Annotated in this window: 52 protein-coding genes (2 of these 52 running past the window's edge); 21 read left to right on the forward strand and 31 right to left on the reverse strand. The window is 69.1% G+C overall.

Annotated features, from left to right (window positions below):
• The 5 genes from OG413_RS36545 to OG413_RS36565 form a co-directional block, all read left to right on the forward strand.
• On the forward strand, positions 1-842 hold the 3' portion of the coding sequence (locus OG413_RS36545; RefSeq protein ID WP_266813027.1) for an ABC transporter permease. 106 nt of this gene lie to the left of the window's left edge; the window shows 842 of its 948 coding nt (coding positions 107-948); the start codon falls outside the window, past its left edge; it ends in the stop codon at positions 840-842.
• Positions 839-1714, forward strand: a complete 876-nt coding sequence (locus OG413_RS36550) for an ABC transporter permease (RefSeq protein ID WP_266813028.1) — start codon at positions 839-841, stop codon at positions 1712-1714. The genes OG413_RS36545 and OG413_RS36550 overlap by 4 nt, the downstream gene beginning before the upstream one ends.
• On the forward strand, positions 1711-3501 hold the full coding sequence (locus OG413_RS36555) for an ABC transporter ATP-binding protein (protein WP_266813029.1): 1791 nt from the start codon (positions 1711-1713) through the stop codon (positions 3499-3501). Before OG413_RS36550 ends, OG413_RS36555 begins: the two co-directional genes overlap by 4 nt.
• Positions 3502-3538: 37 nt before the next feature.
• Entirely contained in the window at positions 3539-4186 is a 648-nt protein-coding gene (locus OG413_RS36560) for a nitroreductase family protein (RefSeq protein ID WP_266813030.1), read from the forward strand.
• A gap of 202 nt (positions 4187-4388) precedes the next feature.
• Positions 4389-4703, forward strand: coding sequence for a helix-turn-helix transcriptional regulator (locus OG413_RS36565; RefSeq protein ID WP_266813032.1), 315 nt, complete (start codon positions 4389-4391; stop codon positions 4701-4703).
• Positions 4704-4736: 33 nt separating this feature from the next.
• Here OG413_RS36565 and OG413_RS36570 read toward each other — a convergent pair whose 3' ends face one another.
• From OG413_RS36570 to hutH, 4 genes are read right to left on the reverse strand one after another with little or no spacing between them, the layout of a single operon-like run.
• Positions 4737-6080, reverse strand: a complete 1344-nt coding sequence (locus OG413_RS36570) for a class II 3-deoxy-7-phosphoheptulonate synthase (RefSeq protein WP_266813034.1) — start codon at positions 6078-6080, stop codon at positions 4737-4739.
• 30 nt (positions 6081-6110) lie between these two features.
• Positions 6111-7946 carry an asparagine synthase (glutamine-hydrolyzing) gene (gene asnB / locus OG413_RS36575; protein ID WP_266813036.1) on the reverse strand — a complete coding sequence of 612 codons (1836 nt, stop codon included), beginning with the start codon at positions 7944-7946 and terminating at the stop codon, positions 6111-6113.
• Positions 7947-7957: 11 nt separating this feature from the next.
• On the reverse strand, positions 7958-9499 hold the full coding sequence (locus OG413_RS36580; RefSeq protein WP_266813038.1) for a phenylacetate--CoA ligase family protein: 1542 nt from the start codon (positions 9497-9499) through the stop codon (positions 7958-7960).
• Positions 9483-11126 (reverse strand): histidine ammonia-lyase, encoded by a 1644-nt coding sequence (gene hutH / locus OG413_RS36585; protein WP_266813040.1) that lies wholly within the window; start codon positions 11124-11126, stop codon positions 9483-9485. Before hutH ends, OG413_RS36580 begins: the two co-directional genes overlap by 17 nt.
• 267 nt (positions 11127-11393) lie before the next feature.
• On the opposite strand from hutH, the gene OG413_RS47005 reads away from it, so the two are divergent.
• Together OG413_RS47005 and OG413_RS36595 are read left to right on the forward strand one after the other, a co-directional pair.
• Positions 11394-12074 carry a response regulator transcription factor gene (locus OG413_RS47005; protein ID WP_323137974.1) on the forward strand — a complete coding sequence of 227 codons (681 nt, stop codon included), beginning with the start codon at positions 11394-11396 and terminating at the stop codon, positions 12072-12074.
• Between the two features lie 16 nt (positions 12075-12090).
• Positions 12091-12558, forward strand: a complete 468-nt coding sequence (locus OG413_RS36595) for a hypothetical protein (RefSeq protein ID WP_266813041.1) — start codon at positions 12091-12093, stop codon at positions 12556-12558.
• A 10-nt stretch (positions 12559-12568) separates the two neighbouring features.
• On the opposite strand, the gene OG413_RS36600 is transcribed toward OG413_RS36595, so the two are convergent.
• Together OG413_RS36600 and OG413_RS36605 are read right to left on the reverse strand one after the other, a co-directional pair.
• Positions 12569-13612, reverse strand: coding sequence for a GDSL-type esterase/lipase family protein (locus tag OG413_RS36600; RefSeq protein WP_266813043.1), 1044 nt, complete (start codon positions 13610-13612; stop codon positions 12569-12571).
• Positions 13609-15186: an MFS transporter gene (locus OG413_RS36605; protein WP_266813045.1), complete on the reverse strand. Its 1578-nt coding sequence runs from the start codon at positions 15184-15186 to the stop codon at positions 13609-13611. Before OG413_RS36605 ends, OG413_RS36600 begins: the two co-directional genes overlap by 4 nt.
• Positions 15187-15383: 197 nt before the next feature.
• Between OG413_RS36605 and OG413_RS36610 the strand changes: the two genes are divergently transcribed.
• Together OG413_RS36610 and OG413_RS36615 are read left to right on the forward strand one after the other, a co-directional pair.
• Positions 15384-16574, forward strand: a complete 1191-nt coding sequence (locus OG413_RS36610; RefSeq protein WP_266813047.1) for an acyltransferase — start codon at positions 15384-15386, stop codon at positions 16572-16574.
• A 121-nt stretch (positions 16575-16695) separates the two neighbouring features.
• On the forward strand, positions 16696-17904 hold the full coding sequence (locus tag OG413_RS36615) for a cytochrome P450 (protein ID WP_266813048.1): 1209 nt from the start codon (positions 16696-16698) through the stop codon (positions 17902-17904).
• Between the two features lie 114 nt (positions 17905-18018).
• Here the strand turns inward: OG413_RS36615 and OG413_RS36620 are convergent, their stop codons facing one another.
• Genes OG413_RS36620 through OG413_RS36630 form a run of 3 tightly spaced genes read right to left on the reverse strand, consistent with a single transcriptional unit; the run spans position 18019 to position 19825 of the window.
• On the reverse strand, positions 18019-18858 hold the full coding sequence (locus OG413_RS36620) for a class I SAM-dependent methyltransferase (protein ID WP_266813050.1): 840 nt from the start codon (positions 18856-18858) through the stop codon (positions 18019-18021).
• Entirely contained in the window at positions 18855-19016 is a 162-nt protein-coding gene (locus tag OG413_RS36625) for a hypothetical protein (protein ID WP_266813052.1), read from the reverse strand. Before OG413_RS36625 ends, OG413_RS36620 begins: the two co-directional genes overlap by 4 nt.
• Positions 19013-19825 (reverse strand): cyclase family protein, encoded by an 813-nt coding sequence (locus OG413_RS36630; protein ID WP_266813054.1) that lies wholly within the window; start codon positions 19823-19825, stop codon positions 19013-19015. Before OG413_RS36630 ends, OG413_RS36625 begins: the two co-directional genes overlap by 4 nt.
• Positions 19826-19951: 126 nt before the next feature.
• On the opposite strand from OG413_RS36630, the gene OG413_RS36635 reads away from it, so the two are divergent.
• Entirely contained in the window at positions 19952-20446 is a 495-nt protein-coding gene (locus tag OG413_RS36635; protein WP_073720913.1) for a MarR family winged helix-turn-helix transcriptional regulator, read from the forward strand.
• A 56-nt stretch (positions 20447-20502) separates the two neighbouring features.
• On the opposite strand, the gene OG413_RS36640 is transcribed toward OG413_RS36635, so the two are convergent.
• The 4 genes from OG413_RS36640 to OG413_RS36655 form a co-directional block, all read right to left on the reverse strand.
• On the reverse strand, positions 20503-21738 hold the full coding sequence (locus OG413_RS36640; RefSeq protein ID WP_266813057.1) for a serine hydrolase: 1236 nt from the start codon (positions 21736-21738) through the stop codon (positions 20503-20505).
• 252 nt (positions 21739-21990) lie between these two features.
• Positions 21991-22971: an LLM class F420-dependent oxidoreductase gene (locus tag OG413_RS36645; protein ID WP_266813059.1), complete on the reverse strand. Its 981-nt coding sequence runs from the start codon at positions 22969-22971 to the stop codon at positions 21991-21993.
• 222 nt (positions 22972-23193) lie between these two features.
• Positions 23194-24150, reverse strand: coding sequence for a M56 family metallopeptidase (locus OG413_RS36650; protein ID WP_266813061.1), 957 nt, complete (start codon positions 24148-24150; stop codon positions 23194-23196).
• Positions 24147-24515, reverse strand: coding sequence for a BlaI/MecI/CopY family transcriptional regulator (locus tag OG413_RS36655; RefSeq protein ID WP_266813063.1), 369 nt, complete (start codon positions 24513-24515; stop codon positions 24147-24149). Before OG413_RS36655 ends, OG413_RS36650 begins: the two co-directional genes overlap by 4 nt.
• Before the next feature lie 442 nt (positions 24516-24957).
• Between OG413_RS36655 and OG413_RS36660 the strand changes: the two genes are divergently transcribed.
• Positions 24958-25995: an NlpC/P60 family protein gene (locus OG413_RS36660; protein ID WP_266813065.1), complete on the forward strand. Its 1038-nt coding sequence runs from the start codon at positions 24958-24960 to the stop codon at positions 25993-25995.
• A 75-nt stretch (positions 25996-26070) separates the two neighbouring features.
• Here the strand turns inward: OG413_RS36660 and OG413_RS36665 are convergent, their stop codons facing one another.
• The 4 genes from OG413_RS36665 to OG413_RS36680 all read right to left on the reverse strand — a co-directional run bounded on the left by OG413_RS36665 (position 26071) and on the right by OG413_RS36680 (position 32943).
• Entirely contained in the window at positions 26071-26859 is a 789-nt protein-coding gene (locus OG413_RS36665) for a GNAT family N-acetyltransferase (protein ID WP_266813067.1), read from the reverse strand.
• A 118-nt stretch (positions 26860-26977) separates the two neighbouring features.
• Complete coding sequence (kdpB, locus tag OG413_RS36670; protein ID WP_266813069.1) at positions 26978-29137, reverse strand: potassium-transporting ATPase subunit KdpB; 2160 nt, start codon at positions 29135-29137, stop codon at positions 26978-26980.
• Between the two features lie 249 nt (positions 29138-29386).
• Complete coding sequence (locus tag OG413_RS36675) at positions 29387-31261, reverse strand: APC family permease (protein ID WP_266813071.1); 1875 nt, start codon at positions 31259-31261, stop codon at positions 29387-29389.
• A gap of 929 nt (positions 31262-32190) precedes the next feature.
• A complete protein-coding gene (locus tag OG413_RS36680) occupies positions 32191-32943 on the reverse strand; it encodes a transposase family protein (protein WP_266813073.1) in 753 nt (250 codons plus the stop codon).
• Between the two features lie 693 nt (positions 32944-33636).
• Between OG413_RS36680 and OG413_RS36690 the strand changes: the two genes are divergently transcribed.
• The 3 genes from OG413_RS36690 to OG413_RS36700 all read left to right on the forward strand — a co-directional run bounded on the left by OG413_RS36690 (position 33637) and on the right by OG413_RS36700 (position 37613).
• Positions 33637-34881, forward strand: coding sequence for a 26S protease regulatory subunit (locus OG413_RS36690; protein ID WP_266813075.1), 1245 nt, complete (start codon positions 33637-33639; stop codon positions 34879-34881).
• Positions 34882-34969: 88 nt separating this feature from the next.
• On the forward strand, positions 34970-36244 hold the full coding sequence (locus OG413_RS36695) for a hypothetical protein (protein WP_266813077.1): 1275 nt from the start codon (positions 34970-34972) through the stop codon (positions 36242-36244).
• A gap of 325 nt (positions 36245-36569) precedes the next feature.
• Positions 36570-37613: a phosphotransferase gene (locus tag OG413_RS36700; RefSeq protein ID WP_266813078.1), complete on the forward strand. Its 1044-nt coding sequence runs from the start codon at positions 36570-36572 to the stop codon at positions 37611-37613.
• Here OG413_RS36700 and OG413_RS36705 read toward each other — a convergent pair.
• From OG413_RS36705 to OG413_RS36750, 10 genes are all read right to left on the reverse strand, one after another.
• On the reverse strand, positions 37583-38641 hold the full coding sequence (locus OG413_RS36705) for a glycosyltransferase (protein ID WP_266813080.1): 1059 nt from the start codon (positions 38639-38641) through the stop codon (positions 37583-37585). The two genes, OG413_RS36700 and OG413_RS36705, sit on opposite strands and share 31 nt — an antisense overlap.
• Before the next feature lie 7 nt (positions 38642-38648).
• Positions 38649-39263 carry an AAA family ATPase gene (locus OG413_RS36710; RefSeq protein ID WP_266813082.1) on the reverse strand — a complete coding sequence of 205 codons (615 nt, stop codon included), beginning with the start codon at positions 39261-39263 and terminating at the stop codon, positions 38649-38651.
• A complete protein-coding gene (locus OG413_RS36715; RefSeq protein WP_266813314.1) occupies positions 39260-40117 on the reverse strand; it encodes a PIG-L deacetylase family protein in 858 nt (285 codons plus the stop codon). Before OG413_RS36715 ends, OG413_RS36710 begins: the two co-directional genes overlap by 4 nt.
• Positions 40118-40179: 62 nt before the next feature.
• On the reverse strand, positions 40180-40917 hold the full coding sequence (locus OG413_RS36720; protein ID WP_266813084.1) for a glycosyltransferase: 738 nt from the start codon (positions 40915-40917) through the stop codon (positions 40180-40182).
• Positions 40914-41834 carry a phosphotransferase family protein gene (locus OG413_RS36725; protein WP_266813086.1) on the reverse strand — a complete coding sequence of 307 codons (921 nt, stop codon included), beginning with the start codon at positions 41832-41834 and terminating at the stop codon, positions 40914-40916. Before OG413_RS36725 ends, OG413_RS36720 begins: the two co-directional genes overlap by 4 nt.
• Positions 41831-42715 carry a glycosyltransferase gene (locus tag OG413_RS36730; protein ID WP_266813088.1) on the reverse strand — a complete coding sequence of 295 codons (885 nt, stop codon included), beginning with the start codon at positions 42713-42715 and terminating at the stop codon, positions 41831-41833. The genes OG413_RS36725 and OG413_RS36730 overlap by 4 nt, the downstream gene beginning before the upstream one ends.
• 50 nt (positions 42716-42765) lie before the next feature.
• Entirely contained in the window at positions 42766-42972 is a 207-nt protein-coding gene (locus OG413_RS36735; RefSeq protein WP_266813090.1) for a hypothetical protein, read from the reverse strand.
• Positions 42969-43412, reverse strand: a complete 444-nt coding sequence (locus OG413_RS36740) for a hypothetical protein (protein ID WP_266813092.1) — start codon at positions 43410-43412, stop codon at positions 42969-42971. Before OG413_RS36740 ends, OG413_RS36735 begins: the two co-directional genes overlap by 4 nt.
• 188 nt (positions 43413-43600) lie before the next feature.
• Positions 43601-44791: a helix-turn-helix domain-containing protein gene (locus OG413_RS36745; RefSeq protein ID WP_266813094.1), complete on the reverse strand. Its 1191-nt coding sequence runs from the start codon at positions 44789-44791 to the stop codon at positions 43601-43603.
• Between the two features lie 108 nt (positions 44792-44899).
• Complete coding sequence (locus tag OG413_RS36750) at positions 44900-45562, reverse strand: HAD-IA family hydrolase (RefSeq protein ID WP_266813095.1); 663 nt, start codon at positions 45560-45562, stop codon at positions 44900-44902.
• Between the two features lie 509 nt (positions 45563-46071).
• Here OG413_RS36750 and OG413_RS36755 point away from each other — a divergent pair.
• A complete protein-coding gene (locus OG413_RS36755; protein WP_266813096.1) occupies positions 46072-46842 on the forward strand; it encodes a hypothetical protein in 771 nt (256 codons plus the stop codon).
• 10 nt (positions 46843-46852) lie between these two features.
• On the opposite strand, the gene OG413_RS36760 is transcribed toward OG413_RS36755, so the two are convergent.
• Positions 46853-48091 carry an IS701 family transposase gene (locus OG413_RS36760; protein WP_266813316.1) on the reverse strand — a complete coding sequence of 413 codons (1239 nt, stop codon included), beginning with the start codon at positions 48089-48091 and terminating at the stop codon, positions 46853-46855.
• 84 nt (positions 48092-48175) lie between these two features.
• On the opposite strand from OG413_RS36760, the gene OG413_RS36765 reads away from it, so the two are divergent.
• From OG413_RS36765 to OG413_RS36790, 6 genes are all read left to right on the forward strand, one after another.
• Positions 48176-48730 (forward strand): pentapeptide repeat-containing protein, encoded by a 555-nt coding sequence (locus OG413_RS36765; RefSeq protein WP_266813098.1) that lies wholly within the window; start codon positions 48176-48178, stop codon positions 48728-48730.
• A 132-nt stretch (positions 48731-48862) separates the two neighbouring features.
• Positions 48863-49168: a WXG100 family type VII secretion target gene (locus tag OG413_RS36770; RefSeq protein ID WP_266813100.1), complete on the forward strand. Its 306-nt coding sequence runs from the start codon at positions 48863-48865 to the stop codon at positions 49166-49168.
• A complete protein-coding gene (locus OG413_RS36775) occupies positions 49168-50937 on the forward strand; it encodes an RNase A-like domain-containing protein (RefSeq protein ID WP_266813102.1) in 1770 nt (589 codons plus the stop codon). The genes OG413_RS36770 and OG413_RS36775 overlap by 1 nt, the downstream gene beginning before the upstream one ends.
• 26 nt (positions 50938-50963) lie before the next feature.
• Positions 50964-51524: a hypothetical protein gene (locus OG413_RS36780; protein ID WP_266813104.1), complete on the forward strand. Its 561-nt coding sequence runs from the start codon at positions 50964-50966 to the stop codon at positions 51522-51524.
• A gap of 58 nt (positions 51525-51582) precedes the next feature.
• Positions 51583-51882: an RNase A-like domain-containing protein gene (locus tag OG413_RS36785; RefSeq protein WP_266813106.1), complete on the forward strand. Its 300-nt coding sequence runs from the start codon at positions 51583-51585 to the stop codon at positions 51880-51882.
• Between the two features lie 13 nt (positions 51883-51895).
• Positions 51896-52552 (forward strand): contact-dependent growth inhibition system immunity protein, encoded by a 657-nt coding sequence (locus tag OG413_RS36790; RefSeq protein WP_266813107.1) that lies wholly within the window; start codon positions 51896-51898, stop codon positions 52550-52552.
• 499 nt (positions 52553-53051) lie between these two features.
• Here OG413_RS36790 and OG413_RS36795 read toward each other — a convergent pair whose 3' ends face one another.
• The 3 genes from OG413_RS36795 to OG413_RS36805 all read right to left on the reverse strand — a co-directional run.
• Positions 53052-53672 carry a hypothetical protein gene (locus OG413_RS36795; RefSeq protein WP_266813318.1) on the reverse strand — a complete coding sequence of 207 codons (621 nt, stop codon included), beginning with the start codon at positions 53670-53672 and terminating at the stop codon, positions 53052-53054.
• Between the two features lie 591 nt (positions 53673-54263).
• Positions 54264-55592, reverse strand: a complete 1329-nt coding sequence (locus OG413_RS36800) for a class I SAM-dependent RNA methyltransferase (RefSeq protein ID WP_266813108.1) — start codon at positions 55590-55592, stop codon at positions 54264-54266.
• A gap of 113 nt (positions 55593-55705) precedes the next feature.
• On the reverse strand, positions 55706-57242 hold the 3' portion of the coding sequence (locus tag OG413_RS36805) for an APC family permease (RefSeq protein WP_266813110.1). 512 nt of this gene lie beyond the right edge of the window; only the last 1537 of its 2049 coding nucleotides appear in the window; the start codon falls outside the window, past its right edge; the stop codon is at positions 55706-55708.

The raw sequence follows: 57242 nt of genomic DNA on the forward strand, positions 1-57242 counted from the left end.
TCGTCCCCGGCGACCCGGTGACGACCCTGCTCGGCGCCTCCGCCACCGATTCGGCGGCGCTGCGCGAGCAGATCCGGCACGAGTACCACCTGGACGACCCCCTGGCCGTGCAGTACGTGTCGTTCCTCGGGCGACTGGTCACGGGCGACCTGGGAAGCTCGTACCAGCAACAGCAGTCCGTCTCCGTCATCATCGGCGAACAGATCGGCGACACCGCCGAGTTGGCGCTCAGCGCCCTTGCCCTCCTGGTGGTGGCCGCGCTGGTCACGGCCACGGCGACGGCGGGGCGGCGGCGCCGGGTGCGCGGCGCCGTCTCCGGGGCGGAACTCGTGGCCGTCTCCACCCCGGCGTTCTGGCTCGGCATCGTGCTGCTCACCGTCTTCTCGTTCCGGCTGAACGTGTTTCCGGTGGCCGGAGCGGGCGACTGGCGTTCGCTGGTGCTGCCCGCCGTCACGCTCGCGGTGCCGTTCGGCTCCCTGCTCGCCCAGGTGCTCCGGGAGGGATTGGAGGCAGCGCTGCACCAGCCGTTCGCGCTCACCGCCCGCTCCCGGGGGCTGGGCGGCACCGCGCTGCGGCTGCGGCACGCGCTGCGGCACGCCGCCGTACCCGCCGTCACGCTCAGCGGCTGGCTGGCGGGCGGGCTGCTCGGCGGAACGGTGCTGGTGGAGACCGTGTTCGCCCGTCCGGGCCTCGGCCGGGTGGCGCTGGACGCGATCTCCGGCCGGGACATCCCGGTGGTCGTGGGCCTCGTCCTGCTGTCCGCCACCGTCTATCTCGTCGTCAACGCGATCGCGGATCTGGTCTGTCTCTGGGCCGATCCGCGCCTCAGGAGCCCCGTATGAGCGCCCGGCCGACCGGCGGCGTCCTGGTCCGGCCCGCCACCGGCCACCTGCGGGAGCGGCTAGCCGGGTTCCGGCCCGGCCTGCTGCTCTCCGCGGCCGTCCTGGCGGTCGCCGCCGTCGCCTGCGTCAGCCCCGGACTGCTGGCGGGGGCCTCGCCCACGGACGCCGATCCGGTCGCGGCGCTGCTGCCGCCCGGCGCCGAGCACTGGTTCGGCACGGACCAACTGGGCCGGGACGTGTACGCCCGGGTGATCCACGGGGCGCGTCACTCCCTGCTGCTGGGCGTCGGGGCGACCGCGCTCGGGGTGCTGGTGGGCCTGCTGATCGGTCTGCCCGCAGCGCTGCTCGGACGGTTCGCCGACCAGGCGGCGATGCGCGGCATGGACATCATGCTGGCGCTGCCCGAACTGCTGCTCGCCCTCCTGGTGATCGCCGTGGTGGGCCCCAGCTCGGTCAACGCGGCGCTGGCCATCGCGGTCGCCTCGGTGCCGGGATACGCCCGGCTGATACGGGGGCAGGCCCAGGTGGTCCGCAGGGCGGAGTACATCCGCTCCGCCATCGGGCTCGGGCTGCGCCGCCGCACCGTGGTGCTGCGGCACGTCCTGCCCAACACCCTCGGCCCGCTGGTCGTTCCCGCGACGCTCGGCGTCGGTACGGCGATCATCTCCGGCTCCGCGCTCAGCTTCCTCGGCCTCGGCCCCAAGGCCCCCACCCCGGAGTGGGGGGCGATGCTCGCCCAGGGCCGGGACGCGTTGCAGAGCGCGTGGTGGATCGCGGTGTTCCCCGGCGCGGCGATCACCCTGTCGGTGGTCGCCGTCACCGTCGTCGGGCGGCACCTGCACATCGGACTGGAAGGCAGGCCCGGAGCATGACCGCTCCCCCGAAGAACCCGGCGCTCCCCCCGAAGCACGGCGGGGGCTCACCGGCGCTCCCCCCGCCGGACGGACCTGAACCCGCAGCCGCCGCGCTGGCCGTGCGCGGCCTGACCGTCGCCTTCGGCCACGGACGCCGACGCCGGACGGTGGTGCACGACGTCTCACTCACCCTGGCTCCCGGTGAATGCCTGGCGCTGGTGGGCGAGTCGGGCTCCGGCAAGAGTGTGACGGCCAGGGCCCTGATCGGCCTCGCCGGACCGGAGTCGACCGTCCACAGCGAAGGGCTCCAGGTCGACGGCCGTGACGCCACCGGCTTCCGCGAACGCGAGTGGCGCACGGTACGCGGCCGGGTGGTGGGGCTCGTCTCCCAGGACGCGCTCTCGGCACTCGACCCGCTGCGGCGGGTGGGGGCCGAGGTCGCCGAGCCGCTGCTGGTCCACCGGCTGGCCCGGCGCGGCGAGGTGGCGGAGCGGGTCACCGGGCTGCTCGGCGACGTCGGGGTCCCGGAACCGGAGCTGCGGGCCCGGCAGTATCCGCACCAGCTCTCCGGCGGGCTGCGCCAACGTGCCCTGATCGCCTCGGCCATGGCGGGCGGGCCACGGGTGCTGATCGCGGACGAGCCCACCACCGCGCTGGATGTCACGGTCCAGGCCCGGGTACTGGAACTCCTGCGGGAGCTCAAGGAGTCCGGGACCGCCCTGCTGCTCATCAGCCACGATCTCGCGGTGGTCGCCCAGCTCGCCGACCGCATCGCGGTGATGACGCAGGGGCGGGTGGTGGAGACCGGCCCGGCCGGTCAGGTGCTCGGAGCCCCTCGGCACCCGTACACACGCACCCTGATCTCCTCCGTCCCGGCACTCGACGCCGTACCGGCGCAGGAACGACGGCAGGCGGCGGAGGTCGAGGACGCGCCGCCGCCGGGGTCCGGGGCCGAGGACGCGCCGCTGCCGCGATCAGGAGCGGCGAACTCGACACCGCCGTCCGTGCCGGGGGCCGGTGCGGTCCTGTTGTCGGCGCACGGGCTGGTGAAGCGGTACCGCTCCCCGGACGGTGGCGTCCGCACGGCGGTCCGGGACCTGGACTTCACGCTCGGGCACGGCGAAACGCTGGGCGTCGTGGGCGAGTCGGGTTCCGGGAAGAGCACGCTCGCCGCCATGGTGATGGGGCTGCTGGCGCCCGACGCCGGCGAGGTCCGGCTGGACGGCGGCCCGTGGAGCGCGCTGGACGAACGGCGGCGCCGTCCGCTGCGCCGGGGCGTCCAGCTCGTCCACCAGGACCCGCTCGGCTCGTTCGATCCCCGGTTCACCGTGCGGCGCCTCCTCGACGAGGCGCTGTCCGTGGCCGGTCCGGCGCGCGGCGCGCGGCGCCGGGAGCGGGCGGCCGAACTCCTCGAACAGGTCGGCCTCGACACGGCCGTGCTGGAGCGGCGGCCGGCCCGGCTGTCGGGAGGCCAGCGTCAGCGTGTGGCGATCGCCCGTGCGCTGGCCACCTCACCGCGGCTGCTGGTCTGCGACGAGCCGGTCTCCGCGCTCGATGTGACGGTGCAGGCCCAGGTGCTGGAGCTGCTGGCGTCGCTCCGCGCGGCGTACGGCCTGGCGATGCTGTTCATCTCGCACGACCTGGCGGTGGTGCGGCAGGTCAGCGACCGGGTCCTGGTGATGCGCGACGGCGACATCGTCGAACAGGGCCCCGTCGCCGAGGTGCTGGGCATGCCCCGGCACCCGTACACCCGTCAGCTGCTGGCAGCCGTACCGCGTCTCCCGGCCCTCCCTCGACCCTCATGATCCGCGACCACGTCACCCGTACCACGGATGGAGTTCCATGCCCCCGCTCGACCTGACCGCCGACGAAGTACTCACCACCACCCGGGCCGTCCGCAAGCGGCTCGACCTGACCCGGCCCGTGGAACGGAAACTGATCGAGGAATGCCTCGAACTGGCCACCCAGGCACCCACCGGGCGCAACCGGCAGCGCTGGGACTTCGTCTTCGTGACGGACCCGGCCAAGCGCGCCGCCCTCGCGGACCTCTACCGGCTGGGGCTGGCGCGTCCCCGTCAGCAGGTCGTCCGGGACGGGGTGAACCGCGGTGATCTGGCGCGCGGCCACCGGATCATGGACAGCGCCCAGCACCTCTTCGAGCATCTGCACGAGGTCCCCGTGCTGCTCGTCCCGTGCATCCGGGTCCAGGGCCGTCACGAGATCGACTCGCACGTCGGGCAGGCCAACACCTGGGGGTCGATCCTCCCGGCCGTCTGGCAGTTCATGCTGGCCGCCCGCTCGCGCGGGCTCGGCACGGCGTGGACCACGCCTCATCTGCACTACGAGCGCGAGGCGGCCGAATTGCTCGGAGTGCCCTACGAGACCGTTCTGCAGACCGCGCTGATCCCGGTGGCCCACACGATCGGCACCGACTTCCGGCCCGGACCGCGGGTCGACGCCGACGAGGTCGCGCACTGGGACAGCTGGTAGCGGCGTAAGCGCCGGGGGTGGGTGGGGGCGCGCCGGGCGTGGGGGCGCGCCGGTGACGGGCGGGGCGCCGGTGGACGCGGGGCTTCCGCACGGTTGCCGTTATTTCGATGATGTGCAAACCTACGAACGAAGCCTACGAGCCATCGGCAGGCAGGTGCCCCCGTACCCCTCCCGGTCCGGGGAGAGCGAGAGGAGAGGGCCCGTGCGCACCCTCAGCCACCCCGCCCGGTCCGACATCGAACTCACCGCGGTCTTCCACGCGCTGAGCGATCCGACCCGGCTCTCGATCGTCCGCAGCCTGGTCGGCATCGACGAGCAGTCCTGCGGCACCCTGGACATCCCGCTCTCCAAGTCGACGCTCTCCCACCATCTGAAGGTGCTCCGCGACGCGGGCGTCACACACACCCGCATCGAGGGCACCCACCGCTATATGTCGCTGCGCCGCGAGGACCTCGACGCCCGGTTCCCCGGACTCCTGGACGTGGCGCTCGCGGACGGCAGCACGCTCGCGCGCTGAGTCCGGCGCTCAGGTCTGGGCCGGAGTCCGCGCTCAGGTGGTCGGCGGCGTCCCTCCCTTCCTGGTGAACTCGGCCACCCGGAAGGCCAGATCGAGGGACTGGCCGCGGTTCAGCCGCGGGTCGCACGCCGTCTCGTACCGCCGGTGCAGATCGTCCACGAAGATCTCGTGGCCGCCGCCGACGCACTCGGTGACATCGTCACCGGTCAGCTCGACGTGGATGCCGCCCGGGTGCGTACCCAGGCTGCGGTGCACCTCGAAGAAGCCCCTCACCTCGTCCAGCACATCGTCGAAGCGACGCGTCTTGTGGCCGGAGGCCGCCTCGAAGGTGTTGCCGTGCATCGGGTCCGTCACCCATACCGGGCGGGCTCCGGAGGCCGTGACCTTCTCCACCAGTCCGGGCAGCAGGTCACGGACCTTCGCCGCCCCCATCCGGACGATGAACGTCAGCCGGCCCGGTTCACGCTCCGGATCGAGCCGGTCGAGATACGCGAGCACCTCGTCGACGTCCGTCGACGGGCCGAGCTTGACGCCGACGGGGTTGCGGATCTTCGAGGCGAACTCGATGTGCGCACCGTCGAGCGCGCGGGTGCGCTCACCGATCCAGATCATGTGCCCGGAGGTGTCGTACAGCTCCCCCGTGCGCTCGTCGGTACGGGTCAGCGCCGTCTCGTAGTCCAGCAGCAGCCCCTCGTGCGAGGAGTAGAACTCCACCGCCCTGAGCTGCTCCGGGTCCGTGCCGCACGCCTTCATGAAGGCCAGCGCCTTGTCGATCTCCCGGGCCAGTGCCTCGTAACGCCGCCCGGACGGCGAGGACTTCACGAACTCCCGGTTCCAGGTGTGGACCCGACTCGGATCGGCGTAGCCACCGGTGGTGAACGCGCGCACCAGGTTCAGCGTCGACGCGGACGCCCGGTACATCCGCCTGAGCCGTTCCGGATCGGGGGTACGGGCCTCCTCGGTGAAGGCGAGGCCGTTCACCGCGTCGCCCCGGTAGGAGGGCAGCGTCACCCCGTCCCGGGTCTCGGTCGGGCTGGAACGGGGCTTGGCGTACTGGCCGGCGATCCTGCCGATCTTGACCACCGGCACCGAAGCGGCGTAGGTGAGCACGGCGCTCATCTGGAGCATCGTCTGCAGGGTGCCCTGCACGTACTCCGCCGAGACCCGGTCGAACACCTCGGCGCAGTCGCCCCCCTGAAGCAGGAACGCCTCCCCGCGGGCCACGGCCGCGAGGCGGTCGCGCAACTGATCGCACTCGCCCGCGAAGACGAGCGGCGGATACGCGGCGAGCTCCGCGAGCACGCCGTTCAGGGCCTCGGGGTCGGGATACGCGGGCTGCTGCCCGGTCGCTGCGGAACCGGGGACCGCGGCCCGCACCTCAGCCCCCCGCCGATCGGCGGGGCGCGTTCACAGGACCACCTGTACGTCGTATGCGGTGAGCCATTCGTTGAGCTGGAGGGCGCGCGGCAGGATCGGCGGCGGGGTGAAGGTGCCGTTGACCCAGTCCTGGTTCCTGACCATGGCGCGCAGGGTGTCCGCGTCCAGCAGTTCCATCGCGGGCGAGCCCGGGTCCTCGATCATGTCGGAGACCGCGGTGCGTACGGACTCCAGATACTCGGGGCTCTGCCCGACGGGGAAGCCGCTCTTGGGGCGGTGGACGACCTCGGTGGGCAGGGCGTCCTCGACGGCGGCGCGCAGGAGTCCCTTCTCCCGGCCGCCGAGCCGCTTCAGCTGCCAGGGCACGTTCCACACGTACTCGACCAGGCGGTGGTCGCAGTAGGGGACGCGGACCTCCAGGCCGTTGGCCATGCTCATGCGGTCCTTCCGGTCGAGGAGGAAGGGCAGGAACCGGGTGTGCTGGAGGTAGTAGACCTCGCGCATCCGGCGGTCGACTCCGCTCTCGCCGTCGAGATGGGGGACTTCGTCCAGGGCCTCGCGATAGCGGCTCTCCAGCCGTTCGTGCAGGTCCAGATGGGGGCGCAGCCGCGGCGACAGTACGGCGTTGCGGTCCTTGACCCCGGCCGACCAGGGAAAGCCGCCGCTGGGCCGCTCGGCCTCGCTCGCGAACCAGGGGTAGCCGCCGAAGGCGTCGTCCGCGCCCTCTCCGGACAGCGCGACGGTGAGGTGCCGGCGCACCTCCCGGAACAGGAGGTACAGCGAGACGTCCAGGTCGCCCACACCGGGGTAGTCGCGGGCGCGCAGCGCGATGCCGGACTCGGAGAGCAGGGAGGCGGGTTCGACCAGTACTTCCTGGTGCTTGGTGCCGACGTGGTCGACGACGGCCCGGACGAAGGGGGCGTCGCGGGAGACGTGCAGGGCGTCGGCGGTGAAGTCGTCCTCGCTTCCGGCGAAGTCGACGGAGTAGGTGGCGAGGGTGCCGAGCCCTTCGGCGGCCATGGCGGACGCGCCGATCGCGGTGATGGCGCTGGAGTCGATGCCGCCGGACAGCAGTGCGCCCAGGGGCACGTCGGCGACGGTCTGCTCCGCGACGATCCGGTCCAGCAGGGACCGGACGGTGGCCACGGTCGTCTCCTGGTCGTCCTCGTGCGGTGCGGTGACGAGCTGCCAGTAGCGGTGCGAGGTGGCACCGTTGTGGTCGAAGCGCAGGATGTGACCGGGCAGGACCTGGCGGATCGTGCGGTAGACGGCGTCGCCGGGGCGCTTGGCGGCGACGGTGAAGACGTCCACCAGCCCTTCGGCATCGACCTCGGGCCGCACGAGTCCGGAGGCGAAGAGCGCTTTGGGTTCGGAGCCGAAGACGACTCCGGTGGCGTGTTCCGCGTAGTACAGCGGTTTGATGCCGAGCGGGTCGCGGCCGAGGTAGAGGGTCTGTGTGCCGATGTCCCAGAGGGCGTACGCGAACATTCCGGCGAAGCGGGTGATCGCTTCGGCCCCCCATTCCCGGTGGGCGGCGAGGATGACCTCGGTGTCGGAGGCGGTACGGAAGCGGTGCCCCCGGGAGCGGAGTTCGGCGCGCAGTTCTCGGTGGTTGTGGATCTCCCCGCTGAAGGAGACCACCGCGGTGTCGCGCCCGTCGTCCGGGCCGGTAGCGGTCATGGGCTGTTGGCCGTGCTCGGGGTCGGTCACGGCGAGCCGGCGGTGTCCGAGGCCGATCCTGGGCGCGGCCCAGACCCCGGAGTCGTCGGGTCCGCGGCGGGCCAGCGTGTCCGCCATGCGGCGTACGGTCTCCGTCTCGCGGGTCAGGTCGCGTTCCCGGTCCAGCCACCCTGCTATGCCACACATGATCGGTCTCCTCAGCTCTGGGTGGTGGACGCGTACTCGGCGAGGGTCGTCTCGACGACCCCTCTGATCGGGGCGGGCAGCCGGTCCCAGTTGCGGTCGTCGTTGAGGTCGAGCACCCGGGAGAGCTTCCAGCCGAGGTACTGGCCGAGCGAAGCGAGCGGGGGCAGCTTCTCGACCGGGCGCAGGGCGAGTTCGTAGCCGGGGAAGAGTCCGGCGATACGGCGGGTGGTGGCCTCGGTCCAACCCGCGTCCGCCTCGCCTGTGGTCGTCGCCAGGCACAGGATGGTGCGGTCGCGGATGACGAGCATGTAGTTCAGGACGTGTGTCGTCCCGGGCCGGGGGGCGGTGACCCGTGGGCCGTCGGCGTCGGTCCCGACCCCGGCCTGCTCAGCCGTCGCGGCCGTTTCGCCCGCGTCGCCCGTATCACCCGCGTCGCCGTTCCCGTCGTCGGCCCAGATCGCGGACTCGAAGTCGTTCTGCCGGATGCCGTTGCCCTCCAGGGTGATGAGGTCCTGGGACCGTCCGAGGGTGCGCAGCAGAGGGGTGGCCACGCCGCAGGGGCAGTCGGTTCCGGTGATCTCCACGAGGTCGCCGGTGCGGTAGCGCAGCAGGGGCCTGGCGAGGATGTCGAGGGTGGTGACGACGAGTTCGCCCCGGTCGGGGCGGCCGTCGACGCGGCGGGTACCCGATGCGTCGTCCAGCTCCAGGACGTAACTCTGGGTCTGGAGGTGCAGGTTGCGGTGTTCGCAGGTGACGGCGGTGGTGCCGGTCTCGGACGAGCCGTACGCGGCGACATAGGCACGGGCGCCGGTGAGGCGTTCCAGGTGGCGGACGAAGGCGGGGCCGGTCTGCTCGGCCATCAGGAACAGCTTCTCGAAGGCCGGGACCGGCTCGTCGTTGCGGTAGGCGAACTGGATCATCTCCAGCAGCCGGGACGGGGGCCCGACGAAGACGTTGACGCCCAGCTCGCGGGTGAGTCTGAGCACCCGGGTGTAGTCGCCGGTGATGTTGTCCACCCAGGGGCGCAGCGAGAGGACCTGGAGGTATTCGAGGACCTTCTCGAACTGGTACGCGGCCGGGGCGAACGGCGCGTTGATCAGGATGAGGGCCCGGTCGGCCGGGGAGAGGATCCGGGCCCACAGCTCACCGATGTTGATGGTGTTGGCGACGAGGTCGTCCAGGGCCTTGGGCGCGGCGACGGGGTTCCCGGTCGTGCCCGAGGACTCGTAGTAGTGCAGGAATTCCGACAGGCCGCGGGTGAAGGCCCGGTGTCCGCCCTCGCTGAGGGCCTTCTTGGGCAGGAAGGGCAGCTGGGTGAGGAGGTCGCCGATGGCCCGCTCCGGTTCCGTCCCGGCGGCCTTCGCCACCAGGGCGGGCCCGAGGGTGTCCGCGTAGAGACCGGAGCCGGCGGCCGCCCGGAGGGTGGCGGTGAACTTCCGTCCCAGGGAGGCTTGGTCGGGGTGTCCGGCGTGGCTGTCGCGGACCAGGGCGGTGTGGTCGCGTACCGCGTCGGCCAGTTCACGGGTGGTCGTCGTGTCACGAAGCAACAGCATGGGTGTCCCTCTCGTCAGCGGCCCCGGCGGCGCGGGCCAGGCTTCCGTCGGATATGAGGCGGGCGACGACCGCGATGTCCTGGTCCATCCGGCGGTCGCGGTCGGCGTACGGCACGTGCGAGCGGATCAGGGCGTGCACCTCGCGGGTCCAGGGTGCGGCCCGGTCCAGTCCCCGCAGATCGATGGCCTGGGCGGCCGCGAGCAGGGTGATCGCCGTGACCTGGCCGGTGAGTTCGTTGACCGTGCGGGCGTCCCGGGCGGCGGTCGTGGCCATGCTGACCTTGTCCTGGTTGTGCGCCTCGGTGGACCGGGAGAACACGGTGGCGGGGAGCGCCGTCTTGAGCGCTTCGGCGGTGACGGCGGACGCGGCGATCTGCATGCCCTTGAATCCGTGGTGCAGCCCGGCCTCGGCGCTGAGTTCGGGCGGTACGAGATTGGCGGGGAGCCCGCCGCTGAACTTCGGGTCGATGATCAGGGCGAGCTGCCGGTCGAGCAGGTCGGCGACGTTGGCCGTGGCGATCTTCAGGCTGTCCATGGCCTGGCCGACATGGCCCGCGTAGAAGTTGCCGCCGTGGTGCGGCCGTTCCTCGTCGACGGAGAACAGCGGGTTGTCCGTGGAGGCGTTGACCTCGGTGGTGAGCCAGGGGTCCACCCAGGACAGGGTGTCGCGGAGCACTCCGATCACATGCGGGGCGCAGCGTACGGAGTAGTGGTCCTGGATACGCCGGTCCAGCTCGCGGTAGTCGCTGCCCTCCAGCGACGTGGTCTCGGCCAGGATCTGTTCGTACGTGGTGGAGAGCCGCGATCCGTCGAGGAGCCGCCGCAGGTGGGCGGCGCTGGCGACCTGCCCGGGGTGGGGCTTGGCCCGGTGGAGGAAGTCGGCGAAGTGGGAGGCGTTGCCCAGGAGCGCCTCGCTGACGAAGGCGGTGGTGATCTCGGCGGCGGTGACGATCCGGGCCGCGTCGTGCGCGGCGAGCACGGCGAAGGCGGTGGTGAAGGCGGTGCCGTTGATGAGGGCCAGGCCCTCCTTCGCCTCCAGGACGACCGGGGAGATCCCGGCCTCGCGCTGGGCGTCGGCGACCGGCAGGACGTGTTTGCCGACCTCGGCGTCGCCCTCTCCCAGGAGGGTGGCGGCGACGTAGCACAGCGGCACCAGGTCGCCGCTGGCGCCGAGTGATCCGCGCTCGGGGACCAGGGGGACGATGTCGGCGTTCAGATGGTCCAGGAGCCGGTCGATCACCAGCGGGCGGATGCCGGAGTTGCCGCGCGCCAGGCAGTTGGCGCGGATGAGGAGCGTCGCGCGGACGACGTCGGCCGGTGCGTTCGGGCCGACCCCGTTGAGGTGGTAGCGGATCAGGTTGTGCTGGAGCTGTGCGGCACGCTCGGGGCTGATCTGGTTCGTGACGCTGTCGCCGAACCCGGTGGTGACCCCGTAGATCGGTTTTCGCTCGGCCATGAGCCGGTCGCGCAGCCGCACACTGCGCTCGGCGGCCGTGACGGCACCGGGGTGCAGGACGGCACGGACCGCGGGCTCCCGTGACGCGGGGCGGGCCAGCCGCACCACGTCGTGAAGGGTCAGGGAAGCGCCGTCCAGCGCGATGCGGGCGGGGTCGGTCCAGTCATTCACCTTCGGAACTCCAGGGAAGCGGGGGCTTTTCGATTGCGCCCCAATACTTCGCGATGGGAGTGCCGAATTTCTTCTGCCGTCGGACCTGGTTGTCCCAGGTCCGGGGACCGGGGCCGACCCGGACCATCGGCGTGGACCGCCGAACTGTCACCGCGCTGTGAACATCGTTACAAGTTTATTTCTTGCCCGGAACCTTTGAGATTCGGATTACTCCGGCAATATTCTCGCCCTGGCACGGTCCACGTCGTCAACGATCCGGAGGCTTGGATGCCGCATACCGATACGGACCGCGGGCGGCACGGGACCATCCGGGTCCTGGCCCTCGGCTGCCGTTCGCTGTTCACCGCCGGCCTCGCCACGGCCCTGGGCCGGACACCCGGTCTGGAGATCCTGCCGGCGGACGACGGGCCGGCGGACTGTCCCGACGTGGCGCTGCTGGAGGACGTCCCGGCTGTTCCGGTGGCCGATGCGGTCGCCGATCTGGTACATCGGTTCCCGCAGGGGTCCGGCGCCCGCGGACCGAAGATCATCGTCGTGATGCGGGACCCCGGGATCGACCGGATCTTCGCCTACCTCCAGGCGGACGTCCGGGGCTTCGTCTGCCACGACGCCCCGCTGGACGAACTCGTCACCGCAGTGAGGGTGGTTTTCCGGAATGAAGCATTCCTGCCGCACGGCATAGCACTCCAAGTCATCGACGGCATTCTCCCCTACCTCCCGAAGCCCGCTTCGGAAATCTGGCCGCACATGGAGACACTCACCGGACGGGAGCGGGAGATATTCGCCCTGATGGCCTCCGGGGATTCAAATGCGGAGATTGCCGACGTCTTCTCCCTGAGCCAGAAGACCGTCAAATTCCATGTGTCCAACATCCTCCGAAAACTCGGAATGAAAAACCGTATACAGGCAGTCGCCCGTGCCAGCGGAACCCACCGCGCCACGGTCTGAACAGAGAGGGTCCTCCATGTCCGTCCACGCGACCGCACCCATCCCCGAGTCCGCATCCGCCCACACCTCCGCACCCGTCCCCGCCCACGCCTCCGCACCCGTTCCCGCCGCCCGGGAGGCCCGCGCCGCGCTCGACGCCTTCCTCGACGCCCTCAACAGCCGCTCCGTGCCCGACTGGGCGAAGACCCTCCACTATCCGCACGTCCGGGTCCACGACGGCGCGGTCACCGTCTGGGAGACGCCCGAGATCTACATCGAGAACTCGACGCCCGAGGTGGGGCAGTTGCTGGCGACCGGCTGGGACCGCAGCGGCTGGGAACGGGTCGACCTGATCCAGACGTCCCCCGATCAGGTGCACGCCCAGGTCAGGTTCGCCCGCTACGACAGCGAGGACAAGCCGCTCGGCTCCTTCGAGTCGCTCTACGTCCTCACCCGGCAGGACGGCCGCTGGGGCGTCCTGGCCCGGATCGGCTTCACTGACTGAGCGCGACCCGCTACAGGGGGATCGCGCCGAGCGCGGCGCCGATCCGTTCGGCGAGGACGTGTTCGCCCTCGGCGGTGGGATGGAGGCCGTCGGCGTAGAGACGCGCGGCGTCCGCGACGGGGGCGAGCGCGAGCCCGTCCACCGGGTGGAGTGCGGGGTCCCCCAGGCGCTGGAGGACCCGCACCGCCTCCTCGGTGATCGCGCGGGTGTCCTCCAGCGTCAGCCCGGCGCTGTTGACGGCCTTCTCACGGTCGGGCGACGACAGCGGGGTGAGCACGACGACGGGCGTGTCCGGATGGCCGTCGCGGATCGTGTCGATGAAGCCGCAGACGGCCGGGCCCCAGCTCCGCGCGGTGAACGCCCCCCGGATGTAGGCGTTGATGCCCAGCTCCAGCGTGATCACCTCGGCCGGCGCGTCCCGGACCGCCCGCGCGACGACCGGGTCGAGGTACGCCTCCCCGGCGAACCCCAGGTTGCGCAGCCGCCACCCCCGGCCCGCCGCGACCAGGGCGGGCCAGGTCTCGGAGGGCCCCGCCGCGTACATGCACTGGGTGAGTGAACTCCCGTACGCGACCCAGCGGGGCCCTCCGCGGTCCGCCGCCCGCAGGGACCGGTGACCGCGGAAGGAGACGGCGCCGATCCGGGTGATGCCCAGGTGCGGGAGCCAGACCTCGACCTCGGCCGGGCCCGGCCCCGCGGCGGGCAGCGGGAACGTGACCCGCTGCCTGCCGGGGCCACCGGTCCATCGGTGGACCAGGGTGCCGTCGACCCGGATGTCCAGCGGCGAGCCGCCGGGATCGTTCTCCACGTCCAGCGTGAGATCGGCGGCGTCGGTACGGACCGCGAAACGTACTCCCGCGGTGGTCAGCGCGATCCGGGAGAAGTTGGCCGACATCGCCGTGGCGAGCCGCTCCACCGGCATCCGCAGGGGCAGCCGGCGGCCGGAGTCACCGCTCCAGCCGCCGATGCCGTCCCAGGACAGGCGCGGATCGTCGGGGGCGAGCGTTTCCGCCCCCGTGTCCGTGGTGCGGGTGGTACCGGCGCCGGTGGTCATGCGCGGTCGCCCTCCAGCACGGCGGGGCTGCCACCCTCACCCGTGACGGCGCCCTCGCCCGAACCAACAGCCTGGTCCGTATCAACAGCCTGGTCCGTATCAACAGCCTTGTCCGTAAAGGCAGTCGCACCCCCATCACCGGCGTCCTCTTCCGTGGCCGCCGCTCCGCCACCGGCGCTCCTGGCCGGACCGAGACCCAGTGCGGCGGCCAGCGCGCCGACTAGCGAGAAGATGCCCACGGCCAGGAAGGCGTGGTGGTACGAGGTGAGTCCGCCGTCCGCTCCGCCGGAGGCCAGCACGGCCGCCGCCACGGCGACGCCGAGGCCACCGCCGAGTTGCAGCGCCGACTGGATCAGCGAGGTCGCGAGGCCCTGCTGCTCGTCGGCGACGCCGCTGACACCGGCGATGTTGAAGCTCGGGAAGCTCAGGCCGTTGCCGATGCCGTGCAGGACGAGCGCGGGCAGCAGGACCGCGACGTAACTGCTGTGCTCACCCGCCCGCAGGAACAGCAGGATGCCCAGCCCCTGGAGCAGCAGACCGACGACGGCCGGAACCCGCAGGCCCCAGCGGTTGATGATGCGCGGGGTCAGGTTCACGGTGACGAGGATCGCCGCGGCCATCGGGACGATCGCCGTCCCGGCGCCCAGGGCGTTGTAGCCGAGGACCTGCTGGAGGTAGAGCAGGGCGACGAACTGCCAGCCGATCGTGGCGCAGGCCCAGGTCAGGCCGATGATGTTGGCCGTCGACAGGGTGCGCGAGCGGAAGATGGAGAGCTGGACCAGCGGCTCGCTGCGGCGGCTCTGGATGACCACGAACGCGACGAGCAGTGCCACCGCCGCGACCAGGGACAGTACGGTCACCGCCGAGCCCCAGCCCACCTCGGGGGCGCGGGTGAGCGCGAAGACCAGGAGCAGCACACCGCTGGTCGCGGTCAGCGCTCCGAAGGCGTCGAATCCGGGACGGTCGCCGGTACGGGGCTCGTCGGGGGACACCGCGTACCGGACGGCCGCGAAGACCAGGGCGGCGATGACGAAGGGGACGAAGAACGTGAGCCGCCAGTTCAGCTGGGTGAGCACACCCGAGAGCACGAGCCCGGCCGCGTAGCCGCTGGCGCCGGTGAGGGAGAAGATGCCCACCGCCCGGTTGCGCTCGGGGCCTTCCTTGAACGTCGTCATGATGATCGACAGGGCTGCCGGGGCGATGAACGCCGCCGCGATTCCCTTGATGACCCGGCTGACGATCAACAGCCCGCCGTCCGAGACGAATCCGCCCGCCAGGCTGGCCACGGCGAACACCGCGGTGCCCCAGAAGAACATCCGGCGCCTGCCGAACAGGTCGGCGGCCCGGCCGCCGAGCAGCAGGAAACCTCCGTACGCGACCGCGTAGCCGGAGATGATCCATTGCAGTTCTTCCGGGCTCAGCCCCAGGTCGTCCTTCAGTTCGGGCAGGGCCACGCCCATCAACGAGACGTCCATGGAGTCCAGGAACAGCTGCGCGCAGAGCACAAGGAGGGCAAGTCCCTTGCGGGCGCCCAGTGTTCCGGATGGACGCGAGGCCGACTGTGGGTCCGACATCGTTTGCCGCCATTCGATCCGGCAGACAACTGTCTGCTAGCCGATTATTTTCCACGAACGTAGCAGCCATACCGTCTGGCAGCAAACAATCTTGACGGAACGCAAGCTGTTCGACCTTGTGGGCGAACGGAGGCATCCCTATGCTTCGATTGTTGACGAACTATAAAAGTTCACGGTGTCCCACATCCGGAGCGCACATGCCCACGGCACCACCCCGGTCCGACGACCGGTCACGTCTTCCCTCACTCACCGGACTGCGCTTCGTCGCCGTCCTCCTCGTCTTCGCCTTCCACGCCTCACTGGAGTCGCCCTTCGCCGATGACGGGATCAACAGGGCGTACGCGGACGTGGTGGCGAACGCGGGCTGGCTGGGGGTCAGCTTCTTCTTCGTCCTCAGCGGATTCGTCCTCACCTGGTCGTCCCGAAAGGAGGACACGGCACCCCGCTTCTGGCGGCGCCGCGCCGCGAAGGTCTATCCGCTGCACCTGCTGACCTGGGGCGCGGCCCTGCTTCTGCTCGCCTCGGCGGGCACACCGGCCGAAGCCCGCGCGGCGGTCCCCAACTTCTTCCTCGTCCAGACCTGGGTTCCCGACCGTGACGTCTTCTCCAGCCTCAACGACGTCAGCTGGTCGCTCTCCTGCGAGGTGTTCTTCTACCTCGCCTTTCCCTTTCTGATCCGCGCCGTCCTGCGGATCAGGCCCGAACGGCTGTGGCTCTGGGCGGCCGGCACCGCCGTGGCCGTACCCACCCTGCCGTGGCTCTCCGAACTGCTGCCGGCCGGTGAGGCACTCCCCTTCGGCACGGGTTCGCAGGAGCAGTTCTGGTTCGTCTACGTCCTCCCGGTCGGCCGGGCCCTGGAGTTCGGCTTCGGCATCCTCCTCGCCCGCATGCTGCTGACCGGCCGCCGCATCACCGTCGGAGTGCCGACTGCCGTGATCCTGCTGGCCATCGGTTACGCGGTCTCCCTGCGGCTCCCCTTCCTCCACGGGCTGACCAGCGCGACGGTCGTCCCGATCGGCCTGCTCGTCGTGGCGGTCGCCCGCGCCGACACCGGCGGGCGCCGCTCGTTCCTGGCGAGCCCGCTCCTGATCCGGCTCGGCGAGTGGTCCTTCGCCTTCTACCTCACGCACCGGCTGCTGCTCCAGCACGGTCACCGGCTGCTCGGGGAGGGGCGGACCTGGTCCACCCCGGCGGCCCTGGCCCTGCTCGTCGCCGCGTTCGCGCTGTCCCTGGCGCTCTCCTGGGCGCTGCACGTCCTGGTGGAACGGCCCGCGATGAGGCTCCTGGGACGGTCGGGATCCGGCCCGGCCGCCCCACCCGCCCCACCGACCGCTCCGCCGCCCGCCACCCCCGCGCCCGCCCTCTCCGGCGGCAGCCCGCCCTCCTGATCCCGAGCCGACCGGGCGCCACGGAGAACCGCCCCGCAGACCGCCCCGCCCCCCACACACAGACCGACCCCACAGACCGACCCCACAGGCCGACCCGACCCGCAGCAGAGAGGCAGTCCCCGTGACCGACCAGCCCCTGACCCTGCCCCAATATCCCTTCCCCGTGAGGCCGTTCGCCGAGCCGCCGCAGGAGTACGAGGAACTGCGCGCCAAGTGCCCCGTCACCCGGGTCCAGTTGCCCAGCGGGGACACCGCCCTGATGGTCACGGGCTACGACGAGGTCGTGGCCGCCATGGCCGACCGCAGGCTCTCCCGCGCGGCCCTGCGCGAACCGGGAGCCGTGCGTACGGTCAAGGGCGAGGACTTCTCCGACAACCCCTACAACCTCCTCAACCAGGAGGGCGAGGACCACGCCAGGCTGCGCCGGCTCATCGCGCCCGCCTTCACCCCGCGCAAGGCGGAGAAGTGGCGGGCCAGGGTCGAGGAGATCGCCCATGAGCTCATCGACCGGCTGGAGGCTGGCCCGCGCCCCGCCGATCTGCACCACGACTTCGCCGCCGTCCTGCCCGTCTGGGTCATCTGCGAGATGGTCGGGGCACCCGTCGAGGACCGTGAACGCCTCCAGGAGTGGACGGACCGGCTGGTCAGCATCACCGCCCACACCCCCGAGGAACGTCTCGCCGCGCGCTCCGAGTCGGCCGCCTACGTCGCCGGACTGATCGCCCGGCGCCGGGAAGCGCCCAGCGACGACCTGCTCAGCGCCCTGATCACCGCCCGCGACGACAACGACCGCCTCGGCGAGCGGGAGCTGGTCTGGCTCGGCATCAACCTGCTGGTGGCCGGGCACGACACGACGGTCAGCGCCATCGTCCGCGCGCTCTACCAGCTGCTGCGCCACCCCGACCAGTGGCGCCTGCTGAGCGAGAACCCGGACCTGGTGCCCGGGGCCACCGAGGAACTGCTGCGCTACGCACCGCCGTCGGAGATCGGCTTCATGCGCATCGCGACCGAGGAACTGGAACTCGCGGGCACCACGATCGCGCCCGGCGAGGGCGTCATTCCGGTGATGCACGCGGCGGGCCGCGACACCCGCCATGTCTCGCGCCCCGACGAACTGGACATCACCCGCACCGACGCGGTGCACGCGGCGTTCGGTCATGGCACCCACTACTGCCCCGGCGTCGGGGTGGCCCGGATGGAGCTCCAGGTGGCCTTCGGGGTCCTGGCCAAGAGGCTGCCCTCGCTGCGGCTCGCCGTCCCCGCCGAGGACGTGGAATGGCTGGGCGGACTGCTGACCCTGCGGCCGAAGTCCCTGCCCGTGGAGTGGTGACAGGACCCCGCACCCGGCCGAGCCGGACGGGCTGAGGGGTCTGCCACACACGGGAGCGCCGGACGGGCCGAGGTCAGCCTGTCCGGCGCTCCTTCGTGCTGCGGCGGGGTCAGGTCAGGCTCCGGACTCCTTGATGCCCCACGCGGTGAAGACCGCCAGGGAGAGGTCCTGGAACCCCGGGTCGGCCAGCTCCGCGTAGGCGGCGGCGAAGTCGTCGTCCGTGGCCAGTCCTTCGGCGACGACCGCCTCCCGGGTCTGCTCCAGGGTCAGCTGCCACCAGCGGGCCTCGTCGTCGCCGCCCTTGATCTGCTGGAACCGCGCGTCGTAGCCGATCTTGGCCAGGCCCTTGCCCTCGAACGGTACGGGGAAGGTGCGCGCCCACTCCGTATCCGTACCGACCGCGCTCTCCAGGTGGGCGCGGAAGGCGCGCATCACCTTCTGGTACGCCGGGTGCGGGGAGTCCTTGATCGGGAAGAACGCGGGCTCCTCCAGCACCAGCACACCGCCGGGCGCCAGCCATTCGACAAGCCTGGCCAGCGCCTTCTCGGGGTCGGGCAGATGGATCACGACGTACCGGGCGTGAATGAAGTCGAAGGAGCCGGGCGGGAAGTCCTCGGTGTAGACGTCGTGGCGCAGCACCCGGACCCCCTCCTCGCCGAGCTCGTCGAGGAAGGTCGTGTCGAGGTCGGTGACGGTCACCTCGGCGCCGCGGCCGGCGAGCCAGCGGGCGACGGATCCACCACCGCCGCCGACCTCCAGCACGCGGTGGCCGGTGGTCAGGCCGAGGCTTTCGAAGCGGGCGCGGGTGTGGTGGTCGAGTACGGACTCCAGGAGGCTCAGCCGTTCACGTTCGGTGGCGACGGCATGGCTGAAGACGCCATCCCGGTAGCGCTCCTGGTTCCATTCCCAGCGTTCGGCGGTCGTGGTGGCATCGGGGGCGGGCGAGGTGCTCATACCTGGGTCTCCTTGACGTCGGGACGTGTGCGGGACGAGGACGGGACGGTCCGGTGGTCGGTGGTGAGCGGCAGGCGGATCAGCGGCAAGCGGTTCGGCTGCGGGCGGTTCACAGGAAGGCGGATCAGCGGCAGGCGGATCGGCTGCGGGCGGATCACAGGAAGGCCAGCACCCTGGCCGGTCCGCCGGTGCCGCCCGCGTGGCGGGGAGCTCCGACGACGGCGACGGCGCCGACGTCGGGCACGGTGTCCAGGCCCGCCAGGCACTCGACGCCGTACTTGCCCGCGGGGAGCAGCACCCGGTGGGTGTACGGGTCGGCGGGGCGGGAGCCGGGGTCCAGGCTGGGCGAGTCGGTACCCACGCCGACCACGGAACGCTCCTCGACAAGGAAGGCGGCGGCTTCCACGGAGATCCCCGGGAAGCGGTAGAGCCCTTCCTTCTCGTCGAAGTTCAGGAAGGCGCCGGGGGTGTTGATGCGTACGGCCCAGTCGTTGTCCACGGCGAGGAGGGCACGGTCGGGGATCCTGCCGTTGCGGCTCTCCCAGGCGAGGAGGTCGTCCACGGTCAGCTCGGTGACATGGTCGCGGGCCGCGCGCTCCCCGACCCGGACGACGGCGAGCGGAGCCACGAGGGTCTCCACCGGAATCCGTTCGACGGACAGACCGTCGTCGTCGAAGTGGAGGGGCGCGTCGATGTGGGTGCCGATGTGCTCGTTGTACGTGAGCTCCAGGGCGTTGTACTCGTGCTCGGCGAGGTTGGCCAGCGGCCTGATCTCCATCGGCCGGACGTAGAGGTCGAAGACCGGCCAGTCGGGGCCGACGACATGGGTGAGGTCACGGACCGTGCCGGTGGGCAGCGTCACCCGCGGAGCCGCGGGGGCGTTCTGCCGTGCCCCGTCGGGGCTCTGCCCGGAGGGGCGGCCGGATTCCGGCGGAACCGAGGCGGCGATGGTCTGGGGGTTGCACATGGAGAACCTTCCGTTCCGTCGGCTTCCGGGAGTCGACGCTAGACTGGGGAGGGAAAACGTTCTGGGGATGGACAATCTGGAATGCGCCCGGATGGCCCGCCGTCCAGGACCACAGGAGGAACCGCCATGACCGCCACGCAGCCTTCCCGCCTCGCTTCGCCCAGCCGGCAGCCGGAGGACGGGGGACGGGGTCAGTACTTCTCCAAGCTGGCGCAGGAGCGTCCGGACATCGCGATGTGCCGTGCGACCACGCTGGTGGCCCGGACGATCGACGAGGAGCTGTCCGGCCACCACCTCACCGTGGCCCAGCACCTCGTACTGAAAATGCTGAACGATGTCGGCCCCTGTTCGCAGCAGGAGCTGAGCGAGCAGCTGCGGATCGACCGGAGCGTGATGGTCGGCTGTATCGACGGCCTGGAGGACTCCGGCCTGGTCCGGCGTGAGCGGCACCCCCGGGATCGCCGGGCCTATGCCGTGACGCTGACACCTGAGGCGGGACCGGCGCTCGAAGAGGCGGAGAACGGTGTCCCGCACCTGCTCGACCGGGCGTTCGAGGCTCTGACCGCTGCCGAGCGCAGGACCCTGGCCCGCCTGGTGGGCAAGATCCTCGACGTGAACTGACCCGCCGGACGGCCGCCCGTCCGCAGGGGCGCCACCGCCGCCGGGCGTCCGGCCCGTCAGTCGACGATGGCCTGGTTGACGAGCTGCCTGAGCCGCCCGTGCAGCGGGTGGGCGCTGGAGGGCATCAGCTGGGTGAAGAACAGCGCGGTGAGCCGCTCCTTCGGGTCGACCCAGAAGACCGTTCCTGCGGCGCTGTGCCACCCGTACTCCCCCGGACCCGCCACGACACCGGCTTGCGCAGGGTCCTCGACCACGGCGAATCCGAGCCCGAAGCCGACTCCGGCGGTCGGCATCTCGGAGAAGACGGGGCGCCCGACGCTCTGGAGATCGGCACCACCGGGCAGGTGGTTGCGCAGCATGTGGCGCAGGGTGCGCGGCCCGAGGACGCGCTGCCCTTCGAAGATCCCCTCCCCCAGCAGCATCTGCGTGAAGCGGTGGTAGTCCGCGAGGGTCGTCACCAGTCCGGCGCTGCCGGAGAGCGCGGCGGGCCGGTGCAGTGCCCCGGCCCCGAGTCCGTCGTTACGGACGGCCCGGCCGGTGGCGGGGTCGGCGGTGTAGAACGCGGCGAGCCGGTCGGCCTTCTCCGGCGGTACGAAGAAGCCCGTGTCCTCCATCCCCAGAGGTTCCAGGATGCGCCGGGCGAAGAAGTCCTCCAGGCTCCGGCCCGAGGCGACTTCGACGACCCTGCCGAGTACGTCGCTGGACACCCCGTAGTTCCAGGCGCTGCCCGGTTCGAAGAGCAGGGGGAAGGTGGCCCACTGCTCACAGCAGGCGGCGAGGTCGAGGCCGGGCGGGGTGGCCCATTCGTAGCCGTTCTTCGTGTAGATCTCGTCCACGGGGTGGGCGCGGTGGAAGCCGTAGGTGAGTCCGGAGGTGTGGCTCAGCAGATGGCGTACGCGGATGGGTTCGGCGGCGGGCACGGTCACCGGCCGGTCCACCGGGCCCCGCTGGTAGACGCGTACGTCGGCGAAGGCGGGGATGTACCGGGAGACCGGGTCCTGGAGTCCGATCGCGCCTTCCTCGACCAGGATCATGGCGGCCACCGAGGTGACCGGTTTGGTCATCGACCAGGCCCGGTAGAGGGTGTCCCCGTGGGACGGGAGGCCGTTCTCCACGTCCCGTGAGCCGTATTCGGCGAGATGGGCGACGCGGCCGTTCCGGGTCACGGCGAGCTGCCAGCCGGGCAGCCGTCCGTCGTCCACGTAGGCGGACAGATAGTCGTCGATCCGGCGGAGACGGTCGGGACTCAGCCCTACCTCCGCCGGGTCCACCTCGGTCTTGATGCGGGACACTTCGCCTCCTGACGAGCCGGGCCCGGCGACTGAGCCGGACCTGGCTGGTTTGAAAGTTCGCAATAAATAGAACTATAGAATCAACCGCGTCACCCAACAAGAGCCGCAGCCACCTTGAGCCAGGGGCACCGTCAGGTCCACGAGCAGCCGCCGCGCCAGGGCACCGTCAGGTCCACGAACAGCCGCTGCCTCAGGGCACCTTCGGACCGCGCACATCGTCTGGCCGCGCACCCCTTCGGGCCGAGCACACCGTCAGTCCACCGGGGCCAGCGCCCGCAGCGCCGACAGCATCCCGTCCGGCCCGGCGCCGAACTCCGGGGCAGGGAGCACCGCGAGCAAGGGAGTGGTCACCCCGGCATCGGCATAGCGGGCCACCTGCTCCCGGCACTCGCCGGGCTTGCCGTGCACCAGCAGGGCATCCACGAGCGCGTCGGGCACCGCCTCGCAGGCACCCCGGAAGTCCCCGCGAGCCCACGCGCGACGGGAGGCGGCCAACTCCTCGTCGCGCCCCAGCCAGCCGTGGAACGCCGAGTACGTACGCGCGTTGAGGATCGGCCCCAGCATCGCCCGGCCTCGCGCCCGCGCGTACGCGGTGTCCGAGGTCGGACAGACGAAGAGCCGGGCGACCACTTCCTTGCCGGCCCCTTCCGGACCCATCGCCGCCAGCACCGGCCGGACATCCTCCACCGCGAGGAAGTTGGTGACGAGACCGTCCGCCTCCCGGGCCGCCAGGCGCAGCATCTGCGGCCGCAGCGCCCCGATCAGCACGGGCGGCACGGGATCGGGGCGCAGGGCGGGCCGGTAGTCCTCGATGGTGAACGAGTCGAAGACGCCCCGCACCGACTTCCCCGCCAGTGCCGCCTTCAAGAACCGTACGGTGTCCCGGACATGGCGATAGGGGTGCTCGAAGGGGATGCCGTTGATGCGCGTGACGAACGGCGGGCCCGACGAGCCGACCCCCACGGCGACCCGCCCCGGCGCCGCCTCGGCCAGTGTCGCCACCGTCATGGCCAGCAGGGCGGGCCCCCTGGTCTGCACGGGAACCACGGCCGTACCCACCCGCAACGACGGCGCCCAGGCCGCCGCGAGAGCCAGCGGCGTGAAGCCGTCGTACCCGGCCGCCTCCCCCGTCCAGGCATCGGTGTAGCCGAGATCGGGCAGCTCCTCGACGATCCGCCGATGGCCCGACAGCGGCACGGAATTGAGCGGGATCGTCACTCCATGACGCTTCATGTCTTCCTCTCGCCCCACACTTCGTCAATCATCGGGAGCCTGCGGGGAATCCACTGATGATTCGAGTGTTCTATGTTCATCGAAGTATCGAGGGAGGGGCGGGGCGTGTCAACGGCACCCCACCAACCGCGTACACACGGCCGCGCCCGGCCGAACCGGCCGGACTGGTGAGACCTGCCGGAACGGTCAGACCTGCCGGAACGGTCAGACCTGCCGGAACGGTCAGACCGCAGGCCCGCACGCGAGAAACAGCGGCAGCAGCGGGGCGAGAACCGACGCGGCCACGATTCCGAGCCACGTCACCCGGTGGGGTTCCGGCTGCGGAGCGAGGACCCGCCGCAGCCGGATCAGCGCTCCCGCGCCCCCCGCACCCGCCGCACCGAGCGCGGCGCGAGGGGCTTGGCCACCGGCGACCTCGCACATCGCGGCGGCCAGCACCTCCCGGGGGTGGGAGCGCAGGGCCCGGTCGTCCGCGGCCATCTCCAGCAGGAGAGCCGTCTGTTCCTTGGCGTGCCGGGCGAGGGGCAGCCCGGGGAAGGCGAGCGCGAACGCCTCCGTCTCCATGTGCAGCAGATGATGGCGGCCCACGAGGTGACCGCGCTCATGCTCCAGCACGGCGCGCAGCTGCTCTTCCGAGAGCACGTCCAGCGCGCCCCGGGTGACCACCACGCGGCAGGAGCGTCCCGGCAGGCAGTAGACGGCCGGGACGCCGTGCTCCACGACGGTGGCGCCGTACTCGGGAGCCGGACGGCCGACCAGGGTGAGCAGATCGAGGTGACGGCGACGGGCACGGCGGGTCCGCGCCACCGTGCGGACGAGCCAGGCCGAGGGGAGCAGCACGATCGCCGCCGGGGCCAACAGAGCGGCAGCGGCGCCGAAAGGCGAGGAGTCGCCGGTCAGGGCGGTCGTGGCGGTCGTGGCGGTTGGGGCGGTCGGGGCGTCAGGAGCGAGTCCGCACGCGCTCAGCAACCCGAGGAAACCGTCGTGCACATGGTGTTCGCGGACGACCAGGTGATAGACCGCCAGGGCGGTGGAGACGACGAACGTCACCATCAGCCCCTGCCAGGCCAGGACCCCGACCGCCGGAGCCCGGTGGGGCCACCGCGCCCGCGACAGAACGGCCGGCGCCACGACTCCGGCCAGGAGGGCGTATCCGGCCAGCGCCACGGCCGCGGTCATCCGTCGGCCCGCCTCTTGGCCGTACGCAGAGCGGCGCGCAGGGCGTCGGCCTCGTCGGGCGACATCTGCTCCACGAAGCTCAGCAGCGCGCCCGCGGGGTCGGGATTACTGCCGAGGGCCTGCTGCATCAGGGCCGCGGTGTACTGCTGGCGCGTGCAGGTGGGCTCGTAGATCCAGGCCCGCCCCTCCTTCTCGCGCCGCAGCATGCCCTTGCCGTAGAGGATGTCGGCGACGGTCTTGACCGTGCTGTAGGCGATGGGGCGCTTCTTGTTGAGGTCGGTCAGGACATCACGGGCGGTCGCGGGCCGCCCCCAGGCCCACAGGCGGTGCATGATCTCCGCCTCCAGCTCACCCAGCTGCCGCACGAACGCTCCCCTCGCCCTCCGGAAGCGCGCCGTCCGGGCTTCGGTGTCCGCTCATCGTAGTCTCGCCGCCGCCACGGCCGGAGCCTGCCGCCCACCGGACCGCACCCCGACGCGCGCACGGTGCACACACCTCCCCGCCCACCCAGTCAGCCAAGCAACTTAGTAGTATCTCGACGGCCGGGAGACAGACCGATACCTTGTCGCGCCATCAGGAAGCGATATACGGCGCCGTCGACACCCGACCACACTTGGAAACCAAGTGCTAACACGCTTAGTATTTTAATGGCTTCCGGGAACTCCGGATCCGGCGAACCCGCTACCTCGCCGGGAGCCGTCCGTATCCGCAGCACAGCCGTATCCGCAGCACAGCGCCGTACCGCACCGCATCCGCCGCCCCGGCTGCGGCAGGGAGGCAGCCGAGGAAGAAGGAGTTGGCCCCATCGTGGCGTCCCACCGCCGTCCCAAGCCGCCCCACCAGGCGTACACGAGCGTGCTGACGGCCACCGCCGCCGCGGCCGTCGCCCTCTCGGCACAGCCCGCGTCGGCCGATCCACTGCCGGACCCGAACAAGAAGGGCGTCCAGGCACAGGTCGATCGCCTCTACGAGGAGGCCACGCAGACGACGGAGAAGTACAACGGCGCGAAGGAGAAGGCCGACACCCTCCAGAAGCAGGTCGCCGACCTCCAGGACACGGCGGCCCGCAAACAGGAGGCACTCAACACCTTGCGCGACCGGGTCGGCACGATAGCCGCCGCTCAGTACCGCGGCGGCGGAATAACCCCCTCCGTTCAGTTGATGCTCTCGTCCGACCCCGATGCCTATCTGGATCAGGCATCCCTCATGGACCGGCTGAGTGACCGTCAGATCAGCGTTCTCCGGGCGTACGAGAGCAGGCAGCGCGTCCTGCGGCAGCAGCGCACCCAGGCAGCGGAGAAGCTCGGGGACCTGGAGAACGTACGCGCCGAGATGGGGCGCCAGAAGAAGGAGATCCAGGGCAAGCTCACCAAGGCCCAGCAGCTCCTCAACACCCTTACCGCCGAGGAGCGGGCCAAGGTCGCCGCCAAGGAGGAGCGCGCCAACCGCGACAGCGACCGCGCCGTCCTGGGAAACGAGGCCAGCGCCTCCGGACGTACCTCCTCGGCCTTCGCGGCCGCCAAGAGCCGCGTCGGCATGCCGTACGTGTGGGGCGCGACCGGGCCCGGCTCGTTCGACTGTTCGGGCCTGACCTCCTGGGCCTTCAAGCAGGCCGGCGTCTCCATACCCCGCACCTCGCAGGCCCAGGCGAACGCGGGAACCCGCATCGACTCACTGAGCGCCCTCAAGCCCGGCGACCTCATCATCATGCGCACCGACCTGAGCCATGTCGGCTTCTACGCCGGCAACGGCCAGATCCTTCACGCACCCAAACCGGGCGCCCAGGTCCGCTACGAATCGATCGCGCGCAGTGGCATGCCGTTCATGTGGGGTGTGCGCTTCTGACCCTCGATGCGACCGCGTCGAGGGCATCGAGCGTGCCGAGGGCGCCGCACCACGTACGCGGTGCGGCGCGCTCGTTCAGGCGCGTGCGCGAGCCGGTCCTGACGCCTCCTCGGCGCGGACGGGGTCGCCGGTGGCGTACTCGACGTACTCGCGTTCAAGCCGGAAACCGGCCCGCCAGGCGAGCAGGCGGCCGTGGCGGTCGTCGCGGGAACGGGTCCAGGTGGGGATACGTCCACGGGCGGCGATGTCCGCGCAGAGCGCCGTGACACAGGCGAGCGCGAGGTGCTGCCGCCGGTCGGGATGCGAGAGGACGGCCACGTCCTCGTAACGGCTGCCCAGGACGTACGTAGACGCCACCGCGAGCAACCGGCCCCGGTGAAAGGCGCCCCAGGCGACCCCGGACGCGGCCAGCGAGTAAGGGCCTCCCCAGGTCGAGTGGACGCGCCGCGCGGCACCGCCGAGTCCGGCCAACGCCATCGCGTCCTCCGCCACGAGCCGCCGTACGGCCACTCCGCGCGGTGGGCGTGCCGGAAGCGCGGAGGCGTGGTGGACGTAGTCCATCCGCTCCCCCGGGTCGAGGCACGTGAAGGCCGTGCTCAGGACCGGCAGGAAGCGGGCGGGGGCCTGGACGCACAGGGAGGCCAGCGGGGCGAGCGCCGTCGGAGCGAGCGCCCGCGGGTCGCCGCGCAGCAGCGCGTGGTTGCCGGACGAGACGGCCACGACCCGCGGGTCGACGGCCCGGTCGGCCCACCAGCGCCCGCTGCCCGTGGCGCGCACATGCTCGGCGAGGGCCGCGACGCCCGGTGCTCCGACGGGGAACCAGTGGGCGAGGTCGGGCAGACGGGCGGGCTGGAGTTCGATCATGTGAGCCACCTCGGGGGCGGGAGAGAGGAAGGGGGACAGGGGCGGGGCTGGCAGCACCCCAGTCCGGGAACGTGCTTCGGCCCGGGCGGGACAGGCTTCGGCCCAGGCGGGACGGGCCTCAGCCAAGACCGGGGACGGCGGAGACCAGAGCGTCGATGAGCTTGATACCGACGAACGGCAGGATGAGGCCGCCCAGCCCGTACACGGCGAGGTTGCGGCGCAGCAGGTCGTGCGCCGAGGCGGGCCGGTAGCGGACTCCGCGCAGGGCGAGCGGGATCAGCGCGATGATGATCAGCGCGTTGAAGATGATCGCCGCGGTGATGGCCGAGGTCGGACTGTGCAGGCCCATGACGTTCAGCGCCTCCAGATCCGGGTACGCAGACGCGAACATGGCCGGGATGATCGCGAAGTACTTCGCGACGTCATTGGTGATGGAGAACGTGGTGAGTGCGCCACGGGTGATCAGGAGCTGCTTGCCGATCTCCACGATCTCGATCAGCTTGGTCGGATTGGAGTCCAGGTCCACCATGTTCCCGGCCTCCTTCGCGGCCGAGGTACCGGTGTTCATCGCCACACCGACATCCGCCTGAGCCAGAGCCGGAGCATCGTTCGTCCCGTCACCCGTCATCGCGACCAGCTTGCCCCCCGCCTGCTCCCGCTTGATCAGAGCCATCTTGTCCTCGGGCGTCGCCTCGGCGAGATATTCGTCCACACCTGCCTCGGCCGCGACCGCCCGCGCGGTCAGCTCGTTGTCCCCGGTCACCATGACCGTGCGGATGCCCATGCTCCGCAGCTCCGCGAAGCGCTCCCGGATCCCCTCCTTGACCACGTCCTTGAGGCGGATGATCCCGAGGACGCGGGGACCGTCCCAGTCATGGACGGCGACCAGCAGAGGCGTCGCCCCGGAGGCGGACACGGACGCGGACCATTCCGCGGCCTCGGGCGGCACTGTGCCGCCGCGCATCGTCACCCAGTCGGCCACTTGCGCCGCCGCACCCTTGCGGATGGCACAGCCCGCGCCGTTGTCCCAGGTCAGGTTGACGCCGCTCATCCGGGTGCGGGCGCTGAACTCGACAAACCTCGGGTTGCTCAACTCGCCTTCGCCCGGCGGCCGAAGACCGTGCCGCTGGGCCAGGGCCACCACGGACCGGCCTTCCGGGGTCCCGTCGGAGAGGGAGGACAGCTGGGCGGCGTCCGCCAGTTTCAGCGACTCGATGCCCGGCAGCGGGATGAAGTCGGTCGCCTCACGGTTGCCGAGGGTGATGGTGCCCGTCTTGTCGAGCAGCAGCGTGTCCACGTCTCCGGCCGCCTCCACCGCGCGGCCGCTCATCGCGATGACGTTCCGCCGGACCAGCCGGTCCATGCCCGCGATGCCGATCGCCGAGAGCAGAGCACCGATGGTGGTCGGGATGAGCGTGACGAGAAGGGCGACCAGGACCGTGGTGGACTGCGCGGCTCCGGCGTATCCGGCCATCGGCTGCAGGCTGACGACCACCAGGATGAAGATGACGGTCAGGGCTGCCAGCAGGATGTTGAGGGCGATCTCGTTCGGGGTCTTCTGCCGGGAGGCACCCTCGACCAGGGCGATCATGCGGTCGATGAAGCTGTGCCCGGGGTGCGAGGTGACCCGTACGACGATCGAGTCCGACAGGACGGTCGTACCGCCGGTGACGCCGGAACGGTCCCCGCCCGACTCCCGGAGCACCGGCGCCGATTCGCCCGTGACGGCGGATTCGTCCACCATGGCGGCTCCGTCGACCACATCGCCGTCGGCGGGGATCGACTGACCCGCCTCGACGACCACGAAGTCGAAGGGCCGCAGCTCGCCGGGAGTCACCGCCTCCGTCTCCGCGCGGCGCAGATTCATCCCGTACGTCCAGTGATCCAGCCGCAGCGCGACGGTTTCTGTGCGCGCCCTGCGCAGGGACTCCGCCTGGGCCCGGCCGCGCCCCTCGGCGACCGCCTCCGCGAAGTTGGCGAAGATCACCGTCAGCCAGAGCCAGACGCTGATCACCCAGGTGAAGACGGACGGGTGGACGAGTGCCGACGCGGTGGTGAGTACGGAGCCGACGGCGACGACGAACAGGACGGGCTTTCCGGCCAGGGCGCGCGGATGGAGCTTTCGTACAGCCTCCACGGCCGAGGCCGCGAGCCGCTCGGTCTCCAGCGGGTTCGCCGGGCGGACGCGGGTGCGGGGCGGCCGGACGTCCGGGGTGCCCGGGGCGTGCGGAGGGGCCCCGGGGTTCGAGGGGACGTGCCGGGTGGCGGCGGGAGGCATGGCGGAACCTTCTGCTGGGTTCGGGCAGGGCAACCACGGCCCGGTCCGGGTGAATGCCCTGACGGGCGAGGTGAGTTGGCGTCCCCCTGACGAGACGCACAGGATCGTCGGACCGCCGTCGGGACGTCGGCACGCGCCCGTCGGAACGTGGCGCGCACCCCGACGGCACCACGGGCCGACGCCACCACGGGCCGACGGGACCACGGGCCTTCGGGACCACGGGCCTTCGGGACCACGGGTCGGCATCAGTCAGGGAGTGACGCGGAATCGGAGCCGGCAGATCACGGCGTCGGTGTCGCGGCGCACGGCATGGGCGACGACGGCGCCGCGCTGATTCTGCAGCAGCCGCTCCCAGAGCCTGGCCGGTTCGGTCTCGGGAATGAGGACGGTCACCTGGGCGCCGGGGTGCGACCGGGCGAGCTCCCCCACATACGCGGACACCGGGCGCCCGAGCGAGCGGGTGGGGGCCTCGATCTCGATCAGCTCGACGCCCGGGTTCCACAACTCCCAGTCACGGCGCAGCGCTTCGGCCGCCTTCCGGTCCTCCGGGGCGGGGTGGGTGACCGTGACGGCGAGGACCTCCTCGCCGAGGGAACGGGCGGCGGACAGGGCACGGCAGGTCAGCTTCGACAGTCCGGAGACGGGCACGACGACGACCGAGTGCTCCTGTCGCGGCGGCTGCGGGATGCGGCCCAGTTCCAGGCGGGCACCGATCCGGGCGTAACTGCGGTGGATCCTCTCGAAGCCGAGGACCAGCAGCGGCAGGGCGAGGACGATCAGCCAGGCGCCCTCGGTGAACTTGGTGGCGGTGACGACGACCGCCGAGACACCGGTGAGCAGGGCACCCAGGGCGTTGAGGGCGGCCTTGGCCCGCCAGCGTGCGGGGCGTTGCTCGTACCAGTGCCGGACCATCCCGACCTGGCAGATCGTGAAGCCGACGAACACACCGATCGCGAAGAGCGGTACGAGGGTGTTGGTGTCGCCGCCCGAGAAGGCCAGCAGGGCGGCGGAAACGGCCGCCAGGGCGAGGACCCCGTGCCGGTGCACCTGACGGTCGGCCTTGAGGGCGAAGACGTGCGGCAGGTAGTTGTCCCTGGCCAGCAGGCTCATCAGGACGGGCAGCCCGCCGAAGGAGGTGTTCGCGGCCAGCGCCAGCAGCACCATGGTGGCGAACTGGACGACGTAGAAAGCGATGTTGTGTCCGAAGGACGCGTCCGCGAGCTGGGCGAGTACGGTCACGCCCTCGACCGGCTGGAGATGGAAGCGTCCGATCAGCACGGAGAGCCCGATCAGCATGACCCCGAGGAGTACGCCGAGCGCCACCTCGGTGCGCTGGGCGCGGCGGGCGGCGGGGGCCCGGAAGGACGGCACGGCGTTGGCCACCGCCTCGACACCGGTCAGCGCCGAGCAGCCGGCCGCGAAGGCCTTCAGGAGCAGCAACGCACCGACGGCGGTGGCCCCTTCGCCCAGCGCGGAGGCATGGCCGTCGGCGGAGGCGGTGCTCACCGGGCCGTCCCGGAAGAGCCCCACCGCGATCATCGCGAGGATCGAGCCGACGAAGAGGGCGGTCGGCACGAGGAACGCCTTGGCCGAGTCGACGACGCCCCGCAGGTTCACGGCGGTGACGAGCACCAGGACGGCCAGGCAGATCCAGACCCGCTCCCCGTACAGCTGCGGGAAGGCCGAGGTCAGGGCGGCGACGCCCGCGGTGACCGACACGGCGACGTTGAGGACGTAGTCGAGGATCAGGGAGCCGGCGGCGACCAGGCTGGTGCGCCGGCCGAGGTGCTTCCTGGCAACGGCGTACGAGCCGCCACCGTCCGGGAAAGCGGCGATGACCTGCCGGTACGAGGCGACCAGTACGGCCAGCAGCGCGGCGATCGCGAGCGTGACGGGAAGCGTGAAGCCCATTCCGTACGCCCCGGCCGCGGCCAGGACGAGCACGATCGACTCGGGCCCGTAGGCCACGGACGCCATCGCGTCGAGGGACAGGGCGGAGAGCCCCTGGAGCGCGGTCAGCCGGTGCCGGTCCCCGGCCGCGGGCTTCGGTGCGCCGGTGTCGGGAGGCTCCTCCTTGCTCGGGCCGTGCCCTGCCGTGCTCGGTCTACCCATGTCGATGGACATTTTCGCTCGTTCCTCCGTCGGACCAACTGAGGACAGCGTGGGAACAGCACAGCCCGATGACGAGCACTCCTGGCGGCTTCCATACGGCCGCGGCCCCAGTCTTCACACACTCCTGACGCCGATGGCCGGAGAGGGGCGGGTAGCCGGGTGCCCGTCCGCAGCGGACACCGACGGCCGGGATCCGGGATCCGGGATCCGGGATCCGGGATCCGGGATCCGGGATCCGGGATCCGGGATCAACAGCCGCCCACGCAAGACGCTCGGCTGGGATACCCCAGCCGAGCGTCTACGTGATCTACTCACCGTCTAAAGCCAAGCGGTGTTGCGACGGCCCCTTGAACCTAAGCTCCGGCGGGGGCTTTGCTTCTTCTGTGGGACCGGCCTCCCCGCCGGTACGCCACAGACTTTCGGGAGGCGCGTCTCAGGCGCGCGTGGGGAGACGCGCCTGCCCCTCCCTGCCCAGCAGCCTACGTGGCGGGGGCACGGAATCCATCACTCGAACGGGTGGCGAATCAGGGCGCTTCCCGTGGGGATGTGGCCTAGGCGATGAAAACGGCCCCCCGATCTCATCGATCGGAGGGCCGCTTACGTGCTCTCACCTGCTGTTTACCACTGTGCCCCTGGCAGGATTCGAACCTGCGACACCCGCTTTAGGAGTGGGATCGAATCCTTGCCGGGGGGTGCCTGAGCATGCCGTGTGGCGCTGTCCGGCCTGGTCAGCGCCACGCGGCTTCGTACTCGGTCCTGCTCGTGACGCCTTGTGCCGGACCGTCCGCTCACGCATCGCTCACGCATGTCAGGAGTGGGGGCTCACTGCATGGGCACGGTCGAGGGGGGGGCCTGGCCGACGCCGGGGCCCGCAGGAACGGCGCGGCAGCCCTAACCTTGAATCGCATCCAGGGGTTCATAATGAGCCTTTTCCATCTTGATCAGGTGGCGAGTTCGAGGGCGACGACGGCTCGGACGGCGGCGGTGATCCGGGTGGTGCTGCAGCGAAGTTTCCGCAGGAGCCGCCAGGACTTGAGGATGGCCATGGCGCGTTCGCCGAGGCTGCGGATCTTGGCGTGATCGCGGTTGTGACGTCGGCGCCAGCCGCGCAGGTGCTTGCCACGGATCGGGACACGGATCGCAGGGCCGGCACCCTGATACGCCTTGTCGGCCCAGCACTTGATGTCGTCTGCGGCGAGGGCGGCGGGAATGCCGTGGACCCGCGCCGCGGTCAGGTCGTGTGTGGCTCCCGGCAGTGCGTCCGAAGCCCAGATCAGGCGTCCGGCGGGATCGGCGAGGACTTGCACGTTCATCCCGTGATGCTTCTTCTTCCCCGAGTAGTACGGCCGGTCGGCGGCGATGCGGTCGATCGGCAGTACGGTGCCGCCAAGGATCACGTACGCCTTCTTGCGGACGGTCGTCATGGCCTGTTCCAGCGTGGGCGCGAGAGCGGCCAGGAGGTCGACGGCCTCGCGTATGTAGCGGTAGGCCGTGGCGATCCCGATGCGGAAGCCTGCGGCGAGACGGGCGTAGGTGTCGCCGCAGCGTAGGTGGGCCAGGACGAGCATGGCCTGTCCGCCGCAGGTCAGGCGCCGCCAGCGTGAACCGATCCGACGGCGGTGACCTGCGAGAAGACCGGAGAGATGCCGCAGAGTGCGGCTGGACAGATCGATGCCGGACGGGTAGACAAGCACGCGAAGGCTCCTGGCGGACTGGTGATCTTGGTCGTGAACCCGTCTACCAGGAGCTTTCTTCATGCCCGCCGCCGGGGCTGCCGGCCCAACCACCCGTCAGGTTGGAAGAGGTTCAATCTGGCGCCGTTGCCAACCGCGGCCACAGTTATCGACGGCGCAGCTCGACGATCGCCCGAGCTCCGTATACGAGGAGCAGCACGGCCACTGCTTCGTCTGCCCCTTGTCGACCGTTGTTTACCGCCCCCACTGGCACGTCGTGGAACGGGCTTCCCTTGCGCTTGCCGTGAGCTGGTCGAGGCTCTCGTGCAGTTCCGCGATCTCCGTCAGCTCGGATCTCGTCGCCTTCGCAAAGCGGGGCGGAGCCTTAAGGGCCTTGTCGTGTAGAGCGGCACCTTCTCCAGTCAGCCGCACCAGGACGGAGCGCTCGTCCGGCGTGCTTCGCTCACGCCGGCCCAGACCGACGCCTTCCAGCTGCTTGACCAGCGGGGTGAGCGAGCCCGACGGCTCAACCTGTCGGACGACCGCCTGCACTCTGGACGTGTCCGCGTCATCTTTGGCGCCGCCTCGTCGTTGCTGGGTTATCCGGCGGTAGCGGTATGGGCTCGTTTGGGGCGCATACCGCTACCGCTGATTTCTTTTAGCCAATCCATGAAGGGCAGGCCGCAGGGGGCACGCAGCACCTATGCTTTGCCGATGGATGCAGAGATTTATCCTCCACAGACGGTAGCCAGAGTCAAGCACGTAAGCGAAGATCAAACCACGGCATTCCTTGAGTTGCGTAACGGCAATATCGCAACATGTACCTCCCCTGAAGGGTTTAATCTAAATCGGGGGGACATCGTATTTATAGATGTCGAGAATAGCGACATCAACTTTGCTCCTAATGAACTCTGGGACGAGGACCCCTGGGTGGGCGTTGTCCGCTTGCTGCTGCCAGGGCAAGTTGTCATCGATATCGGCGGCCGCCTCAAGGTTCTAGACGAGCCACTCGACGTGGACTTGAGAGAGGGGAACACGGTAAAAGGACTTGAATCGCGAGGAATCGTGGAGGTGATCTCAGAAGACCCTGTTCGTTATATCGACCTCCCTGCCGTCGATAGCGTCACGGTGGAGCAATTCAAGATTTCGCCCGATGGGGCGCTTACTTTTGACGACTTTGGCGGCTATTCTGAGATCATAAATAGGGCGAAAGAGCTAATCGAAATTCCTCTTGAGCATCATGACGCCTTGAAAAAAATCGGTGCCCGCCCAATCAAAGGGGTTCTATTTACTGGCCCGCCTGGCACCGGGAAGACAATGCTTGCCAAGATTATCGCGAACCGCGCGAATGCGGAGTTCTATGAGATTAGTGGACCAGAAGTCCTCAGTAAATGGTATGGGCAGAGCGAAGAGCTTATTCGCAAGATTTTTGAGGATGCTGCAACTCAGGAAAGAGCCATCGTCTTCTTCGATGAGATGGACAGTCTCGCGTCACAACGTAGCGAAGACACGCATGAAGCCTCACGTCGGATCGTGGGGCAGCTCCTATCTGCTATGGATGGGTTTACTGCTGATACTAATGTTGTTGTCATTGCAACGACTAACCGCCCGCAGGATCTAGATGCTGCTTTGCGTCGTCCTGGAAGGTTCGACTGGGAGATCAACTTCCCGATGCCTAGCCTGGAGGATCGTCGGCAGATCCTTGAGGCTTCCGCTAAACGCCTGAATAAGGGGCAGGACCTACCGCATCCTTATATTGCCGAAAAAACTGCTGGCTGGTCCCCGGCGGAGCTTTCCGCAATTTGGAGTGAAGCCGCATTGTTGGCCGTAGCGGAATCCAGAGACGCAATTTTTGCGGATGACTACATCTGTGGATATGAGCGGGTTGCATTGCATCGGATTAATTTGAGCAAGAGTCCTGGGCGGCAAGAAAGGGCGAATGATGTTTACTCGGATTAGGCAGTGGTTTCAGAATCGCAGGAGACGTGCCGGGCTTCACAGGTCGGGCCCAGTTCTTCGTGAATTTGTATATCTAGACGAAGTTAGTGTGACGAGCCTTCTTTCGTCCCGCCTTGGTGCATTGCCGAGCGAATACAGTGAAACTCTGTCCAACTCCATTAAGTCTGAAGTGAATAGCGGAGTCGACGTCGACGCCAAGGTTGTCAAGTCCAAGCTTGGGTCACGATTTGAAGCCACTCAGAGTAAAGATTCGCAGGTTCTGCGAAAGGCAACCATTCAGGCCACATTTAAGGATCTGCATGCCTACGAGAAGAGCGTAAATACGAGAATGATTAGGCCAGAGGTTGCCCTGGGGCAACCGCCCACTTGGTCGAAGATGGCCGCCGAGATGTCCGCTCGGCCAGCCAGCTACATGACCCAGCCTTGGGTACTTGACCAAGATAGACTAACCCGTGGGGAACTTGTTGAAGTGAAGGTGAAACTGCGAGCGGACCCGACGTATCGCGTGAGTTCCATAATCTCCACTATGGCAGATCTGGTTAGCAATCCACATTTGGCTGCTTCGATCAATCCTGAGGACATGGAGGAGGCGCAGGCTCTCAACGGTATTCTTGAGGGGCTTATGGCGGGCCTTGTACCACTCAAGTGTGAAGTGGTCGACTATGCAGTTTTCACGCTTGCCGGCGTTGAGTATGTTATCCATAAAAAAATGGAATCAGGCCTCGCTGACGATGTGAGGAGCACGCGGAAATCTCTTTTTTTGGTAGGAGTTACCGAACAGTCTCTTTATTGGAAAGATATCCGGCGGGTTCTGTTTTCTGATGCGTCAGTGTCGGCCCTCTGTAGAATCGGTGTTACGGGAATCCAGTTGCGATGGACTCCCATCAAACTCGCCGATGTTCTGAAAGAGATTCTTCCAGAATTGGGCAATGAGATTGATAGGTTCAGTTCTGGTGCTTTGAGTGCTCTGGCTGAGGACAGATCTTCCGAAGAGCTCACGGATATAAGAGTGCGCGTACTAATTTTGTACGGGGAGCTGATCGCCGGGCGATGCGGAATTACCCTCGACGAAGATGCGAGGGGTCGGATTGAAGTGCTGGCTCACGAAAACAGCGGACTATTGATTTCTTTCACTGATAGCCGCAGGGCATTTCGCCTTATTGTCCAGGAGTTGGAAAATCGATTTTCTGTTTCAGTCGATTCTGATGACGCTGTGAGAGAAAGGAGTCATGCCTGGCAGCTCATCGGAGCGACTCCTGGTGGCGCTGTCACACTGCATACCTCGCCGACGTCAGAACCATCAGCACATACGACAGCCGATGAGAGGTACCTTGACTCGGAGTTTGTTGCCATCTATTGGTAGTGAGGGATGAAGCTCTCGCTGGCCAAATCCAGCTTGGTGGAGCGTGTCCTGCCCAGTTCGGGGGCGAGCGTGATCAGGGGGCCGTACGCTCGCTGGCAACCTGGGCATGCTGTGATGCTGCCCGGAATTGAAACGAGTGGCCCCTGATATTGCTCGACGCGGGAGCCGAAGCGGGGAGAGGCTAAACGTGGAGCCGACCGCCGCAGCCACAGTGGGTCCTCCCGCCTTCCGCCCGCAGCTCGCCACCGCGCCGTCGAGGGCGGGTCGGGTGGTCGCGCGGTGAAGCTGCTGCCTGGGGGGCCCGGCCCCGCGTATCGTGCTTTAGGTGACTGATTCGACCGTGACGGATAGGACTGAGATTCCGATCAGCGTCCTCGCCGAGCTGACCAGCGCTTTCGGCCTCGGAGAAGTGCAGGAAAAGCGCTACCTTGCCGACGGGCTGATGAACGCGAACTGGAAGGTTGACGCCCTGGCCGGGGTGTTCGCACTCAAGCGGGTCACCGATGTGTCGCTTGATCGGCTGGCTCGCAACCTTGGGGTACTGGCCTCGCTGGCTGCCGATGGTGTCCCGGTCAGTCCTCCCGTCCCCACCGGCTCCGGCTCCCTGGTGGCTGAGGTCGATGGCGGTGTCTGGTGCCTGTTCCCGTGGGCAGCTGGCACACACCTCCGGGGTATCGACCTCAGCCTGTCCCAGGCCACCTCCTTGGGCGCTCGCCTGGGGCACCTCCACGAGGGCCTCGGCCGGGCCTGCGATCGGGATCTGCTGCCCGTAGTGCCCGAAACGGTGACCGCTGACGTGACGACGCCGGAGCGGGGGGTGGAGAAGTCGGAGCGGCTGTCTGGAGCCGTGAGAGATAAGGGGATTGGCAGCACGTTCGACTCAGCGGCGTCGCTCGCCCTGGAGCAGCGGCGTGTGCTGATTGGTAGGCACGCCGACGACCGGCCACAGGGCGAGACCCCTGCGGGCCGCCACGGGTGGACGCACGGTGATGTCCAGTACCGGAATCTGCTGTGGGCGGGCGGTGATTTGGTCGCCATCCTTGACTGGGACCGGGTCGGTGTTCGTCCGTACGCCGAGGAGGTCGTGCGGACGGCCCAGGTGCAGTTCGGTGTGGACGGGGTGTTCGACCTCGGGCGGGTATCGGCATTCGTCCGTGGCTACGGGTCGGTGGTGCCGCTGGAGGCGTCGGCGCTGGTGGATGGTGCGCGCCGGTTGTGGTGGAAGCGGATGACGGACTTCTGGCAGCTGGAGTTCCACTACGACCGCGGTGATTCCTCGTTCGACGATCTCTTCACGGCGGACGAGGTGCTGCTGCACTGGTGGACGGAGCGGCTCGATCAGGTCGAGGACGCGCTCGCCGCAGGGTAGATCCCGAGGGCTTCGAGCTCTGGCAGTTTGGGGCGGGTAAGGCGTGCCGCGTGGTCTTGGGCTTGCTGGCCGAGGGCGTGATGTTCGGCGGTGTTGATGGCGTTCGCCCAGTCTCGTGGTCCTGCGCTGTGAGGCAGGACGATTCCGTGTGGGCCGATGGCTTCCGGGATGCCGCCTCTGTCGCTGCCGATGCTGGGGGTGCCGTGCAGCGCGGCTTCGACGATCACCCGGGGGAACGCGTCCTCCACCGTGGATGGCACCAGCAGCAGGCGATGGCTTCGGTAGAGAGCGTCCATGTCGTAGGTGCGAGGGACGTAGGCCACGTTCGGGTAGGCCGCGAAATCTTCGGCGTTGTGCCACCAGCCTTCGACCAGCGTGAAGTGCTGTTCGGGCATCATGCGGATGACCTTGTGCAGGAGGGCGGAACCCTTCGCCGGGATCGGGTTGACCATCAGCACCGACTCCGTCCGCTGCACGTTCGTACCCTGCGAGGGCTGCACGAACGGTGGGTGGAAGACGGCGAGACGCGTGCCGAGGTGGTGGCGTGCTTGGCTGAGTACGAACTTCGAAACGGCCAGGCCGTATTGGGGGCGTTTGGCCAGGACTCCGAGGCCGGTCTTCGATACGGAGTGCAGGATGCCTGCGACGAGTGCAGAAGGTCGGGCCTGTTCGGCGAGGTCGGCCGCGCCCTCTTGAGAGGTGAACACGACATCGGGGTGCAGGCCGGCCAGCAGCTCGTGCAGGGCGGTGCCGATCTGAAGCTGTGGTGAGGCGATGCAGTCCACTCCGTTCCAGCGGTAGCGGAGTACCCCCTTGGTCTCCTCGTATGGGGTCTGACGTGCATCGAGCAGGCTTCGTAGCTGGGGGAGTTGTGTGGTCTGGTCCCAGGGCGCCTGGTGAGAGCCCAGGTAGATGACCTGCCAGCCGGCGACCGCGAGTTCTTCGGCCAGGAGTTGCTGCGTAACTTCGGCGCCTCCGATGAGGAGTGGTGGTGGTGTGCGGCGCCAGGCGAAGAGGGCACTGGGCATGGGCGGGTCACCTGGTCCAGAACGAGACGAGGGCTTCCACTGCCTGAGCGATGCCGCACGGGCTGGTGTCGGCAGGGATCACGGTGACCTCTTGGGAAACAGGAGGCTGTGCGCGGGCGAGGAAGTAGTCGCGGGTGTGCGTGAGGAAGGCGGGCTCGTGCAGGAAATAGTCGGGCTCGGTGGCCATGTGCCCTGCGGTTTTGCGGCGCAGGCCGAGCACCTCGGCGGGCACGTCGAGGTAGAGCGTGTGATCGGGTCGCAGGTGGGGGAGCACCTGGAGCCGGTCGCGTAGCTGGTGCTGGACGGCGTAGCCGAACAGGACGTCGACGGCGTGCGCGTGAGCGAGGAGGGTGTCCACAGAGCGGTCGAGGATCACCACGGGCTTCGCGGCAGTGAGTGCCGTGTGGACGCGAGCCTCCTCGACGGCCATGAACGTCTCGAAGGCGGCGACCTGTTCGGCGACGGACGCGGTGCGCGCCGGGGGCACGGCGTCCCGACGGCCGATCTGCTTGACGTAGCAGTCCGCGATGTAGGCTCGCTCCCCGTAGCCGCGCCTGCGCAAGTGACGTACCGCCGTCGACTTTCCGGCGTAGGAGGGTCCTTCGATCGCGATGACCTTCACAGCGACTCCGTCCGGTAGAAGCGCTCCACGTACGTGCCCGAACTGTTCGGGAGGTCGGCGGCGGCGTGCCGGATGGGCCGGTACATCTTCCGGGCTGGGTACATCTGTGAGCCGTGCATCCGCAGGACGGTGCACTTATCGAGGACCACCGAGGTGATGTCGACCAGCGAAGGCACGAGCGCGGCCCGCGTTCGGGAGCGGAAGAGATGCTGGTCGCAGCCCGCGAGAGCGTAGGTGGACCAGAACGCCAGGTCCTCCCAGAACCACCGGCATCCGAGGCGGACAGCGGCGTCGTGCACCAGCAGGTGGTCGGGGTGGCGGGTGGCGGCGGCGGGGGCGAGGAGTTCGGCGTCCGGATGGGCGGCGACGATCGCGCGGAGTTCTTCCGTGATCTGCGCGAGGCGGCCTTCGTCGTAGGGGCGGTACGGAGGCTCCGCGTCCTTGTGGCCGAGGGCGAGGCGGGTTGCGGCGAACGGGGCCAGGGCGGCGGCACCTTCTCGATCGCGCAGGCGCGAGACCGCCGATTCCGTGCTGTAGGCGTCTTCCAGCGACGGGTGGACGCTGGTGGAGCGGGTGAAGACCGTGGCCACGGTGAGCGGGCGGGGGTGGGCGAGGAAGGTCCCGGAAGCCGACAGCGCGAAGTCGTCGTGGTGCGGTTCGAGCGCGAGAACGGGGCGGCCGGTCGGGCGGCGCAGCTCGATGAAGTAGGGCCAGCCGCTGTGCGGGGCCATCAGCTCGATGACCCTGTGGTCGTGGGCACGGTGGCGGGTGAAGAGCTGGTGGGTCCACTGGTGGTGGGCGTGGTCGAGGTCGTCGGGGAACGTGTAGATCCCCATCGCGTCCGGTACCGGCATGGGAACCGACGGTGCGGACGTGTCGGTGAGGGCGGTCGTGCCGTTCATCCGGGGCTCGTGACTCATCGGACGGTGGTCTCGTACCAGTGGCGCCACATGCGCGGGGAGCTGAGCCGAAGGCGGGCGGTGACCGGGTTCTGCCACCACAGCATTCGGAGGCTTGACCACTGGTCGTAGCGGCGGGTGGAGGGGCGTACCCGCAGGTCGTCCAGGATCTTGACCGGTGCGGCGGTGATGAGGCCGTGGGCGGTCAGGCGGGCAAAGAGGTCGACGTCCTCGCTCATGAGCAGGTCCTCGCGGTATCCGCCGATAGCCTTGAACGCGGCGGCGGTGGCGAACTGGGCGACTCCCTGCGCTCCGCCATGGCGGGCGCGGTAGTGGTCCCAGTACGCGCACAGCAGCCGCGCCCCGAGCCGGTCCGGCGTGTAGAGGGGCGGGATTGCTCCGCCGACGGCTCCGGCGTCCAGCGCGGATGCTGCCGCACTGATCGCTTCGGCGGGCAGGGCGACATCGGCGTCTGTGAAGAACAGCCGGGGGCTGTGCGCAGCGTTCGCGCCGGCATTGCGTACCCGGCCGATGCTGCGGACCGGCTCGCTGACCACGCGGACCCCGAATGTGGCGGCCATGTCGGCGGTGGCATCGGTGGAGGCGTTGTCGACCACGATGACTTCACCCCGCTCACCGCTCGCGGCCTCCCAGTGGGCGAGGGCCATGAGGACGGTGGGGAGATAGCGGGGTAGGTAGGCAGCTTCGTTGTGAGCGGGGATGACTACCGTCAGGCCAGGGGCGGTGCCGGTCATCGGACTCTCCTTCTCGCGTGCGGTGCGTGGGAGCGCCCCTGGTGGGGCCTGAACAAGTGGGGTGTCCGACGGGACAGTTCGGCCAACCGGTTGGACCAGATGGTCCGGTGGTTGCCGGGTCTGGCATGGGTCCAGCAGCTCACGGTGAGGAAGGCCGACCAAGCCGCGAGGTGGGTGTCGTTCAGGGCATGTGGATAGGCGCCGAGAAGGGCGTGTCGGTCCCATTGCGAGTGGGCGTCCGTCATGACGAGGGCGTGTGCCAGGTCCGCCTCCCGGCGTCCTGGCGCGGAGTCGGTGAAGTCGACCAGGTGACGGGATTGCCGGGTTCCGAAGAGGACCACGTTGTCGAGGTGGGGGTCGCCGTGGCACCACACGAGGGACGCCTCGTCGAGGGGGTCGGTGACGATGGCGAGGGCGCGTGCGAGCCGGTCGAGTACGTCGGAGGGGCAGCGTCGACTCAGGGAGGCGACTGTCTCGATCACGGGACGCCGAGGAGCGGTGGTGGAAACAGGTGCCCCGTGCATGCGGCCGAGGAGCGTGCCGAGGTCCCTTAGTGCCTGGAGGCGCGGGACGCTCCCCGAGCGCACGGCGGAGCCGAGGGTGCCGGGGCCCAAGTCGGAGGTGACCAGCGCGGTGGCGCCGGCACTGGAGGTGGTGCCGTAGCCGAGTACCCGCGGTACGGGCACGGCGGCCGAGACCGCACGAATCGCTGTGGCTTCGGTGAGGGCGTTCCGGCGTGCGGTGTGGGAGTAGAGCTTCACGATCACATTCGAGCCGACGGGGAGGGCGACTCGGTAGACGGCGGTACGGGAGCCGGTTACCAGGCGTTCGGCGGTTCTGACGGGGCTTCCCAGCAGCAGGTTGCAGGCACGCGAGACCATCGGCGGGATGGGCGCGGCGAGGGGTGAGGCGGTCATCGGAGCTCCGGTTGCTCGGGGGCGAAGCCCAGGGCGCGGACGTGGTGCATGGTGCGTCGCAAGTGCGTGCAGTACTCCCGGACTTCCTCGGTGCGGGGGCAGTCGGCCTGCCATGGCTTTTCGGGACCTACGAAGTGGATGAGGGGTGCGGAGGAGTCGGGGAGCGGGGAGCGGGCGACGACGCGTCGGGCCCAGTTGCCGCGTTCGAGGAACCGGCCGAGCTCGAAGCGGTTGTATCCGGGGCCGACCGGTCGAACGCGGCCAGCGTGGAGGAGCCAGAGGTTCAGGGCGTCCTGGTCGTTGTGATGGATGTGCCGGCGCAGCCGGACCAGCGCGTGGCCGACTCCTCGACGTACCCGCGGCAGGTCGACGACGTGGGCCCACAGCAGGCCGGCGTTGTAGTACGGCCTGCCCTTCAAGTGAGGCCAGCGTTCTGCGGCACCCGGCAAGGCGTGGCTATCGCCCACGGACGGGCCGAACTCGTCCCGCACAGCGCCCACGTCCCCCAGGCACAAGTCGTTCAGCGGTGCACTCAGGTCGCCTCGCACGAGAGTGTCGGCGTCGAGGTAGATCAGATACGGGCGTCGGACGAACGCGGCGGTGAACTCGAACCGCAGGTAGGTGGCGACGCTGATGTAGGAGGAGTCCGCCATCCGCGCGGTACGCAGCGGGGAGCGGTGGGCCAGGTCGAACGAGCGGAAGCCGACCCGTCGCGCCAGATGCGAGAGGAGCACGGCCTCGGACGGAGCCAGGTCGAGGGTGAGTACGCGCAGCGCCACGTCCCGGCGGGCTCGGGGAGTGAGGCTGTCGGCGAGGGCGGTGATGGCGGCCAGGCCGGGGACGAGGTAGCGCTGGTCGAGGCATAAGCCGAATGCGTACACAGCGGATTCGCCTTCCAGAGGCAGGGATGGAATGTCTGTGGGGGCGCTCACTACTCGTCTCGCTGGCGCTCCAACCGGGACGTGCGGGTCTCCAGTACGTGAAGGGAGTCGGGGTCGTCGGTCTCCCACTGGTGCGACATGCCGCCAGCCGGTCGACGCAGGACCCAGGTCCGCCCTTGCTTGATGTCGGTCACGATCGCCTGCGGTCCGGCGCCGTCCCGGACGAGATCGCCGATCTCCGCACGTACGCGACTCACTGGACGCTCGCAGGGACGAGGCGCCCCCACGGCGTCCAGCCGGCCGCCGCCTCGAAGAGGATCCGGCGACGGTTGTGCTGGCCGGGCGTGTGGCGGGAAGGACTGTTCGTCGCCTCGGCCAGGAATCCGCCACGATCGCGGATGAGGACGCCGAGTGCGGCGAACTGGGCGGCGTCGTCGGCGACGTGTGTGGCTCCGGCGACGACGATGCCGCGAACCAGGCCGGACGACAGAGCCCCCGTGATGGCCGACCAGCCCAACCGGGTGTCCAGGGGCACGGTGGGGTCGTCGTCGGACCAGACACCGGCGACGTGCCAGTGGCGTGCGTCGGAGTAGTGGCGAGCGCGAAGTTCGGCCTCGCGTACTGCAGGCGGCTCGACAGCGCAGGAGTAGACGGCGACGGGAACGTGTCCGAGGCCGCCGGACGAGGAGTTCGGCATGCTCTAAGCGTGCTGGGAGGACCCATCGCTCAACAGGCACGGGCCGTGACTACAGGTGAGGTTGGGGACCGGTCGAGCTGTCACACCCCGTACCTGCAGAGCCCGCAAGCGGCGTTCGGACTGCCACGGGGCGTGGCAGTCGGTGAACGCCTGACCGTCGAACTACCACGGGGCGTGATGGTGGGTGGTCAGCGCACACCCAAAGGGACGCCGGCCGCGTGCGCGAGGCCGCGAAGTCGGCCCACGGACACACCTGCCAGCCGCGAGATGATCACCCCGGGCAGCATCTGGTGCTGAACCCATCCCGGTGCCATGGTGGAGACCTCCTCCAGAGTGTCGGCAGCCCGGTCCCACCGGCGGCACTCCACATGGGTCAGGGCGACGTCGAGTCCGTAGCGGGCTCGGGTCGCGAGCGGGACCGTCTCGTCCAGGCGGACGGTGTCCATGAGCCGCAGCGCCCCCGCCGTATCGCCCAGGGCGACGGCGATGCTCATGGCCTGGGTGGCGGCGTACAGCGGACCGTATGGCTGGGCATGGCTGCCGCGCGCGTACTCGCTGCCGAGGCGGGCGCCGACCGCGTGGGCCTGGGACAGATACTCGCGTGCCGTGTCGGCGGAAGCACCGCCCCGCGACGCGGCCACGGCTGCATTGGTGACGAGCTGCCCGTACACCGACAGACGGTCGGGGTCATGCTCGGACATCCTGGGCTCGATCCGCTCCGCTCGGGCGGCGGCGAGCGCGAAGCCCTGCGCCGTACGCCCGTCACGGAGGTTCACCCACGCCGTCGTGGCGGCGAGGTGCGCCTCACGCAGGTCGTCCCCGGCCTGGACAGCGATCTGGCGCCCGTACGTGAGGGCGGCGTAGGCGAGGTCCCGCGATCCCCAGACGTTCGCGGCCATGCCCGCAGTCTGGAAGGCGTCAGCCAGCAGGCCGGCTGCGGCTTCTCTCTCGTCGATGCCAGCGGCGTCGTACCGAGCACGGGCCTCCGGCAGCAGGGTGCCGAGTTCGGTGTACCGGCCTGCCCAGTAGGCGGTGTCCGCGTGCTGGACGACGGCACGCAGCTCCGCGACGGTGCCAGGCTCGGAGCCGGAGAGGATGCCGATCGCGGCGTCGTGCGTGGCAGCCGAGAGAGTTCGCAAGGCCGCCCGCTCGTCACGATTCATCGAGCGGCGAGGTGCCTGCTGCCCGAGGAGTACCGCGATGTCGGTGCCGAGCGTGGAAGCGATGGCCAGCAGGGAGGGAAGAGAAGCGGTGCCGCCACGTTCCAGCTTCCGCACGACACCGACCGATACGTCGGCGGCCTCCGCCAGCTGCTCCTGCGTCATCCCGCTGCGGAGGGTCTTGAGGCGTTCAGCGGTGGTGTATTCCGACCATTGCATGGCAGTCACTCCCCGGGCCGTTCAAGCCAGGCTTGGACCGTACCCACTTCACCACAGGTGTGCGCACCCTTTGGGTGAGGGCGAGTTGGCGGGGCGGCTGGAATGTGCCTACAGGGTGAGGGCTGCGTTTACCCCGAGGAGCCGCTCCAGCTCGTCGACTGTCTCGTTCTCAGTCGTCGCGAGGACGGTAGTGATGCCGAGGGACTCAGCGGGCGGAAGGTTGACCGGGTGGTCGTCGACGAAAAAGCAGGCCGGCCCCGGCAGGCCGAGGCGGTCCAGGGTGAGCTGGTAGATCGCCGGGTCGGGCTTCGCGAGACCGACCACTTCCGAAACCACGTGGACGTCGAACAGGTCCCAAATACCCGCATGTGCATAAGGGTTGAACGGCTCCAGTCCGAAGCTGTTCGACAGGAGCGCCAGCCGGTATCCGGCGTCCTTTGCGGCGCGGGCGAGCGCGGCCATGCGCCGGGCTGGCGGTACGTTCGCCCAGGCGCGTCCCATCAGGTTCTCCGGCGCAACGTGCGCGCCGAGCAGGGCGGCAGTCCCCTCGTTCCACTCGGCCTGGCCGATGTGGCCGATCTCCAGGGCGGTGTACAGCCGCCGCCCCTCGGGGTGGTCGTTGAGCGTCGCCCGCCATGCTTCCGCGAGGAGCCCTTCGGACTCGCACCAGGCGCGGTGCACGGGGCGGGGGTCCCCGGTCAGGACTCCGGCGAAGTCCAGGATGAGCCCGCGCGGGGTCTCGTGGTGGGCGGGGTCCGTGGGCTGCGGCATGCTGCGGGGTTCCTCTCCGTCGACCTCAACGACGACGCTACCGCGAGGTGTTCCGCTCCTTCGGCGCCGTTCGTGTCGCCGGCTCTGCCGAACGAGTTGCACGGGGTGGCCGGGGCGGGCAAGTCTTGAGGATCGGAAGCGCTGCTCAGGCAGGCAGTCGCCCTTCGACGGCGGCCCAGCCGGCGCCGCCTCTTGCCGTCGAACCACGCTGTCCGGGCCAGAGCCGCCCGGCCGTACTTCGGAACTGCTGGCCCTTGACCATGACACCCGTGACCGCCTTGAGGCCAGCCTCCTCGGCCTCGCCCCCCAGGAGGAAGCACGGGCAACGAAGCGAACATTGGTATGGCGGAGACCGGTCGGAAACCGCAGAATCAGTGTCCGTCGGCCCGCACAATGCGTGCAGTGCATCTCCGAGAAAGGCACAACAGACTTTGGCCGGGACAGAACCAGAGACAGGTGAAGAAGCCCCGTCTCCTTCACCTGCGACCACGGAACGACTCGTGCGTAGAGTGCGCACGCCACTGGTTGCCGCCCTCGGGATTGTGCTGTCGGTGGTGGTCGCCTTCGCTTCTTGGGCATTCCTAAAGGCCAACGGCCCCTCCTACGACGACCTTGAGAAGCGTGCTTGGCTTGATACCGCTACCACGACCGCTTCCGTCCTCCTCGGAGTATCCGGGGTGATCTTGTCGTTGCTATGGGCAGCGAGCCGCTCCTTCGCCAGCGAGGCAGAAAGTGCACGTCGCCACGTAGAAGATCCCGACCTTCCCCACGTCCACGTCTATGGCGCTGAGTCGCGGGTCTACATCCAGCCCGGGGCGTCTCACGCAGGTGCCAAGGACGGCAATACCGCACCGCTCCTGGGCCCGGACGCGCAGTCGTCGACGCTGACCCAGATCTACTCCCACGGACTCGCCCAGGCCAAGGTCAGCTTCTTCGTCAGCATTGTCTTCGGCATGGTCGGTTCAGCGGTTCTTCTGACTGGGGTCGGACTGGCAATCGTGCACGCCGACAGCAACGGCAGCCGGTACGCAGCGATCGTGACGCAGACCGCTGGAGCAGTCATCGATCTTCTGGCAGGAGTCTTCTTCCTGCAGTCCAACCGCACGCGTCGAGACATGGGTGCGCAAGGCGTGATGCTCCGTGATGACGGCCGGTTCGACCGCCGGCTGAAGGCCGCCGGTGTGCTATCCGACAACATCAGCGAAGAACCCCTTCGCAACCAGGTGCGGGCCCAGATGGCTCTGCAACTTGTTGGTGGTCAACTAGTACTCCAGCTGTAGATCGTGATCTTCAAGTCTGGGATGCGGCTTGTCGCCGGTAATGGCTGGTGCGTGATCGCTCCTGATGGCGGCGGCGCCAGTCGGACCAGCCGAGCCGGTGGGCCGCGTCGTGGAGAGGCTGGACGACGAGGGTGATGAACAGGCGCTGGATCTCGTTGCAGGACAGCGGGACCAGGCCGTCGGGGGTGGGCCGTCGGGCGTGTTCGTCGGCGCGGACCACGGCCAGGAAGGCGTGGGCGAGCATCGCGAGGGTGACCCAGCGGCTCCAGGAGGGGTAGCGGCGGACCTGGTGCTCATCCAGGCCGGCCAGCCCTTTCTCACTCTGAAAGGTCTCCTCCACCCGCCATCTGGAGCCGGCGACCTTCACCAGGGTGGTCAGCGGCACCGGTTCGGGTGAGTAGCAGCGGTAGTAGGCGAGTTCACCGGTGGTGCGGTTGCGGCGGACCAGCAGCTGGCGGTGGCCCGGCGCCGGGTCGGCAAGATCGATGACAGCCCAGTCGTAGAAGCGCTGTCCCTTCGCGCCACGTCCGGCCGAGAGCTTCTGCCAGGCCCGCTCGGGCACCTTCTTCACCAGGGCATCGGCGCGGAACGTGCCTGCACCGGTGGTCATTTCAGCCGAGCAAGCCACCGCGAGCACATAGCCCAGGCCACGTTCCTCCAGGGCGGCTCGCAGCTTCGGGTTGCCGCCGTAGACCTCGTCCCCGGTGACCCAGCCCACATGGTGCCCGGCGTCCAGGAACCGTTCGATCATCATTCTGGCCAGTTCCGGCTTGGTCGCGAAGACGGTGTCCTCGCTGAGCCCCGCGGCCCGGCAGCGTTCCGGGTCGCACGTCCAGGAGCGCGGGAGGTACAGCTCCCGGTCCACCGCGGCGTGTCCCCGGGCGCCGGCGTAGAAGAGGTAGACGGCGACCTGGGAGTTCTCGATCCGCCCAGCCGTGCCGGTGTACTGGCGCTGAACCCCGACGGTGTGGGTGCCCTTCTTCAGGTCACCGGTTTCGTCGACGACCAGCACCGCGGCCTCGTCGTGGAGGTGCTCGACGACGTATTCGCGCACGTCGTCGCGGACCGCGTCGGCGTCCCAGGAGGCCCGGCACAGCAGGTGCTGCATGCCGTGCGGGGTCGCTTCCCCGGCCCACTCCGCGATCGTCCAGCAGTTCTTGCGCGGCAGGTCAGACAGCAGGCCCTTCACCAACCGCCCGGCCCGAAGGCGGGTTTCGACCCGGGCGAACCGGCCCGCGATCCGGCCCATGGCCACCTCGAACGCCTCCCGCCAACGGACGGGATCTATGCTGTGACCTGCGGCCACCGTCTGATCTTCTGTCTTCACACACCGATGATCACCGGTGGCCGCACCCGTTTCCGGACCAGCCCGGACCTGCGTGATTGGCTCGCGGGCGGCGAACTGTCGGAAATGAGGGCGACGGCCACCGACCCGCCTGACACGCTGGCGCACATGACCACGCCACTGACCGCGAGACAACGACTTGCCGCGCTTCACCGCTATGCGGCCGTGAACGGTGAGGACTTCACCGGCCAGAACCTTGCTTCCGCTCGCACGTTGCAGCTGCGGTTCACCCGCTGCTCGTTCATGGGGGCCGATCTACGCCACGCCACCCTGGACGGGTGCTGGTTTAAGTTCTGCGACTTCAGCGGTGCAGACCTGCGTGGGGCCTCACTGCGCGAGGTCAGCCTGGCCGGATGCGATCTACGGGGTGCTGACCTGCGCGACACCGATCTGACCGACACCAGGCTCGGAAGCGTGAACACCGGCATGCCCCCGCTCGGGCTGACCGACGTCACCGGGGCCCGGTTCGAGGGAGCGTCCCTGCGTAATGTTCAAGCGGAAGGCGTCATCGGGTGGCCACCCGGGCATGGCGCGAACGAGTAGGGCCTGCCTGGCAGCGCGCCGATCACAACCCCAATCAGGCTGAGGTTGAGCACCGGCCCTCGCCAACCGAAGTGCTCAGCGACACCCAGCGAGATCACGATCTACAGCTGGAGTACTAGGGGGATCATCACCGTGCCGAACGAAGACCGCATCACCGTCAATTTCGCTACCTTGCAGCAGCTTTCGGGTGATCTGGAGGGCATCCTCCGCGTCCTGAACGAGAAGCTGGACACGTTGTACGAGCGGTCCGCCAAAGCAGTGCTGAGCTGGGACGGTGAGGCACGTGAAGCGTTCATCGACGAGCTGGACAAGTGGAGCCACTCCGCCGGCGACCTCAAGGCAACCCAGGCCTGGCTCCATGAGGTCGTGGTGAAGGGGCACCTGAACTACGCCGCGGCCAACAGGTCCGTACTCGAAGGCTGGGGAGGCGGTGCCTGATGGCCGGCACCTCCTCACCCGCCCAGTCGCCGGGTGGTAGCGGCACCATCGACGTCAAGCCGAGCGACCTCTGGTCGGTCTCCGGTCGGGTCGCCGCGCAGCAGGACTTCCTGGTACGGGGTGCCAAGACGCTTCTCGAGGAGCTGGGTAAGTACCCCGACGCAGGAGGTGCCGGCACCGAGGCCGAGAGGTTCGCCCGGGCGTACAAGACGATCGGCAATCGCTGGCTGGAGGTCTGGGGCCGGTCTGTGCTCAGCGTCGGTGGTGTCGCAGTCGGGTTCACTGAGACGGCCAACGCGTACACCAGGGCAGACCTGGCGGCCCACCCCAAGCCGGGAATGACGGCCGAGCAGCGCCCACGGCCCGCGGTCATCGACAAGGCCCCGAACTTCGACTCGGTACCCGATATCAAGTGGGGCGACGACGACGGCGGCGACGACATCCTGCGCGGCCTGATGGAGGGCATACCCGAAATCGTCCGGGACGTCCTCCAGCCACTGTGCAAGAACGTGTTCCGGATCGGAAGGGTGGCGGACGTCCACCCCTTCCCGCAGCAGCACTACCTCAACTCGCTCTGTCACAACTGGATGAACGTATCCATCACCGCGTCATTGGGGGCGGGCCAGCTCACCCAGGCGGTGGGTGCCATCACCAACCACCAGCAGGCGGACTGGGAAGCCGCGATGCGGACCTTCTGCAGCGCTCTGTGGGGAGGGACGGCCTGGGGGCAGCAGCGGCACGGCTACCAGTGGGGGCAGACCGCCAACTCAGGTCCGGGCACACCCCGGGTCCCCACGGGCAGTGAGCCGGTCCTGGCCGTGCTGAAGGACACTGCGGACAAAATCGCCACCATCCTGCGCGAGTACGCCGAGGCCGCCGTCGACCTCAACCGCGATGTCGCGGACGAGCTCCACCGCGCCATGTGGAAAGCCGCCAAGGAGATCATCGAGGACCTCGCCAAGCCCAAGGACCCCAAGAGCATCCTCGGCACCGTCACCTCCGTGATCGGCAAGGGCGCGGGCCTGATCCTGTCGTTCGACGTCAAGACGGTACTGAACATCGACACGAGCAAGCTGAACGGGATCGTCGACAAGTACACCGGCATCCTGGGAGGCCTGACCACTCGCATGGAGGCGCTGAGGGAGCCGCTGGACGAGGCATTTCGGAGCGCACCCAAGTTCGAGGCCGGCGTTGCCCGTTCGCACGGCTTCGGTACCCGGGCCCTGGAGGATTTCAAGGACTCGAAGGTCTGGCTGAAGGTCGATTCGAACGGCAACTACGACCTGAACCTCGCCGCCAACGAATACATGGCGAACGGCCATACTTTGGACAAGCACGTCGGCAAGACGGACGAGCAGCTGGCGCAGCGCCTGCGTGACCAGCAGTCGGGCGGCCCAACGGCGGCCTGGCCACACGGCAAGCCGATTCCCAGCGGCTCCTCCGCTTTCCCGAACTACCAACGCGCCGAGGAACTGACCGAGCGCAACCTCAACACGAACAAGGCCGCCATCGAGGCATGGGTCAAGGGGCCTCCGCCGGCCTCCGACGGCGACGTCAAGTCGTTCTACGACACGGTGCCGAGCGGCGAGACCAGCGGCCGCAGCGTGAGCAAGCAGCCGGTGGACCCCAACGACCCGCTGTCCGGGTACAAGCAGGGGGGTCTGAAAGCCCAGGCGTACGACGTGAGCGGCGTCGACACCCGTATCCGCTACGACAGCAGCCGCAACCCTCCGTTCACCGTCATGACGTCGATGCCCTCCAAGCCCTAGCGAAAGCCGAGAAAGGCCAGCACCACATGTCCGTCGACCAGACGTCCTGGGAAGCCGCGGTACGCCACTTGTACGAGGACGCGTACCCGTACGACGCCACGGGCCCGCGTCGCCACGAGAACTGGGTCCTCGACGCCCTCGCTCTGATGGCACGGGCCCCGGACCCCCGCGGCTGGGCCCGTCTCGATGACGCGGCTCAGAACCCGGAGCGCGAGGCGTCCCCCACGTATCCCTTCGTCGCCCACCCGCCGGAGTACATCGCGAGGCGTCTCCAGGAGATCGATCGGGACAGTGCCGAGAACCTGCTCCTCGCCCTTACGGACGACCGCTGCACCCTGTCCAACCTGAGTCGCTTCGCCGAAGGCGAGGAGGAGCTTCGGGCGATGGCGCGCACGATCCTCGCGCGCTACGGGGACACTGCCAGTTTTCACACCAACGTCAACAAGCCCGGTCACGTGAGCGGCACGCTTGACTTCACATCGTCGAGCTGGGCGTACAGCCCGCTTAGCGTGTACTCGGAGGACTACGGCCTGATCGTCGTCTCGGACACCGAGGTGGGCATGTTCTGGAACTTCGCCGACTACTGAACCGCCTGCCACCCGTAGGAGCCCGGCTCCTGACGAGGTGATTTGAGAGGATACCCCCGTGCTAACCCGTTCCGCCTCCTATCCCGACCGGGAGACCGCCCAGTGGGCCACCCAGCAGGTGGTGACCGCCAACGAACAGGCCGTCCACCGCTGGCTAGCCCAGAACACCCGGGTCCGCCTCACCGTCGAGGCAGCCTGGCCGTCCCGTGCGGAGCCCGTGGGCCGGGTCCAACTGGAGGGCGACCTGCTGGCCGGGCGCGGCCCCGTCGACGTGCGCGCGGCGCGCGTGGTGCTGCGCCGCGAGGCGACGAGTCCGCTCGGCTTCGTCGTCCAGACGACCGTCCCGTTCTACCTGTAGGGGTCGCACGCACATGTCCATGAAGCCCCTCGAACACGACCGGCGGTACGGTGAGCTGGACCAGGTGATGCGCGCGTATCTGGGTCAGTCGGCCGACGACTCCCCGGAGCGGCGCAGTCGCGCCCTGGACGCGTATCTCCGTCACACCTGGCACACCCGCCCCTCTGCCGTCGCGGAGGCGGAGCGCCAACTGCGGGAGTACAGCCGCAATCCTCCGGGCCGCGTCCGGCAGGAGCTGGGTGAGTTCTACTCGATCCCGGACACCGGAAAGCCACAGTCGGACATCGGCGACTGGCTGATAGTGCTGGCCGACCACCTGAAGAGGAGCATCGAGGAGGGCGACGTCCCGCAGCCGTCGTCCCCGCAGACTCACTGGGAGTGGCGCGCGCGTTTTCCGGAGACCGCGCAACTGCTGGGGGGCTGGTTCTCGCAGGACGTCGTCGACGAGTTCCTCGGCCACGACGCCGCAGTCACCGACTACGCTGACACCACAAACCCGCAGTTGGTCGCCCGCCTCGTGGGTGAACTGCACGAGTTGCTCGCCCTTCCCTTGGACGAGGGGGACTACGCCCTGGCTGCCGCCGAACTCGGCATGGAGGTGGGCCCGCCGGAGCCGTTCTCCCACGGCGCCTGGTTCCAGTCGCTGGCGGCGACGCTCTCCGGCGTCTGATCCGGCTGGACGGGCGCTGCACAGCCGCAGGATGGCACGAACGTGGACAGTGTCGCAGGGCCGATCCCTCGCGAGACCTCACCTGATCGACCTCGGGTCAGACCCCGACCGGTGCGCCGAACACCGCGTCGGGTCGCTTCGTTGAGGGGACCGCGAACAGGGGCAGCTCTCTGCTGCAACTCGCTCGCGACTAATTTTCCTTGCTGGCTATGGCGGGGTGGCAGGGAGGAGGTTTCCCAAAAGCTCTCCTCCCTCCCGGACGAACAACACGGCTCGAATCTCGGGGCCCGAACCTTGACCTCGGGACCCGAAGCTCAAGCGCCGGCCCGAAACCCTCCCGGGTCCCCGAACAACTGAGAGAGGGACCCACGACGCTCGAACCCCGAGATTCAAGACCCGTGCGCCGGAATGGCGACCGCACAGCCACGGCGGGATCGCAGTGAACTTGACGACGCTTGTTCGCCCTCGTCCACGGCCTGATCCGCCACCTACCAACGCCTCAAGACACGCCCTCCACAGCCCGGCTGCGGGATCTGCGCCTCGTCTGTGGTCGGGGAGTCCTCGTCCTGAATGACTTCCCCGTGATGACCTGGCGGGCAGGCTTGGCGAGTTCCAGGCCGGAGAGATGCGTCTTGAGCCTTCTGGACATGGGGCGGAAGGTCGCGAAGGTGAGCCCGCCGGACACTGCAGCCCCGACGAGGGGAATGGCCTTCGAGACGGACTTGACGAAGGTCTGCTTCGTCATCTCAACGCCGAGGTACCCGGCGAGCTTCTGCGCGATGCGCAGCATGTGGGCGAAATATTGGGCCACATCGGCCGGTACCGTGGCGGGCAGGGCGATGAATCCAGGAATCCCAGCAGCTGCGGAGACCGTGCTCACCTTGGCGGTTTCGTAGCGAATGGACTCGTTGGCCACCCTGTCCAGAACAGCAAGAAGGATACCCGCCGCCGCAGGGGTCTCTTCTATGGCTCTGCGTAGTTCATCCTCCGCGCAATGGCGAGCCAGCGCCGTCCGGAGGTACGCCTCCCTGTCGCTTCGCACGCCCGGAAGCCTTGCCGCGCCGACCCTCCCGGCCGTTTCGGGGCGGAGTACCCGCGATTCACGCCGGAAGCGGCCCAGCGGCAAGAGAGGAACGGATACGCGCACACAGCCGTACGTCCCACAGTGATTCCCACCGTGGACAACGCCGATGCGGATCTGATCGGTATGGGAGGCGTCGTCCTCATCAATCAGGGTGTCAGCTGGCACAGCCGACAAACCTAACCTTCGCCCTCTCGGTTGGCGAAACAGATCGATACCGCCCCCCCTACTACCGGCGTAGTAGGGAAGAACCAGAAGCGCCCATCGCGGTGCCGGACCCTGCCAACACCTGACGCGTTGGCAGGTCGTTGATACCGCCGTCGCCCACAACCTCGCGGACAGTTCCTACGCCATGTGGGATGCAGTCCCGCGCGGATCCTCGCTGGTGCCGCACACACGAAGGAGCTACCGGCACTGTGCGCAGGTGGCCGAGAAGGATCGCTGGACTCCCCGGAATTCCCGGCACCCTGCCACACATGTGCAGCCAGGAGACTGTCTGACCAGCAGCGCAACGGACCTGGCGGGCCATCAGAACGAGCGTCAAAACGCCTCGTGGAGCGTCATTTCAGCGTCAAGATGTCGCCTGCAACGCCCGCCATGCACATTACGCACATCAACCAAAACCGCAGCTCAGTCGTCCTTCTTAACCGGCTCCAGGATCGCCACGCACTCCACATGGTGCGTCATCGGGAACAGGTCGAACGCCCGCAGCGTCCGTACCGTGTAGCCGCCGTCCCGGAAGTACGCCAGGTCGCGGGCCAGGGCCGCCGGGTCGCAGGCGACGTACGCGATGCGGCGGGCGCCGAGGGCTGCGAGGTGCTTGACGACCTGCTTGCCGGCGCCCGCGCGGGGCGGGTCGAGGACGATCAGGTCGGCCTCGGTGATGCCGGTGCGGGGCAGGATCTGGTCGACCTTGCCGTGCTCGATCCGGACGCGTTCGAGGTCCTTGAGGTTGTGGCGGGCGTCCTCCGCCGCGCGCTTGCCGGACTCGATGCCGAGGACCGCGCCGTTCTCGCCGACGCGTTCGGCGATGGAGCCCGCGAAGAGGCCGACGCCGCAGTACAGGTCGAGGGCCGTCTCGCCCTTGCGCGGCATCAGGCCCTGCATGACGGCCTTGACCAGGGTGTACGCGGCCTGGGGGTGGACCTGCCAGAAGCCGCCGGAGCCGACGCGGTAGGTGCGGTCGTCGGCGCGCTCGCGGACGAAGGCGCGGCCGTGGACGCGGTGCACGCCACCGTCGTGCTCCTCGACGCGCAGCACGGAGACCGGCTTGTCGAGCTCGACCAGGGGCAGCCGGCCGCCGGGCTTCGGGGTGAGGATGACCTGGCGGTCGTGGGAGCCGGTGGCGGCGATGGCCTCCACCGCGGCCAGCGTCGGCCACTCGCGCTTCTCGATGCCGAGCTCGGAGACACCGGGGGCGGCGATCATGCAGTGGTCGATCGGCTGGACGTCGTGCGAACGGTGCTTGCGCAGCCCGGCGTGGCCGTCCTCGTCGATCGCGTACTGGACGCGGGTGCGCCAGGCGGGCACCTCGCCCTTGGGGAGCTTGTCGCCCTCGGCCGGCACGACCGTGCCGTCCCAGCCGGCCTCCTCGGGGGTGAGGCCCGCGAGGCGCTGGAGCTGCTCGGTGATCACCTCGCCCTTGAGCCGACGCTGGGCGCCGGGCTTGGCGTGCTGCCAGTCGCAGCCGCCGCACTTGCCGGGCCCCGCGTACGGGCACGGGGCCTCGACGCGGTCCTTGGACGCCTCGATGATCCGTACGGCGTCGGCGCGCAGGAAGCGGGAGTCGCTCTCGCCCTCGGTGACCTTGGCGACGATCTTCTCGCCGGGGAGCGTGTGCCGTACGAAGAGCACCTGGCCCTCGGCGGTACGGGCGATGCAGTGACCGCCGTGTGCGACGGGCCCGACCTCGACCTCGTACTCCTCCCCGACCAGCGACGACGTGGATTCGTTCTGCATGAGGGGAGGCTCCAGAGCTCAAAAGGGCAAACGGCCGGACGTGCGGCCGGACAACAGCCCACCAGTCTACGTGGGTGGCGTCCGGCCGCTTACCACATTCACCGGCCGGAGCGTCAGCCCTTGGTGGTGGGCTCCTTCTGCCTGCGCTCCACCGGCCCCCGCCGCACCGAACCCGGAGCGTTCCAGTCCGCACGCTTCCTGGCCCGCTTCTTCGCGGCCTCGGACGACTCCAGCTGGTACGGCACCGACGTCACCATCACCCCGGGGGTGAACAGCAGCCGGCCCTTCAGGCGCAGGGCGCTCTGGTTGTGCAGCAGGTGCTCGTACCAGTGACCGACGACGTACTCCGGGATGTAGACACTGACCACGTCGCGCGGGCTCTCCCGGCGCAGGCCCTTCACGTACTCGATGACCGGGCGGGTCACCTCGCGGTACGGGGAGTCGAGGATCTTCAGCGGTACGTTGATGCCCCGCCGCTCCCAGTCCTCCTTGAGCGCCTTCGTCTCGGCCGCGTCGACGCTGATGGACAGCGCCTCCAGTTGGTCGGTGCGCATCAGTTTGGCGTACGCCAGGGCACGCAGCGTGGGGCGGTGGAGCTTGGAGACCAGGACGATCGAGTGGACCCGGGAGGGCCGGACGCTCTCGTCCGAGGGCGTCTCGTCGGCGGCGATCTCCTCGGCGACCCGGTCGTAGTGCCTGCGGATCGCGGTCATCGTCCCGTAGAAGATCACCATGCCGAGCAGCGCGACCCAGGCACCGTGGGTGAACTTGGTGGCCAGGACGACCACGAGCACCAGGCCGGTGAAGAAGGCGCCGAACGTGTTGATCGCGCGGGAGCGGATCATGCGGCGCCGCTTGGCCGGGTCCTTCTCGGTCCGCAGATGACGGTTCCAGTGCCGCACCATGCCGGTCTGGCTGAGGGTGAAGGAGACGAAGACGCCGACGATGTAGAGCTGGATGAGGCGCGTGGAGTCCGCCCCGTAGATCCAGACGAGCAGTATGGCGGCGCCCGCCAGCAGCACGATGCCGTTGGAGAAGGCGAGCCGGTCCCCGCGGGTGTGCAGCTGGCGCGGCAGGTAGCGGTCCTGGGCGAGGATCGAGCCGAGCAGCGGGAAACCGTTGTACGCGGTGTTCGCGGCCAGGAACAGGACCAGCGCGGTGGCGGCGGCGAGGATGATGAAGAAGAACGATCCGTCACCGAAGACGGCGGCCGCGACCTGGGAGATCACCGGGTCCTGGACGAAGCTCTCACCGACCGCCGCACCGTTGTGGATCAGGTCCTTCGCCGGGTTCTCGGCCATCTTCACATCGGTGGCCATGGCCAGCCCGATGATGCCGCAGAACATGGTGACGGCCAGCAGGCCCATCGCCGCCAGGGTGGTCGCGGCGTTCTTGCTCTTGGGCTTGCGGAAGGCGGGCACACCGTTGCTGATCGCCTCGACACCGGTCAGCGCCGCACAGCCGGAGGAGAACGCGCGCAACAGCAGGAAGACCAGGGCGAAGCCGGCCAGCCCCTGGTGCTCGGGCCTGATCTCGTAGTCCGCGGTCGGGGCGTTCATCGAGTCGCCGAGGACCAGCCCCCGGAACGCGCCCCAGAGGATCATGATGAAGACACCCGCCACGAAGAGGTACGTGGGGATGGCGAAGAGC

The organism is Streptomyces sp. NBC_01433 (assembly GCF_026340105.1).
Taxonomy (GTDB): domain Bacteria; phylum Actinomycetota; class Actinomycetes; order Streptomycetales; family Streptomycetaceae; genus Streptomyces.

Bases quoted from the DNA above. Each gene is read 5' to 3' on its own strand.
- OG413_RS36630 (WP_266813054.1), bottom strand. From the start codon at position 19,825: ATGTGCAACCCCCAGACCATCGCCGCCTCGGTTCCGCCGGAATCCGGC.
- OG413_RS36665 (WP_266813067.1), bottom strand. From the start codon at position 26,859: ATGATCGAACTCCAGCCCGCCCGTCTGCCCGACCTCGCCCACTGGTTC.
- OG413_RS36595 (WP_266813041.1), top strand. From the start codon at position 12,091: ATGTCCGTCCACGCGACCGCACCCATCCCCGAGTCCGCATCCGCCCAC.
- OG413_RS36740 (WP_266813092.1), bottom strand. From the start codon at position 43,412: ATGCCGAACTCCTCGTCCGGCGGCCTCGGACACGTTCCCGTCGCCGTC.
- OG413_RS36675 (WP_266813071.1), bottom strand. From the start codon at position 31,261: ATGTCCATCGACATGGGTAGACCGAGCACGGCAGGGCACGGCCCGAGC.
- OG413_RS36705 (WP_266813080.1), bottom strand. From the start codon at position 38,641: ATGCCCAGTGCCCTCTTCGCCTGGCGCCGCACACCACCACCACTCCTC.
- OG413_RS36715 (WP_266813314.1), bottom strand. From the start codon at position 40,117: ATGCCGGTACCGGACGCGATGGGGATCTACACGTTCCCCGACGACCTC.
- OG413_RS36600 (WP_266813043.1), bottom strand. From the start codon at position 13,612: ATGACCACCGGCGCCGGTACCACCCGCACCACGGACACGGGGGCGGAA.
- OG413_RS47005 (WP_323137974.1), top strand. From the start codon at position 11,394: ATGCCGCATACCGATACGGACCGCGGGCGGCACGGGACCATCCGGGTC.
- OG413_RS36750 (WP_266813095.1), bottom strand. From the start codon at position 45,562: ATGCCGCAGCCCACGGACCCCGCCCACCACGAGACCCCGCGCGGGCTC.
- kdpB (WP_266813069.1), bottom strand. From the start codon at position 29,137: ATGCCTCCCGCCGCCACCCGGCACGTCCCCTCGAACCCCGGGGCCCCT.
- OG413_RS36720 (WP_266813084.1), bottom strand. From the start codon at position 40,917: ATGACCGGCACCGCCCCTGGCCTGACGGTAGTCATCCCCGCTCACAAC.
- OG413_RS36610 (WP_266813047.1), top strand. From the start codon at position 15,384: ATGCCCACGGCACCACCCCGGTCCGACGACCGGTCACGTCTTCCCTCA.
- OG413_RS36605 (WP_266813045.1), bottom strand. From the start codon at position 15,186: ATGTCGGACCCACAGTCGGCCTCGCGTCCATCCGGAACACTGGGCGCC.
- OG413_RS36760 (WP_266813316.1), bottom strand. From the start codon at position 48,091: ATGGGCCGGATCGCGGGCCGGTTCGCCCGGGTCGAAACCCGCCTTCGG.
- asnB (WP_266813036.1), bottom strand. From the start codon at position 7,946: ATGTGTGGCATAGCAGGGTGGCTGGACCGGGAACGCGACCTGACCCGC.
- OG413_RS36550 (WP_266813028.1), top strand. From the start codon at position 839: ATGAGCGCCCGGCCGACCGGCGGCGTCCTGGTCCGGCCCGCCACCGGC.
- OG413_RS36765 (WP_266813098.1), top strand. From the start codon at position 48,176: ATGATCACCGGTGGCCGCACCCGTTTCCGGACCAGCCCGGACCTGCGT.
- OG413_RS36580 (WP_266813038.1), bottom strand. From the start codon at position 9,499: ATGCTGTTGCTTCGTGACACGACGACCACCCGTGAACTGGCCGACGCG.
- OG413_RS36780 (WP_266813104.1), top strand. From the start codon at position 50,964: ATGTCCGTCGACCAGACGTCCTGGGAAGCCGCGGTACGCCACTTGTAC.
- OG413_RS36775 (WP_266813102.1), top strand. From the start codon at position 49,168: ATGGCCGGCACCTCCTCACCCGCCCAGTCGCCGGGTGGTAGCGGCACC.
- OG413_RS36560 (WP_266813030.1), top strand. From the start codon at position 3,539: ATGCCCCCGCTCGACCTGACCGCCGACGAAGTACTCACCACCACCCGG.
- OG413_RS36620 (WP_266813050.1), bottom strand. From the start codon at position 18,858: ATGAGCACCTCGCCCGCCCCCGATGCCACCACGACCGCCGAACGCTGG.
- OG413_RS36800 (WP_266813108.1), bottom strand. From the start codon at position 55,592: ATGCAGAACGAATCCACGTCGTCGCTGGTCGGGGAGGAGTACGAGGTC.
- OG413_RS36790 (WP_266813107.1), top strand. From the start codon at position 51,896: ATGTCCATGAAGCCCCTCGAACACGACCGGCGGTACGGTGAGCTGGAC.
- OG413_RS36745 (WP_266813094.1), bottom strand. From the start codon at position 44,791: ATGCAATGGTCGGAATACACCACCGCTGAACGCCTCAAGACCCTCCGC.
- OG413_RS36645 (WP_266813059.1), bottom strand. From the start codon at position 22,971: ATGAAGCGTCATGGAGTGACGATCCCGCTCAATTCCGTGCCGCTGTCG.
- OG413_RS36650 (WP_266813061.1), bottom strand. From the start codon at position 24,150: ATGACCGCGGCCGTGGCGCTGGCCGGATACGCCCTCCTGGCCGGAGTC.
- OG413_RS36725 (WP_266813086.1), bottom strand. From the start codon at position 41,834: ATGACCGCCTCACCCCTCGCCGCGCCCATCCCGCCGATGGTCTCGCGT.
- OG413_RS36555 (WP_266813029.1), top strand. From the start codon at position 1,711: ATGACCGCTCCCCCGAAGAACCCGGCGCTCCCCCCGAAGCACGGCGGG.
- OG413_RS36635 (WP_073720913.1), top strand. From the start codon at position 19,952: ATGACCGCCACGCAGCCTTCCCGCCTCGCTTCGCCCAGCCGGCAGCCG.
- OG413_RS36690 (WP_266813075.1), top strand. From the start codon at position 33,637: ATGGATGCAGAGATTTATCCTCCACAGACGGTAGCCAGAGTCAAGCAC.